This is a genomic window from Psychromonas sp., from assembly GCF_047632955.1.
Classification (GTDB): domain Bacteria; phylum Pseudomonadota; class Gammaproteobacteria; order Enterobacterales; family Psychromonadaceae; genus Psychromonas.
Window position 1 is genome coordinate 1 of the sequence record NZ_JBLIED010000024.1, and the last position, 53176, is coordinate 53176.

Annotated in this window: 38 protein-coding genes, 1 tRNA gene and 2 pseudogenes; 28 read left to right on the forward strand and 13 right to left on the reverse strand. The window is 41.1% G+C overall.

Annotation, left to right across the window (positions count from 1 at the left end; genetic code table 11):
- Window positions 1-80: 80 nt before the first annotated feature.
- The 14 genes from plsX to ACJAZP_RS13655 all read left to right on the forward strand — a co-directional run bounded on the left by plsX (window position 81) and on the right by ACJAZP_RS13655 (window position 12665).
- A complete protein-coding gene (gene plsX / locus ACJAZP_RS13590) occupies window positions 81-1121 on the forward strand; it encodes a phosphate acyltransferase PlsX (protein WP_415231284.1) in 1041 nt (346 codons plus the stop codon).
- Window positions 1114-2073, forward strand: a complete 960-nt coding sequence (locus ACJAZP_RS13595; protein WP_415231285.1) for a beta-ketoacyl-ACP synthase III — start codon at window positions 1114-1116, stop codon at window positions 2071-2073. Before plsX ends, ACJAZP_RS13595 begins: the two co-directional genes overlap by 8 nt.
- Before the next feature lie 37 nt (window positions 2074-2110).
- Window positions 2111-3052 (forward strand): ACP S-malonyltransferase, encoded by a 942-nt coding sequence (gene fabD, locus ACJAZP_RS13600; protein ID WP_415231286.1) that lies wholly within the window; start codon window positions 2111-2113, stop codon window positions 3050-3052.
- A 2-nt stretch (window positions 3053-3054) separates the two neighbouring features.
- A complete protein-coding gene (gene fabG, locus ACJAZP_RS13605) occupies window positions 3055-3789 on the forward strand; it encodes a 3-oxoacyl-ACP reductase FabG (protein ID WP_415231287.1) in 735 nt (244 codons plus the stop codon).
- Between the two features lie 173 nt (window positions 3790-3962).
- Window positions 3963-4196 (forward strand): acyl carrier protein, encoded by a 234-nt coding sequence (gene acpP / locus ACJAZP_RS13610; RefSeq protein WP_101036784.1) that lies wholly within the window; start codon window positions 3963-3965, stop codon window positions 4194-4196.
- Between the two features lie 169 nt (window positions 4197-4365).
- Window positions 4366-5607, forward strand: coding sequence for a beta-ketoacyl-ACP synthase II (gene fabF / locus ACJAZP_RS13615; protein WP_415231288.1), 1242 nt, complete (start codon window positions 4366-4368; stop codon window positions 5605-5607).
- A 73-nt stretch (window positions 5608-5680) separates the two neighbouring features.
- The gene (gene pabC / locus ACJAZP_RS13620) at window positions 5681-6517 is read left to right on the forward strand and encodes an aminodeoxychorismate lyase (protein ID WP_415231289.1); all 837 of its coding nucleotides are present in this window, start codon (window positions 5681-5683) and stop codon (window positions 6515-6517) included.
- Entirely contained in the window at window positions 6507-7505 is a 999-nt protein-coding gene (mltG, locus tag ACJAZP_RS13625) for an endolytic transglycosylase MltG (protein ID WP_415231290.1), read from the forward strand. Before pabC ends, mltG begins: the two co-directional genes overlap by 11 nt.
- A 4-nt stretch (window positions 7506-7509) precedes the next feature.
- A complete protein-coding gene (gene tmk, locus ACJAZP_RS13630) occupies window positions 7510-8166 on the forward strand; it encodes a dTMP kinase (protein WP_415231291.1) in 657 nt (218 codons plus the stop codon).
- Window position 8167: 1 nt separating this feature from the next.
- Window positions 8168-9196: a DNA polymerase III subunit delta' gene (gene holB, locus ACJAZP_RS13635; protein ID WP_415231292.1), complete on the forward strand. Its 1029-nt coding sequence runs from the start codon at window positions 8168-8170 to the stop codon at window positions 9194-9196.
- 83 nt (window positions 9197-9279) lie between these two features.
- Entirely contained in the window at window positions 9280-10056 is a 777-nt protein-coding gene (locus ACJAZP_RS13640; protein WP_415231293.1) for a TatD family hydrolase, read from the forward strand.
- A 372-nt stretch (window positions 10057-10428) separates the two neighbouring features.
- On the forward strand, window positions 10429-11595 hold the full coding sequence (locus ACJAZP_RS13645; RefSeq protein ID WP_415231294.1) for a phosphoglycerate dehydrogenase: 1167 nt from the start codon (window positions 10429-10431) through the stop codon (window positions 11593-11595).
- Between the two features lie 570 nt (window positions 11596-12165).
- Window positions 12166-12369 (forward strand): cold-shock protein, encoded by a 204-nt coding sequence (locus ACJAZP_RS13650; RefSeq protein ID WP_415231295.1) that lies wholly within the window; start codon window positions 12166-12168, stop codon window positions 12367-12369.
- A 116-nt stretch (window positions 12370-12485) separates the two neighbouring features.
- Complete coding sequence (locus ACJAZP_RS13655; RefSeq protein WP_415231296.1) at window positions 12486-12665, forward strand: hypothetical protein; 180 nt, start codon at window positions 12486-12488, stop codon at window positions 12663-12665.
- A gap of 70 nt (window positions 12666-12735) precedes the next feature.
- Here the strand turns inward: ACJAZP_RS13655 and ACJAZP_RS13660 are convergent, their stop codons facing one another.
- Both ACJAZP_RS13660 and queC read right to left on the reverse strand, forming a co-directional pair.
- On the reverse strand, window positions 12736-13323 hold the full coding sequence (locus ACJAZP_RS13660; RefSeq protein ID WP_415231297.1) for an AAA family ATPase: 588 nt from the start codon (window positions 13321-13323) through the stop codon (window positions 12736-12738).
- A 560-nt stretch (window positions 13324-13883) separates the two neighbouring features.
- Window positions 13884-14552: a 7-cyano-7-deazaguanine synthase QueC gene (gene queC / locus ACJAZP_RS13665; protein WP_415231298.1), complete on the reverse strand. Its 669-nt coding sequence runs from the start codon at window positions 14550-14552 to the stop codon at window positions 13884-13886.
- Between the two features lie 184 nt (window positions 14553-14736).
- Between queC and queE the strand changes: the two genes are divergently transcribed.
- Window positions 14737-15414: a 7-carboxy-7-deazaguanine synthase QueE gene (gene queE, locus ACJAZP_RS13670; protein WP_415231319.1), complete on the forward strand. Its 678-nt coding sequence runs from the start codon at window positions 14737-14739 to the stop codon at window positions 15412-15414.
- Between the two features lie 149 nt (window positions 15415-15563).
- Window positions 15564-19454: an ATP-dependent RNA helicase HrpA gene (gene hrpA / locus ACJAZP_RS13675; protein WP_415231299.1), complete on the forward strand. Its 3891-nt coding sequence runs from the start codon at window positions 15564-15566 to the stop codon at window positions 19452-19454.
- Window positions 19455-19639: 185 nt separating this feature from the next.
- On the opposite strand, the gene ACJAZP_RS13680 is transcribed toward hrpA, so the two are convergent.
- From ACJAZP_RS13680 to nrdA, 10 genes are all read right to left on the reverse strand, one after another.
- Window positions 19640-19723: transfer RNA gene (locus ACJAZP_RS13680), tRNA-Tyr, on the reverse strand.
- 228 nt (window positions 19724-19951) lie between these two features.
- Window positions 19952-20536, reverse strand: coding sequence for a VC2662 family protein (locus tag ACJAZP_RS13685; protein WP_415231300.1), 585 nt, complete (start codon window positions 20534-20536; stop codon window positions 19952-19954).
- Between the two features lie 311 nt (window positions 20537-20847).
- On the reverse strand, window positions 20848-21684 hold the full coding sequence (purU, locus tag ACJAZP_RS13690; RefSeq protein ID WP_415231301.1) for a formyltetrahydrofolate deformylase: 837 nt from the start codon (window positions 21682-21684) through the stop codon (window positions 20848-20850).
- A 35-nt stretch (window positions 21685-21719) separates the two neighbouring features.
- A complete protein-coding gene (locus ACJAZP_RS13695) occupies window positions 21720-22196 on the reverse strand; it encodes a YchJ family protein (protein WP_415231302.1) in 477 nt (158 codons plus the stop codon).
- Between the two features lie 115 nt (window positions 22197-22311).
- Complete coding sequence (gene asnB / locus ACJAZP_RS13700; RefSeq protein WP_415231303.1) at window positions 22312-23982, reverse strand: asparagine synthase B; 1671 nt, start codon at window positions 23980-23982, stop codon at window positions 22312-22314.
- Between the two features lie 188 nt (window positions 23983-24170).
- Window positions 24171-25787 carry a cation:proton antiporter gene (locus tag ACJAZP_RS13705; RefSeq protein WP_415231304.1) on the reverse strand — a complete coding sequence of 539 codons (1617 nt, stop codon included), beginning with the start codon at window positions 25785-25787 and terminating at the stop codon, window positions 24171-24173.
- Window positions 25788-25931: 144 nt separating this feature from the next.
- Window positions 25932-27518 (reverse strand): hypothetical protein, encoded by a 1587-nt coding sequence (locus ACJAZP_RS13710; RefSeq protein ID WP_415231305.1) that lies wholly within the window; start codon window positions 27516-27518, stop codon window positions 25932-25934.
- A gap of 702 nt (window positions 27519-28220) precedes the next feature.
- Window positions 28221-28472 carry a class I ribonucleotide reductase maintenance protein YfaE gene (yfaE, locus tag ACJAZP_RS13715; protein WP_415231306.1) on the reverse strand — a complete coding sequence of 84 codons (252 nt, stop codon included), beginning with the start codon at window positions 28470-28472 and terminating at the stop codon, window positions 28221-28223.
- Between the two features lie 35 nt (window positions 28473-28507).
- On the reverse strand, window positions 28508-29653 hold the full coding sequence (nrdB, locus tag ACJAZP_RS13720; RefSeq protein WP_415231307.1) for a class Ia ribonucleoside-diphosphate reductase subunit beta: 1146 nt from the start codon (window positions 29651-29653) through the stop codon (window positions 28508-28510).
- 145 nt (window positions 29654-29798) lie between these two features.
- Window positions 29799-32072, reverse strand: coding sequence for a class 1a ribonucleoside-diphosphate reductase subunit alpha (gene nrdA / locus ACJAZP_RS13725; protein ID WP_415231308.1), 2274 nt, complete (start codon window positions 32070-32072; stop codon window positions 29799-29801).
- A gap of 615 nt (window positions 32073-32687) precedes the next feature.
- On the opposite strand from nrdA, the gene ACJAZP_RS13730 reads away from it, so the two are divergent.
- Entirely contained in the window at window positions 32688-32882 is a 195-nt protein-coding gene (locus ACJAZP_RS13730) for a hypothetical protein (protein ID WP_415231309.1), read from the forward strand.
- A gap of 76 nt (window positions 32883-32958) precedes the next feature.
- Here ACJAZP_RS13730 and ubiG read toward each other — a convergent pair whose 3' ends face one another.
- Window positions 32959-33684 (reverse strand): bifunctional 2-polyprenyl-6-hydroxyphenol methylase/3-demethylubiquinol 3-O-methyltransferase UbiG, encoded by a 726-nt coding sequence (gene ubiG, locus ACJAZP_RS13735; protein ID WP_415231310.1) that lies wholly within the window; start codon window positions 33682-33684, stop codon window positions 32959-32961.
- Between the two features lie 383 nt (window positions 33685-34067).
- On the opposite strand from ubiG, the gene gyrA reads away from it, so the two are divergent.
- The 11 genes and pseudogenes from gyrA to ACJAZP_RS13790 all read left to right on the forward strand — a co-directional run.
- Window positions 34068-36824 carry a DNA topoisomerase (ATP-hydrolyzing) subunit A gene (gene gyrA / locus ACJAZP_RS13740; RefSeq protein ID WP_415231311.1) on the forward strand — a complete coding sequence of 919 codons (2757 nt, stop codon included), beginning with the start codon at window positions 34068-34070 and terminating at the stop codon, window positions 36822-36824.
- 166 nt (window positions 36825-36990) lie between these two features.
- A complete protein-coding gene (gene serC / locus ACJAZP_RS13745; protein WP_415231312.1) occupies window positions 36991-38079 on the forward strand; it encodes a 3-phosphoserine/phosphohydroxythreonine transaminase in 1089 nt (362 codons plus the stop codon).
- Between the two features lie 114 nt (window positions 38080-38193).
- Window positions 38194-39300 carry a histidinol-phosphate transaminase gene (gene hisC, locus ACJAZP_RS13750; RefSeq protein WP_415231313.1) on the forward strand — a complete coding sequence of 369 codons (1107 nt, stop codon included), beginning with the start codon at window positions 38194-38196 and terminating at the stop codon, window positions 39298-39300.
- A 14-nt stretch (window positions 39301-39314) separates the two neighbouring features.
- Window positions 39315-40601, forward strand: a complete 1287-nt coding sequence (aroA, locus tag ACJAZP_RS13755) for a 3-phosphoshikimate 1-carboxyvinyltransferase (protein WP_415231314.1) — start codon at window positions 39315-39317, stop codon at window positions 40599-40601.
- Between the two features lie 1057 nt (window positions 40602-41658).
- Window positions 41659-41955, forward strand: a pseudogene (locus ACJAZP_RS13760) (hypothetical protein); the annotation flags it as partial.
- A 71-nt stretch (window positions 41956-42026) separates the two neighbouring features.
- The gene (locus ACJAZP_RS13765) at window positions 42027-42314 is read left to right on the forward strand and encodes an ATP-binding cassette domain-containing protein (RefSeq protein ID WP_415231320.1); all 288 of its coding nucleotides are present in this window, start codon (window positions 42027-42029) and stop codon (window positions 42312-42314) included.
- A gap of 166 nt (window positions 42315-42480) precedes the next feature.
- Window positions 42481-42990 carry a hypothetical protein gene (locus tag ACJAZP_RS13770; protein ID WP_415231315.1) on the forward strand — a complete coding sequence of 170 codons (510 nt, stop codon included), beginning with the start codon at window positions 42481-42483 and terminating at the stop codon, window positions 42988-42990.
- Window positions 42991-43230: 240 nt separating this feature from the next.
- Window positions 43231-48915: a putative Ig domain-containing protein gene (locus ACJAZP_RS13775; protein WP_415231316.1), complete on the forward strand. Its 5685-nt coding sequence runs from the start codon at window positions 43231-43233 to the stop codon at window positions 48913-48915.
- A gap of 104 nt (window positions 48916-49019) precedes the next feature.
- Window positions 49020-51956 carry a transglutaminase domain-containing protein gene (locus tag ACJAZP_RS13780; RefSeq protein ID WP_415231317.1) on the forward strand — a complete coding sequence of 979 codons (2937 nt, stop codon included), beginning with the start codon at window positions 49020-49022 and terminating at the stop codon, window positions 51954-51956.
- A gap of 12 nt (window positions 51957-51968) precedes the next feature.
- On the forward strand, window positions 51969-52481 hold the full coding sequence (locus ACJAZP_RS13785) for a hypothetical protein (protein ID WP_415231318.1): 513 nt from the start codon (window positions 51969-51971) through the stop codon (window positions 52479-52481).
- A 174-nt stretch (window positions 52482-52655) separates the two neighbouring features.
- Window positions 52656-53176, forward strand: a pseudogene (locus ACJAZP_RS13790) (alpha-amylase family glycosyl hydrolase); the annotation flags it as partial.

The following is a 53176-nucleotide window of genomic DNA, read 5'->3' on the forward strand; positions in this document are numbered from 1 at the left end:
ACTGCTGAGGGTTTCTATCGTGGCAAAAAAGTGATCGAACTGTAAGCAATTACAGATTGATCGAACAGTAAGCAATTACCTTGTGTAAACTTACTATTGCCATTGATGCAATGGGGGGCGATGTCGGCCCCCATATTCCCATTCTAGCCGCTTTAAAATCACTTCAAATATACCCTAATCTATACATTGTTATTGTGGGAAACCGCACTCAAATATTACCCGTATTAAAAAAAAACCAGCTATTAGAGCATCCTCGCTTAAGTTTAATCCATACGGATAAAGTCACCTCTATGGAGGTTAATCCTGTTTATGCATTACGCCATACTGCCGATTCATCTATGCATATCGCCCTTAAACTTGTTGCACAGGGTAAAGCTGATGCTTGCGTCAGTTCCGGTAATACCGGAGCATTAATGTTGCTTGCCAAGCAGGCTTTAAAAACCCTACCGGGTATCTCCCGTCCTGCACTTATCTCATCTTTACCTAATATGCATTTAGGTCATACCTATATGCTTGATTTAGGAGCTAATTTACAATGTGATAGTAATACTTTATTTAATTTTGCGGTGATGGGCAGCGTGCTTTGCGAAAAGGTCGATCAAATTAATTCTCCGCGTGTCTCTATTTTGAATGTTGGCAAAGAAAATAATAAAGGCGGTGATGTGATCCAGCGTTGTGCTGCATTATTAAAGCAGACTAAGCATATAAATTATGCCGGGTTTGTTGAAGCTGATGAGCTATTTACCTGCAGGTCGAATATTATTGTTAGCGATGGCTTTAGTGGTAATATTGCTTTAAAAAGTTGTGAAGGTATGGGGCGTGTTTTCAGCGAGCAACTTGATAAAGCAATAAATTCAAGTTTATATAGCAAGTTGCTGGGCAGATTATTAAGACCCATATTAAAAAAGCAATTAAAACATTTGCACCCGGATATGTATAATGGCGCAAGTTTAATTGGATTACGTGGTATTGTTGTAAAAAGTCATGGCAGCGCAAATGAAATTGCATTTACCTACGCTATAGAGCATGCCGTAAAAGAAATCCAATGGCAGATTCCTGCAAGTATTTCAAAAAAGTTAGAAACTGTATTATCAGAGCGAGATTGTTTATTACATGAATAGCAAAATTATAGGCACTGGTAGTTATTTACCAGTCACAGTGCGCAGCAACGACGATTTAGAAAAAATGGTTGATACCAGTGATGAATGGATCACGACACGTACAGGCATTAAAGAACGTCGCATCGCTAATCCACAAGAGACAATTGCCTTTATGGGTAAAGAAGCTGCTTTGCAAGCGTTGCAGGCAGCTAATTTAACCGCTGAAGATTTGGATCTGATCATTGTAGGCACAACGAGTAACCAAAATGCATTCCCTTCTGCAGCCTGTGAAATACAGAATTTATTAGGTATCTATAACATACCTGCCTTTGATATTTCAGCAGCTTGTGCAGGTTTTACCTATGCATTAAGTGTTGCGGATAACTTTATCAAAGCCGGAAGTGCTAAAAATGTGCTGGTGATCGGTGCCGATGCATTAGCAAATACCTGTGATCCAACGGATCGTTCGACGATCATTATATTTGGTGATGGTGCCGGTGCTGCGGTTGTAACTGCAACGGAAGATGAAGGTATCTTATATACGAATATTAATGCCGATGGCCGTTTTGGTGAATTATTAAAATTACCAAATCCGCAACGCGGTAACGCCGACACTGTTAACGATGCTTATATGACGATGGCCGGTAACGATGTATTTAAAGTGGCGGTTAAAAAGTTAAGTCAGGTTGTGGTTGAAACGATGGCTGCTAATAACCTCGACAAAAAAGAGCTGGACTGGTTGGTACCGCATCAGGCTAATATACGTATTATTGCTGCGACCGCTAAAAAACTGGGTCTTCCCATGGAGCAGGTAATAACAACCCTTGAGAAACATGGTAATACGTCAGCAGCGTCAGTACCACTGGCGCTCGATGAAGGTATTCGCTCGGGTAAGATTAAACCTGGACAGCTGGTATTACTGGAAGCATTCGGTGGTGGTTTTACCTGGGGCTCAGCGCTAGTGCGTATGTGAATCAAAAACAATTAATCAATATCTGGAAATATAAAATATGACAAACTTTACATTTGCTTTTCCCGGTCAAGGCTCGCAGCACATTGGCATGTTGGCTGATCTTGCACAATCTTACCCGGTTGTGTTTGAAACCTTTAAACAAGCAAGCGATGTACTGGGTTACGATCTTTGGGATCTTGTTCAACAGGGCCCGGTGGAAACCTTAAACCAAACAGATAAAACGCAACCCGCTTTATTAACGGCTTCGGTTGCACTTTGGCGCATTTGGGAAGAGAAAAAGGGTCCAAAACCAACGGTTATTGCAGGACATAGTTTGGGTGAATACTCGGCATTAGTCTGCGCCGGAGTGATTGAATTTAAAGATGCTGTTAAATTGGTTGAATTACGCGGACAGCTAATGCAACAAGCGGTGCCGGCTGGCACCGGTGCAATGTCTGCCATTATCGGTTTGAATAATGACAAAATTGCCGAATGTTGTGTGCAAGCAGCCGAAGGACAAGTTGTGTCGCCGGTTAACTTTAATTCACCTGGCCAGGTGGTCATTGCCGGTAATAAAGAAGCGGTTGAGCGTGCTGGAATCTTATTAAAAGAAGCTGGTGCAAAACGGGTTATGCCTTTGCCTGTTAGCGTTCCATCGCATTGTGCCTTGATGAAACCTGCTGCTGAAAAATTGGCCGTTGCATTACAATCTATCCATTTTAATAGCCCTGAAATTGCGGTGATTAATAATGTTGACGTGCTTGCCGAAAGCGACGCTGAAAAAATTAAAGATGCGCTGGTCCGCCAACTATTTTGTCCGGTTCGCTGGAGCGACATTGTTGAAAAAATGGCAACTGATGGCATCACAATACAAGTTGAAGCCGGCCCCGGTAAAGTATTAAGTGGTTTAGTTCGCCGTATTAATAAAAGTTTAACGGCGCAAGTTATTAACGACAGTGCGGCGCTTGAAAATGCATTAGCCGCAGTTAAAGGAGAATAAAGATGAGCATGAAAGATAAAGTTGTATTGGTGACGGGTGCCAGTCGTGGCATCGGCCGCGCAATTGCAGAGCACTTTGCTGCTTTAGGTGCGACTGTTTTAGGCACGGCAACCAGTGAAAATGGCGCCAATGCGATCAGTGATTATCTTGGTGAAGCCGGTAAAGGTTTTGTTTTAAATGTAACCGATAATGACTCAATCGCTACACTGTTTGATAATATTAAAACACAATATGGCGCGGTAGATGTATTGGTCAATAATGCCGGCATTACGCGTGATAATTTATTAATGCGCATGAAAGACGATGAATGGAATGACATCATTGGCACCAACTTGACGCCTATCTTTAAAATGAGTAAAGCGGCTATCCGTGCGATGATGAAAAAACGTCAGGGCCGCATTATTAATGTCGGTTCAGTGGTCGGCAGCATGGGAAATGCAGGGCAAACTAATTACGCGGCTGCTAAAGCAGGGGTTATTGGTTTTACTAAATCCTTAGCACGCGAAGTTGCAAGTCGCGGCATTACGGTTAATACTGTCGCGCCGGGTTTTATTGAAACGGATATGACCAAAGCATTAACCGACGAGCAACGTGCTGCGACATTATCTGCAGTGCCTGCCGGTCGTCTCGGAGACCCGAAAGAGATTGCAGCAACTGTTGCATTTTTAGCCTCCGATGGTGCAGCTTATATCAACGGTGAAACTATTCATGTAAATGGCGGCATGTATATGGTCTAATTCGGACTATATATTTAGATTTGATAGTTAAAAGTGAGAATTTAGACCAATTTTGATTAATATCCTTAAAAATAATTTTTAACTAGTGGTACAATGCTCGAAATTAAACGTAATAGCATATATTATTGTTATTACCATTAGCGCAACTGCGTAATACACAAAGGAAAATAAACATGAGCAATATCGAAGAACGCGTAAGAAACATCATCGTTGAACAACTTGGTGTTCAACTAGACGAAGTTAAAAACGAAGCTTCTTTTGTTGACGATCTAGGTGCTGATTCTCTAGATACTGTTGAGCTTGTAATGGCTCTTGAAGAAGAGTTCGATACAGAAATCCCTGATGAAGAAGCTGAGAAAATTACGACTGTCCAATCAGCTATCGATTACGTTGTAAATAACGGTTAGTCACTGTTTTTGAATGATAAAGTATTTCTAAAGGCGGTCTTCTGACCGCCTTTTGTATATCTATCACAGAGTACTTAAGCGAATAATTATACTAACTAAATCAACACTTAAATTTATCTTTGGATGAATATTTATTTAGTCTAATTTATGCCTATTAGGGGAAGTTATAATGTCAAAAAGAAGAGTCGTTATCACCGGCTTAGGAATGATATCACCCGTGGGTAACACGGTTGGTAAGTCATGGGAAGCGGTTAAATCAGGAATAAGTGGAATCTCAAATATTGATTATTTTGATACAACACTGTTTTCTACAAAATTTGCAGGCTTGGTTAAAGACTTTAATGTCGAAGAATATATGCCGCGTAAAGACGCGCGTAAAATGGATCTGTTTATTCAGTATGGCGTGGCTGCTGCGGAACAGGCATTTCAAGATTGCGGGATCGTTGTAACAGCGGACAATGAAGATCGAATTGGCGTTGCTATCGGCTCCGGTATTGGCGGTTTAGGGTTAATTGAGCAGAACAAAGATAGTTTTGCTAAAAGTGGACCGCGTAAGATAAGTCCATTTTTTGTACCTTCAACCATCATTAATATGATCTCCGGACATGTATCGATCAATAAAGGCCTAAAAGGTCCGAATATTGCGGTCACTACGGCATGTACAACCGGCACGCACAGCATCGGTTTGGGTGCGCGTATGATTCAATATGGTGATGCTGACATGATGTTCGTTGGCGGAGCTGAAAAAGCATCAACGGAATTGGGTATGGGTGGTTTTGGTGCCGCGCGCGCTTTATCAACTCGTAATGATTCTCCAGAAACCGCAAGCCGTCCCTGGGATAAAGATCGTGATGGTTTTGTACTGGGTGATGGTGCCGGTGTATTAGTTTTAGAAGAATATGAACATGCAAAAGCGCGTGGTGCAAAAATTTATGCTGAATTCGTCGGTTTTGGTATGAGCGGTGATGCTTATCACATGACTTCACCTCCGGCTGATGGCGCAGGCGCTGCTTTGGCAATGAGAAATGCCATAAAGGATGCAAAAATTAACGCCACTGATATTCAATATATTAATGCCCATGGTACCTCTACGCCTACGGGTGATATCGCTGAAACGCAGGCAGTAAAATCAGTTTGGGGTGATGCGGTTAACGATGTAATGATGAGTTCGACAAAATCTATGACCGGACATCTGTTAGGTGCCGCGGGTGCAATTGAGGCTATCTTCAGTGTACTGGCTTTAAAAGATCAAGTTGCTCCACCCACGATCAACCTGGAAAACCCCAGTGACGGTTGTGATTTAGATTATGTCACTGATGGTAAAGCCCGCCCTGCGGATATTGAGTATGTGTTGTCAAACTCATTTGGTTTTGGCGGAACAAACGGTTCGTTGATCTTTAAACGTATCTAGTCTTCTCAAATAAAGTTAAAATAAAAACCCGATTCTAACATCGGGTTTTTTTATAGCTAACAGAACTGAATTTATGTTAATAAACGGCATTGAATCGACAAGCATTGCAGCCGATGACCGGGGTCTTGCCTACGGGGATGGTCTGTTCTCAACCATAAAAGTTGAACGGGGCATTGTGCAGCTCTGGGATTATCACCTGCAAAGACTGCAATTGGGTGCAGAAAAACTTTTTTTCCCTGACGTTGAGTGGTTATTGTTAGCAGAGGAACTGCATTGTTTAGCAAAGAGTGTCAGTGAGCAGCCCTTTGCGGTGATTAAAGTTATTTTAACGCGCGGCTCCGGCGGGCGCGGTTATAGTGTTCAGGGGTGCAGTTCTCCGCAACGTATCTTATCTGTCCATCCTTACCCGGCCTTTTATCAGCAATGGCAAAGGGATGGCTTAAAAGTCATCCAGTGCCGGCAGAAATTAGCCATTAATACTCAATTAGCGGGCCTGAAAACATTAAATCGTTTAGAGCAGGTATTAATCAAACATGAATTAGAAGCGCAACATGCCTTTGAGGGGATCGTTTGTGATAATGATGGTTATGTTATTGAAGCCTGCAGTGCAAATGTTTTTATTCATTTAAATAATCGCTGGGTGACACCAAAACTTGACGGTTGTGGTGTCACTGGTGTTAAACGTCGACAAATTATGGAATTATCCGCCAAAGCAGGGCAGCCAATTAAAGAAATGAAAATTACGACTGATGATTTATTAAAGGCTCAAGCGGTCTGTTTAAGCAATGCATTAATGGGAATAGTAGCGGTTATTCAATACCAGTCTCATTGTTACCCTAAATCAGGTTTTTGCCTTGTACAGCAATTACAGTCACTGGTAGAACAAAGAGAGATCCTTAATGGCGACTAAAAAAATTATTTTCAGCCTGTTTTTTTTGCTGTTCCTGGTTGTAGGCAGTGTTCTTTGGCTACAGACAAAATTAAACAGCTATACCAACACGCCTCTGGTCGAGCAACCGACCTTATTTACCATTAATAATGGCAGTAATTTTCACCATTTAGGCAATCGCCTGTTGAGCAGTGAAATTATCACGGATCTCACCTGGTGGAAGGTTTTGGGTAAACTGCATCCTGAATTTACTAATATCAAATCAGGTACTTACCAATTTGAATCAGGCTTTACTCTAAATGATATTCTAATCACGGTTAATCAGGGTATTGAGCATCAATTCATTATTACTTTTGTTGAAGGCAGCACGTTTAAGGAGTGGCTGCCGATATTAAATAACGCCCCCTTTATGAAACCCTTAGAGGAAACTGAAGAGCAGATATTAGCGCGCCTGGAAAGTCCTTATAAGAAGTTGGAAGGTTTGTTATTTCCTGAAACTTATCATTACAGTGCGGGCATGAGCGCTTTTCAGATAATCAAAAAATCCTACCTGAATCAGAGTCAGATATTAGAAAAATTATGGGCCGGACGGGATAAAGATCTGCCTTTAAAAACACCCTATGAGGCTCTTATTCTTGCATCGATCATTGAAAAAGAAAGTGGGTTATCAGCGGATCGGGATAAAATTGCCTCGGTGTTTGTTAATCGCATGCGCATGGGTATGCGCTTGCAAACTGATCCCACGGTTATTTATGGTATGGGGGACCGTTATAATGGACGAATTCGCAGTAAAGATTTGCGTGAGGACACGGCTTATAATACCTACCGTATTAATGGTTTGCCACCCACCCCGATCGCGATGCCAAGCGAGGCTGCGCTATATGCAACACTGCATCCGTCGACAACAAAATATTTGTACTTTGTGAGCAAGGGGGATGGCACCTCTTATTTCTCTAAGAGTCTTAGAGAGCATAATAATGCGGTGCAAAAATATATTTTAGGAAAGTAATAACATGTCAGTTTCAGAAAAGTTAATAAGTAAATTTATCGTCATAGAAGGTCTTGAGGGAGCTGGGAAAAGTACCGCTGTCTCATATATAAGCAAGTGGTTATCGGAGCAGAATATAGCGAGCGATGATGTTGTTTATACTCGCGAGCCCGGTGGCACCGCATTGGCGGAAAAAATGCGTGATATAGTGAAAATGGAAGTCGCCGGCGAAAAACTAGATGATAAAGCAGAATTATTACTCATGTATGCGGCCCGTGTGCAACTTGTTGAGCATATTATTAAACCGGCATTAGCGGCGGGAAAAGTGGTTGTCGGCGATCGCCATAACTATTCGTCGTTAGCTTATCAAGGTGGTGGACGAGGTATTGATTTAGCGCTTATTGAGGTGATTAAAAAAGTCTCACTAGGCGACTTTAAAGCAGATTTTACGCTTTATCTGGATATTGATCCGGCACTTGGTTTAACAAGAGCAAGAGGGCGTGGAGAGTTAGACCGCATTGAACGACAAGCGATTGATTTTTTTGACCGTACGCGAGCCGTTTTTCTCTCTTTAGTCGCAAAGGATGATAATGCAGTCAGCATTGATGCCAGTGCGTCTCCGGAGTTAGTTGAAAAAGCTATCTTTGTCGCCTTGAATAAATGGGTAATGAGTCTTGCTTGATATGACCTTGAAAAACAGCAGCGAAGCCGCCGTTACTCCGTGGTTAACACCCGTATTTAAGCAATTAATAAACACTTTTCAGGCGGGGCGATTTGCCCATGGTTTATTATTTACAGGTTGTGCGGGCATTGGTAAATTTGAACTTGCAAAACAGCTTGCCAAGTACCTTTTATGCTCTAATAAACAAGCCAAAGCCTGTGGACAGTGTCATTCCTGTCAGCTTTTTGAGGCGCAAAATCATTTAGATTTTCATCTTTTACAAAATGAAGCCAATAAATCGATCGGTATTGAGCAGGTAAGAAGCTTAATCTCCAAACTTAATGAGCGTCCTCATTTAGGCGATAATAAAGTAGTTATTATTAACGATGCCAATTTATTAACCACGGCGGCAGCCAATGCACTGCTTAAAACGCTAGAAGAGCCACAGGGTAATAGTTACCTGATTTTACTTACCCGCAGCCATCATCAACTGATGCCGACTTTATTAAGCCGCGTTCAGCATACCCATCTACATACGCCGGAAGATGCACAGTTGTGCAGTTGGCTTGCGCTGCAGGGATTTAATATTGAGGATAAAGGTTTGCTGCGCCTCTATCAAAACAGTCCTTTGGCTTTATTAAGCCACTTGCAGAATGCGCTCGCAGAAACGCAAGGTGATGAACGCCGAAATTGTGTCGAAGGGCTGTTTTATCTGCTCAGTAATCCGCAAACGTTATTTAGCTTTAGTGTGTTTCTGGCGGAACAAGCGGAGCAGCGCTTGTTATTAGTTTTTTATCTTTTACATGATTTACACAAGTTAAAATTAGCCGAGTGTATCGTGGGCCGTGAAACTGAGTTAGAAAATGACGCTGTGTACGGATTTGCCTATCCGCAATTACAGATTTGGAAAGATCAAATAAGCTTAAAAAGTTTACGTTTTTTATGTGCCGAATTATTGCAAACGCGTCATCTGCTGGTTGAGCATTCGGCATTAAAAAAAGAACTTTTGATTAATGCCCTGTTAATCAAAATAAAAAATGAATTTAAGTAATATTGAGAGTGATTAAGCCTATTTGATCCCAGCGTAAATAAGCATTAACAGCTTTCACACCATCGATAAATTAAGGATATAAAATGTTAGTAGATTCGCACTGTCACCTGGATCGTTTAGATTACAAAAATAAACATAAAGATTTATCTGACGTTGTTAATAAAGCCAAGGAGCAGGGGATACACCACCTGTTAAGTGTCTGCGTGACCTTAAAAGATTATCCGGCAATGGCTGAATTAATCGCGCCGTTCAAGGAGATATTTAGTTCTTGTGGTGTGCACCCGTTATATCAGGATGAAGTGGTGAATGAGACCCTGTTACTTGAATATGCTCGACAGGAAAAAGTCGTTGCGATAGGTGAGATGGGCTTGGATTTTTTCTATTCGCCAGAAAATAAAGCCGCGCAGGAAGCTTCTTTTAGAAGCCAGATTCGGGTCGCAAAAATAGTTAATAAACCAATAATAGTGCATACCCGGGATGCGCGTGAAGCCACCCTGGAGATTTTGCGTAGCGAGGGAGCTGAGCAGGTTGGCGGTGTGCTGCATTGTTTTACGGAATCCTTAGAAATGGCCCAAGCGGCAATGGAGATGGGCTTTTATATTTCAGTTTCAGGGATTGTTACCTTTAAAAATGCCAAGGAGTTACAGGCTGTTATTAAAGAAATTCCTTTGGATCGTTTATTAGTTGAAACGGATTCTCCCTATTTAGCGCCGATTCCGCATCGGGGGCTGGAAAACGAGCCCGCTTATACGCTTGATGTTGCGAAATTTGTGGCCAATTTAAAGGGTGTTACATTAGAAGAATTATCTGCAGTGACAACCGCTAACTTCTTTAGGTTGTTTGCGCACGCGCATCAATAAACCCCCGCTTATTCACAAGCGCGCTAAGCACTGTTTGATAAGCAAATAGCTTTATCTTATCAAGCAGCACGGCGTCTAGCCTATCAATACTACAGGCACTTAGTCGTACTGTTTTTTTCCGTTCAAACAGGCATTTATTAACATCTCCTCAGTATTTCTCTTTTGGCGGCTTCATAAATGCGATCCACATTGCATAAATTATATCTGTAAAAATTAACTGTAAAACTTCTAATGCAGCCACAACAAGCAATGATGAATTAATTTACACTCTATTCGTGAATTTTAACGCCTGCTGTATTTAATACACTTGCATCTGCACCACTAGGCAAGTGCATTAAGTACTCTTCCTTTTGAATATAAAACGGTATTTATATGTTTCAAATCAGAACCTACGATCAAATAGCCAGTATTGGTTTGGATAATTTTAAGCATGGTAAGTATGAAGTGGCCAGTGCCTTAACCGAGCCGGATGCGCTTCTTCTGCGCAGTTTTAAATTGCATAACGAACCCCTCTGCGACTCTATAAAAGCAATTGCCAGAGCCGGTGCCGGGGTTAATAATATACCGCTTGCAGCATGCTCCAAGAAAGGAATTGCGGTTTTCAATACCCCAGGTGCTAATGCAAATGCCGTCAAAGAATTGGTGCTGTCCGCTATGTTGCTTTGCTCCCGAGGTGGAATAGAGGCAATTCTTCATTGCCGTACTTTAACGGATGTGGATGATGAAAATATCGGGGCCACCTTGGAGCAAGTTAAAAAACAATTCAAAGGCAGTGAAATTTCAGGCAAAACCTTAGGCGTCATCGGCCTGGGGGCGATCGGTGCAAATGTCGCTAATATGGGCATTGATCTGGGTATGAAGGTGGTCGGTTTTGACCCGGCCATCTCCGTTGAGGCCGCATGGCGATTATCCAGTAAAATTGAGAAAATGGAAAACCTGCCATCCTTGATGGCGCGTTGTGATTATATTTCACTGCACGTCCCGGCTATTCCGGCAACGATGGGACTGATCAATCACGATGTATTGGCCTATGCTAAAGAAGGGGCTTGCCTGCTGAACTTTGCACGCGCTGAAATCTGCGCTTCAGAAGCCGTAATGGCTGCGCTGGATAGCGGCAAGCTGCGCCGCTTTGCCACGGATTTCCCTGCATCTTGGATGCTTTCACGGGAAGATGTATTACCCATGCCTCACCTTGGCGCAAGTACCGAAGAAGCTGAAAATAACTGTGCCGTGATGGCTTGCCAGCAGCTGATAGAGTTTTTGGAAAATGGTAATATTAAAAATTCAGTTAACTTTCCTTCAATTAGCCTCGAAAGAAGCACGCCATACCGTATCACTTTTGTTAATGATAATGTCGCTGGCGTGTTGGGCCGTGTGCTGTCAATTTTGGCTGATTTGAATGTTAATGTGACTGATATGATGAATAAAAGCAGAGATAATATTGCTTATAACATCATTGATCTGGAAAGTGAGGTCAGCGACATTTTACTTGACGCAATCGCTCAGGTTGAACACGTTATCTCTGTTCGTGCATTGTAAAAAGAGGGTTGTTTGCTCGCTATTTCCCGATTTTTATTATTTCACCTAAACGTTGCGCTAACAGAGTAGTACGCTGAGTTATTATTAATTACCGGCTCAGAGGTTTATTTATTTCGGGACGGTTAGCTGCTATTTTCTGCACAATAAATTCAGTTATATGTTCGAAAGTCATGTTTTATTGCTCCTTAACTCATTTTCTTGACGATGAACTATAATTTACAGTGCCGGGTTAAATTATACTGATGTGCAGAAATATCTGATCAATCCTGCAGGTTAAAACCGAAGATAACTTTGTTATTAATAGGATTGTTAATAGGGTTATTAATAAGGTTATTAGCAAGGTTATTTCAATACCAAGAGAGCGAAATATTGGTCAATTAAAGATCTTGTTATCATCGGTTTTACCAAGCAGTTTAGATCATTTAATGATGCAGATTAGTATTGCTGGCAAGCATGCAGTCAATTTCGTTGCTTTTTAAATAAATACTATATTACCGGCTTTGCCGAGGTGATTTGTCTGTCGCTGGCAAGGCACAAGGTCGGGATAAGATATAAAAGAGGATTTACACTATGAGTATTGGAACAGTTAAGTGGTTTAATGCAGATAAAGGTTTTGGTTTTATTACGCCGGAGGAAGGGGGAAACGATTTGTTCGTACACCATTCTCAAATTAAAACGGGAGGGTATGCGACCCTCAATGAAGGCCAGAAAGTTGAATATGAAGTAGGACAAGGTCAGAAGGGACCCTGTGCCAATAACGTAGTGCCTCTTTAGCGGTAAATAATATTATAGGACAACAGCGCTTATTGAAAAGGTGTTGTTGACCTGTTATGCAGTAGCCGGTATTTTTAACCTGTAGCACTTTACAGGCAATAAAATGGGAGGAAATTATGAAAGTTTCAATCATTGAAAATGATGGTGAACGTGTAGTGGCGTCCTATGAAATAAATTTTTTAGATCTGGACCATGAACCTTCAGATGAGGAATATTATTCTCAAGCATGGCAACGTGCAATTGAGGAAGATCTTGTGGTGGAGGATGATTTAGAGGATTACCGTTTTAGTTTTTAAACAGAGTAATAAAGTCATCTCAACTTGGATGACTCTGAAATGGTTTTTGATTTATTGTCTAAGCAGATGTTTATATTTTATCGATGACATTATCTATGGTCGTAATGCCAAACATAATTTTTTTAATAAAAGATTCTGAGCTGGAAACTAGATTGAAATTGGAATGTTGGGACCATATCTGCTGCAGTTTTTGATCCAGAACAATTGCTTTTTCGGCTGATTCATTTCTGACCGGGTTATTACTTTTGATCTCCTGACCTGACTTCGCAGCCGTTTCAAAAAAAATCACCGCATCATAGCGGCTCAATTCATAACTCAATGAAGTATTCATGGTTTTAAAAAAGTCTTCTTCGGAACGTGGCCAATAGGCAAGTCCGTCTAAACAACCTCTGTCGCACAAAATAAGGCAGTCCGGGTTAGTTTTCCGCTGAATATCCTCTAAGTGTCTCTGCAAATTAAAAATGGCGATTTGCTGCGCGCAGGTTACTTCTGCCAGCATTGATCGTTCAATACCACCACTAAATATCATCGTCGCAGCTTCAGGGACAGAGGCTATTTTTCCCTGTAATTCACGTTGAAACAGATCCAGCGCGGTTGTTTTGCCACCTCCTGGGCCACCGGTTAAGACAATACGTCTTTTTATATTTAATTTATTCACAGAATTTCCCTTTTACAGAGTAATAAAAATGTCGCCTATTAATTATTATTGTTCAATATATGAACTTAGCGATACTTTATATTAGAAAATACTGGAAAAGGGACAAGGCGTTGGCGTTTATTTAAAGCTGTAGGCTGAAGTAGATATTTATGCGTATTGTTAAAAAATGTTCTGCACGCGTTGATCAAAGCTTATATTTAATAACGCCACTTTTCTGCAGTTCTCCTGCACAGAAGGTTTTTAGATTTCATTCCCAGCCCAAGATCATCGGTTAAATGTTTAACCGATGAGCTGTACAGGCTGTTAATCCGTGCATTTATAAACAATCAGGTCATCAAGGCCGTTATCTGCAAAGGCTTCCAGGCGCTCAACACAGGAGCTGAATACGTAAGCTCCACAGGCTGTTAACTGTTGCTTTCATATTCAATAGGATCATGAATGCCGTTATCTGCAAAGGCTTCCAGGCGCTCAACATAGGAGCTGAATACGTTAGCTCCACGGGCTGTTAATCTGTGCTTTCATAAACAATAGGATCATTAATGCTGTTAGCTCCACAGGCGTTAACTTGTGCTTTCATATTCAATAGGATCATTAAGACCGTTATCTGCAAATGCTTCCAGGCGTTCAACACAGGAACCACACTTACCGCAGGCTTTCTCTCTGCCGTTATAGCAGGTCCAGGTTTTACTATAATCAAGACCCATTGTTATACCGTCTTTTAAAATACCGCTTTTGTTATTGTTTAAATAGGGCGAAAAAATCTCTACTTTTTCATAATTGGCCACGGCAGCGACGTCATTCATTTTTTCAACAAAAATGGGCCGACAATCGGGGTAAATTTCATGATCCCCAGAATGCGCGCCGTAATAAACCTGCTCGGCACCCAGTGAAACGGCGTAACCGATAGCCAAAGACAATAAAATCATATTACGGTTGGGCACTACCGTGGATTTCATGTTTTCCTGTTGATAATGGCCCTGTGCAACATCAATGCTGCTGTCGGTTAATGAAGAACCGCCAATTAACTGGTTAATGGCTGAAATATCAATGATTTTGTGTTCGACGCCTAATTCTTTACAGACTCGACGTGCCACTTCAATCTCTTTAATATGGCGTTGCCCGTAATCAAATGTTAAAGCATAAGGGGTTAAACCTTGTTGCATGGCTTTGTGCAATACGGTGAAAGAGTCCATGCCTCCAGAATAGATTACGACGACTTTTTTAGACATAAGAAATTTTTTCCTGATTGATTTTTATATAAAAGGGATGCGAAGTTATGATACATAAGTTTTTAAACCCTTTGAATTTTATTGTTATTTTTTTAAGATAGATAAAAATTAAGTTTTAAACAGGTTCACTTACGTATTGAGTTACACTGACAAAATCCTGCTAGCAACCGAGCATAATAAAGCAATGAAGCAAAACTATAAAGTAAACGAATTATTTCAAACTATTCAGGGAGAAGGTTTTTATACCGGTGTGCCTGCTATTTTTCTACGTTTACAGGGATGTGATGTAGGTTGTGCCTGGTGTGATACTAAACATACCTGGGAAATAAACCTCGATCAACAGAGCGAACTGATTTCATTAACGGGCAGCAGTAATGAATCGACGCGTTGGGCAAATGTTAACGCGCAGGAGATAGTCGCTGAAATTCAACGTCTTGAATACAGTGCTAATTTAGTGGTGATCACCGGTGGTGAACCTTGTATGGCAGACCTGCGCGAGTTAACCTCCGCGCTGCATGAATTTGACTTTAAAACGCAGATTGAAACCAGCGGCACTTATCCTGTTCTAGTTGCGCCAGCCACTTGGGTGACCCTTTCGCCAAAGGTAAATATGCGTGCAGGAAAAGTCGTTTTACAATCGGCTCTTGAACGTGCCAATGAAATTAAACATCCCGTCGGCACTGAAAAAGATATCGAACAGTTAGATGCATTGTTGGCAGGTCTTAACACGCTAGAGGATAAAATTATCTGTTTACAGCCGATTTCGCAAAAAGTAAAAGCGACACTTTTATGCAGTCGAGTCTGTATCGAACGTAACTGGCGTCTATCGGTGCAGATGCATAAGTATCTGGGAATCGACTAGTGACAGTCGATGAACGCTTTGGTTTTTGAAAAATAGATAGTTTTTCTGGAGGATAATGAAGACAGCAGTGCATTTAAGATAAAGCACTGCTGTCTTTATTGTATACACCTTGCTAGGATCTGTTTTTTGATTCTTGTTAGGTATTTCTTTTGACCATTTCTGCTGCTACTTTAAAAAAACATCTCTCTCAGGCTTTATACCAGGACCAATTTCCTTTGGCACGTCGTATTGACGCCGCTAAAAAACAAAAAACAGCTGAAAAAGTAGAGCATGCCCTGGTCAAAGTCGCCTGCGATATTCAGTCATCAATCGACGCGCGCGCCTTGCGTTTACTTAACTTACCTAAAGTGAGTTACCCGCCAAGCTTGCCCGTCAGCCAGAAAAAAGATGATATTCTGGCGGCTATTCGTGATAACCAAGTGGTTATTATTGCAGGGGAAACCGGATCCGGTAAAACCACTCAGATCCCTAAAATTTGTTTAGAGTTAGGCCGTGGTGTTGCGGGCCTGATTGGCCACACTCAGCCCAGGCGTATCGCGGCACGCACCGTGGCCAACCGTATTGCTGAAGAGCTTGATTCTATTGTCGGTGAAACAGTCGGTTACCGGGTACGCTTTACGGATAAAGTCAGCGAACGTTCTTATATCAAGTTAATGACCGACGGTATTTTGTTGGCGGAAATTCAAAATGATCGTTTTTTAAGTAAATATGACACTATTATTATCGATGAAGCGCATGAGCGCAGTCTAAACATCGATTTTTTATTAGGTTATCTGAAACGTTTGTTGCCGCGTCGTCCAGATCTTAAAGTTATTATCACCTCGGCAACCATTGATCCCGAACGTTTTTCCAGCCATTTCAGCTCAGCCGACGGTAAAAAAGCCCCGATCATTGAAGTCTCCGGCCGTACTTTCCCCGTTGAAACTCTATACCGTCCGCTCGAGGATTATGCGGGCGGGGACCAAATTGAAGGTATCTTTCACGCGGTCGATGAATTGCAGCGCTTAGGGCGCGGCGATATTCTGATTTTTATGAACGGTGAACGGGAAATCCGAGACACAAGCGATGCACTAAATCGTCGTAATTTACGTGATACTGAAGTATTACCGCTGTTTGCGCGCTTAAGCGTTGCCGAACAGAACCGTATTTTCCAATCGCATCATGGCCAGCGTATCGTTTTAGCCACCAACGTTGCAGAGACCTCCCTGACTATTCCCGGTATTAAATATGTTATTGATACCGGTACTGTGCGTATCAGTCGCTACAGCTACCGTACTAAAGTTCAACGTCTGCCGATTGAACCTGTTTCACAGGCCAGTGCTAATCAGCGTAAAGGGCGTTGCGGGCGCGTCAGTGACGGTGTCTGTGTTCGCCTTTACAGTGAAGATGATTTTCTCTCCCGTCCGGAGTTTACGGATCCGGAAATTCTGCGCACCAATCTTTCATCGGTTATTTTGCAGATGCTTTCCTTGGGGTTGGGCGATCTTAATAAATTCCCCTTTGTGCAGCCGCCTGAAGATCGTAATATTAAAGATGGTTTAGCCCTATTAGAAGAGTTAGGCGCGGTTGATCTCTCTCTTCAGGAAACGCAGAAAAAGCTTACTCCGCTAGGTCGGCAGTTAGCTAAACTACCCGTTGATCCGCGTTTGGCGCGAATGATTATAGCCGCGCAGGAGTTTGGTTGTGTCCATGAAGTGATGGTGATCAGTGCTGCATTAAGTATTCAGGATCCGCGCGAACGGCCGATGGATAAACAACAAGCCGCCGATGAAAAGCATCGCCGCTTTGTCGATAAAAATTCCGATTTTATCGCTTTTGTGAATCTTTGGGATTATATCAAAGAGCAACGTCATGAGCTTTCCAGCAGCCATTTTCGTAAAATGTGTCAAAAAGAGTTTCTGGCTTATATGCGGGTGCGCGAGTGGCAGGATATCTATACCCAAATTAAGCAGGTGATTGATGAGTTAGGCATTAAAATCAATAACCAAGCATCAAATTTTGATGCGATTCATCAGGCGTTATTAGCGGGTTTACTGTCACACATCGGTTTTAAGGATAAAGAAGCTGAATATCTCGGTGCGCGTAACAGTAAGTTTTATCTGTTTCCTGGCTCGGCATTATTTAAAAAGCAGCCTAAATGGGCAATGGTGGCGGAATTAGTTGAAACAACGAAACTCTTTGGACGAACGGCTGCTAATATCAAACCAGAATGGATTGAACTGCAGGCACAACACTTAATTAAACGTAGTTACAGTGAACCGCATTGGCAGAAAAAGCTCGGGGTGGTGGGTGCATTTGAAAACCAGATTTTATATGGCGTGTCGATCGTCATCAAACGTAAGGTCATTTATACAAAAATAGATCCGCTTTTATGCCGGGAGCTTTTTATTCGTCATGCGCTGGTAGAAGGTGAATTTATCACTCGTCATCAGTTTTTTAAAGAGAACCAGCTTTTACTTGAAGATATTGAAGAGTTAGAGCATAAGTCTCGTCGCCGCGATATTTTGGTGGATGATGAAACTTTATTTTATTTTTATGATCAGCATATTCCAATGGATGTGGCCAGTGCTAAGCAGTTTGACAGCTGGTGGAATCGTGAAAAGCAAAAACAACCTGATTTATTAAATTACCAGCGTAGTTTAGTGATGGCCCACGGCGCGGAGCAAGTGACTGAAAATGCCTATCCCGATTGCTGGTCGCAGGGCAACTTTAAACTGCGCTTAAGTTATGCCTTTGAGCCTGGAACTGCTCAGGATGGTGTTTCCGTTGAGGTTCCGCTGGCGTTGTTAAATCAACTGCAGGCCAATGGTTTTGATTGGCAGATACCCGCACTGCGTGAAGAATTATTAATCGCCTTGATTAAAACCCTGCCAAAAACAGTGCGTCGCAATTTTGTGCCCGCACCCAATTATGCACAGGCTGCATTGGCCGTCATGGAGCCTTTAAAAACACCTCTGCTGGAAGCCTTTGAGAAACAGCTGCTGCGCATGACCGGCGTACGGATTCCCGAGAATTCATGGGATATAACGGCATTACCAACTCATCTTAAAATAAAATTTAATATTATTGATGAGAAGGGCAAAAGCATCAACCAGGGGACAGATTTAACACTTTTACAGCATCAGTTAAAAGGCAAAGTAAAAGAGACCCTGTCTAAAGTGTCGAAGCAGGGCATTGAAAAAACAGATTTAGTGGCATGGAGTTTTGGTAAATTACCGCAGTCATTTAGTAAAGATCACGGCGGTTATCAGGTAAAAGCTTTCCCTGCGCTGGTGGATAAAAATAAAAGTGTTGCCATTGAACTGTTTGACAGTGAACAAAAAGCCGATCGTATGAGCCGCGAAGGGCTGCGCCGTTTGGTATTATTAAACGTACCGTCACCGATTAAATATCTGCAAAAAAGTTTGCCCAACAAGGCTAAATTAGGTCTTTATTTTAATCCCTTTGGGCAAGTAAAAGAGTTAATTGATGATTGTATTAACTGCGCCATTGATGCCATTTTAAAGGATCAAAAAATTCCCCGTACAGAAACTGAATTTGAACTGCAAAAAGAGCAGGTACGCGCTGAATTGGCTGATACTACATTAAAAATCACTGAGTTAGTTGAGCAGATACTAACCCTCGCTTATGCGGTGAATAAAAAACTCAAGGGAAAAATTGATTTAACCATGCTGGTGGCGCAGGGGGATATTAAATCACAATTAAATCGTCTTATTTTCCCCGGATTTGCCTGTCAGGTTGGAGAAGCTAAATTAGCTGATTTAAAACGTTATTTAATGGCATTGGAAAAACGCTTAGAAAAGCTGCCTATTAATCCCACGCAGGACCGGCTGCATACCATCGCACTCAGTGAACTTGAGACGCGGTACCATGCTCTTTGCAAAACTCTACTGGCGAGCGAAAATGATAATCAGCAATTAGCGGAAATTTATTGGATGATGGAGGAATTAAGGGTATCTCTGTTTGCGCAGCAGTTAGGCACTGCTTATCCGGTTTCAGCAAAACGTATTAAGTTAAAGTTAGCTGAATTAAAGGGCTAGTCTTCGCTTTTACCATTCTATTTTTACAAAGCTCATTATGTTTTACATAGTGGGCTTTTTTTTAATTAGATGAAAAATATTGAAGAACATTGACGTATATTTGGAGATAAAACTGAGTCTGCATTATGAGAGGGTGGTTATTGAACTTGGTGAGTATTAACAATACTTCATAGAAAGGGTTGAAATGGTGGAGGGGGACGGATTCGAACCATCGAAGCTTACGCGGCAGATTTACAATCTGCTCCCTTTGGCCACTCGGGAACCCCTCCTTCATTTCGCGGTGGATAATAGCAGAAATTTAGCTTTTGTAAAACCTTGCGAATAGAAAAACAGTAAATAAAATCAGCTCGTTGAGTGTTTTATTTTTTTTGTTCAATAAACAACAAAAAGCGTTTAAATTAACAGCGCTAAAAATCAACAATGCTGTTAAACAACAGCATTGTTGGAAAGGTATTTTTAAGTTGGAAGGGTGCTTTTAAGTATTAAGGGGGAGCTTGTTAATTGGAAATCTTAACGGATAAATCCTTAGACCAATTTACAAAAGGGAAACATTTGAAAAAACCGTTATCAGCGCAATTTAACAAACCTACTTGTATGCCGTCAAGCTGTGTTGTTTTATTAAACAGACCTACCTGCACAGTTGATTGCTGTGAAAAACTCACTGCGCCTACATCAACTAAAGTATGACCGGTTGAATAATTGACAAAACTGACATTAGCCCCTTTTACATTATTGGTCAGGTTGACCGCTCCAATATTCGCACCGACTGTATTACCTTCTTGCCAGTTAACAATACCTAAAGAAGCGCCTGTCATCTCTTGATTGACCTTAGCCGCACCAAATAAATTTAAGTTTAAACCGGTGGTTTTATTGGTTTCAGAGAGTCCAAAAGCCGCGACGTCAAGGCCCTTTACCTGGTTAACTCGGCCATGGAAGACGGCAAGTCGAACACCGGTAACATTCTCTGCATTAGGGACATTAAAGCCGTCAATGGTAGAGAACATAAGCGGGGTTTGACTGGCTTGAAGAGCCGGAGAGAGCAGTCCTGCTGCCAGCGTTAAGGCTGATAATAATTTTTTCATATTAATGTCCATGTATTAGCTAGGAATATAGCGACCGAGATAAATATAGCAAAATAACACTTATTTAATCAAAGTTAAAATAGCACTTATTTAATCAAAATTAAAATAATACTAATTAATACCAAAAGAACTAAAAAGGTGATCACCCTTGCTGGTTAAAATTCCCCCTAACCACGTTGTGAGTTTTGAAGTGAGAATAACTATCTCCTGCAACTCTCGCCTTGTTAGTGCTAATTTTTCCTTCGCAATACTTGATCACTTCATTAATTCCTTTGGTATAACTTTAAGGTCCGCTGAGATTGGGCTTGTTTTTATTGAAAAACCACGGTGCGGTTAGCATAAACAAAGACTTTATCATCTAATACCTGCTGCAGTGCGCGGCTTAATACCGATTTTTCGACATCGCGTCCTGCTTTGACCAAATCATCGGCACTGTAGGTGTGGTCAATGGGAGTCACCGCTTGTGTGATAATAGGGCCTTCATCAAGGTCATTATTGACAAAGTGAGCCGTTGCGCCAATAATTTTCACTCCTCGATCGAAGGCTTGTTGGTAGGGCTTAGCACCAATAAAAGCGGGCAGGAATGAGTGATGAATGTTAATCAGTTTATTTTCAAAAAACTCAACAAATTTAGGCGTTAAAATGCGCATATATTTAGCCAGGATCACATAGTCCGGCGCATAGGGAGAAATCGCCTCTAATACTTGCTTTTCATGCTCGTCACGACTTAAACCTTGATGACTGACGGTATGGTATGGAATGTTAAACTTAGTGACCAACTCTTCCAAGGTATCGTAATTGCCAATGACGGCTGCAATTTCAACATCAATGCCACCGTAAGTGCTTTTCATTAGAATATCACCAAGACAATGGGCTTCTTTGGTGACTAAAATGACGATACGTTTTTTTTGTCCTGAGATTAATGCCCGATGAGAGCCTTTTGGTAAGCTAAAATCTAAATCGGCGAGCAGTGTCTGATCATTGAAATAACCTTCAATTTCAGTACGCATAAAAAAACGTCCGTGTTGGTGGTCAACAAATTCATTGTTTTTAATGATATTAAGCTGGTGTTTGTGGCAAATGTTGGTGATTTGTGCAATCAGACCTTTACTGTCGGGGCAATCGGTCAGTAGTGTTTTCTTTTCCATTTTTATCTCTTATTTGCTGTGGCTAATGCGCTGCGTTATTTAGCACAACACTTTTTGTGTTTTTTACCGCTGCCGCAGGGACAGGGTTCATTGCGTGCTATCTTACCTGATTTTTGCTCAGGATAAATAACTCCATCACAATAAAGCCAGTCATTATTTTCTTTTACAAAATTAGAACGTTCATGGTGACAGAAGAGTTTACCCTGATCTAAGCACCATGCTTTAAACTCCACGTAACCTGAATCGGAAAAACTTGCCGTGCTTATAATTTGTAAATTTTTCCAATCAACGGTTTTTTCGGACAACACTTTAATGCTCAAATCACCGCGGTAATCAGGATGATAAGTCGCATATAAATAATCACCCAGTTGATAAACAAAGGCGCTAAAACGGGCGCGCATCAGCTGCTCGCAGGTAACAGGTTTAACGGTTTTTTGATGAAGTGGAAAACAACACTGGTGATAGGTTTTTGCACTTTTGCAGGGGCAGGTTTGCTGATTTAGTTTGGACATTTTATATTCGACTGCGTATAAAAAAAGCGTTCCGCAGAACGCTTTATAAAATTAACACCAAAAAATTAATGAAGTGATCGCCTCTTTAGTTCTTTTGGTATCACTAAGCCTTCCGTTAGGCAAGATTGTAGGCATCATTATGAATGCCCGCTGCACGACCGGAAGGATCCGCATTGTTTTGGAAACTCTCGTCCCAGGCTAATGCTTCAACGGTTGAACAGGCCACTGATTTACCGTGCGGCACACATTCTGCTGCACTGTCCAGCGGAAAGTGGCTGGCAAAGATAGTGCGGTAGAAATAAGCTTCTTTGGTATCGGGGGTATTGATAGGAAACTTGAATTGCGCAGTTTCCAGTTGCTGATCCGTTACCTGTGTTTCAATATGCGCTTTTAGCGTATCTATCCAGTTGTAACCCACACCATCGGAGAACTGCTCTTTTTGACGCCATAATACTTCACTTAATAATTGACCATCAAAGGCTTCACGGAGAATATTTTTCTCGATACGACCGTCTTTAATCATTTTAAGTTCAGGATTAGTACGCATTGCAACGTCCAGGAACTCTTTATCTAAGAAAGGTACCCGCGCTTCAATGCCCCAGGCAGCCATTGATTTATTCGCACGTAAACAGTCAAACATATGCAGTTTACTGAGTTTACGATTTAATTCTTCATGTAGCTCTTTTGCATTTGGCGCTTTATGGAAGTACAAGTAACCAGCAAATATTTCATCAGCACCTTCACCTGAAAGTACCATTTTTATGCCCATCGCTTTAATTTTACGTGCCATCAAGTACATCGGCGTCGAAGCGCGAATGGTGGTGACATCGTAAGTTTCAATATGGTAAATAACTTCGCGCAGAGCATCAATACCATTTTGTACGGTAAAGATAATAGGGTGGTGAATAGTGCCTAATTCTTTGGCTACTTTTGCAGCGGCGGCTAAATCAGGAGAACCTTCCAGTCCGACAGAGAATGAATGCAGTTGTGGCCACCATGCGCCGCTTTCTCCATTGTCTTCAACACGCTGTTTAGCAAATTTTTGGGTGATAGCTGAAATAACCGATGAATCTAAACCACCCGACAGTAAAACACCGTAGGGAACATCACACATTAATTGACGTTTAACCGAAGCTTCAAGTGCCTCTCCGATTTCAGCTGCACTGCCGCCGTTATCTTTGACTGCATCATATTCCATCCAGTCACGGGTGTAATACTGAGTGATTTCACCGATTTCACTGTCTAAAAAGGATCCTGGTGGGAATTCCTGCACTTTAGTACAGATAGGTGTTAAAGCTTTCATTTCTGAAGCCACGTAGAAGTTACCGTGTTCATCCCAGCCCATATAAAGCGGAATGATACCCATATGATCACGGCCAATCAGGTATTTATCTTTTTCAGCGTCGTACAAACAGAAAGCAAAGATACCGTTTAGATCATCTAAGAAGGTATTTCCTTTTTCTTCATACAAACCTAATATAATTTCGCAGTCAGATTTGGTTTTAAACTGGTAACCGCAGGTTAGTTCAGCTTCTAAGGCTTTGTGGTTATAGATCTCACCATTTACGGCAAGGATATGCGTATTATTTTGATTATACAGCGGTTGTGCGCCAGTATCGACATCGACAATGGAAAGGCGCTCATGAACCAATATTGCTTTATCGGAGGCGTAAACACCGGACCAATCTGGACCACGATGACGAAGCAGTTTAGACATTTCAATAGCTTGTTGACGCAAAGCGAGCGGATCGCTTTTAATGTCAAGTACACCAAAAATAGAACACATAATGTTACCTTTTATTTAAAGCGGATATCTGTAGGATATCGATTGTGAAGTTATTAATGCATGTCCGTTTGCTGTGACAAAACAAAAAAACAGTAATTTGTTAGATGATTTTTGCAGAATAATCAATAAATGTCACACTAAATCACAGTAATAAGTTATAAATAAGTCTAATTCTAATAAATAAAGGATTATAACTCTTGTTTGTGTGGATCTTTTGGCAATGATATTTGTAATTCTGAACAAACATGGCGGGCAAACCCTGAGCCTGCTTCTTCGTACATATTGTAAACTTGATCAACCCCAAACTCATTTAATTCCGTTTCATCGCTTTGGTAATGAGCCAGTGCCGCAACTTTAAAACTGCAGCTGTTAATTTTATTGAGCTGCTCCGCCGCATAACGATTACCATTATGATCGGGCATGGCCAATAAAATAAGTTTAATCTTATTGGTTATTTGCAATTTATTCCAAAAATCTGAATCTAAGGCATCACCGGTTATCACCCGTCTTCCATGGGATCTGTGTTTCAGGGTTTTCTGATGATTGTAATCGATGCCCATCACTCGGTCACCGTAGATTATATTTAGAGCGTTGTATGCCCCTGTCCCGATTTGGCCCATCCCTAACACTAATATTTGTGCATCGCCGACCCGCACCGGGCGATCATCTTTATGTAAGCGTGTTGCTTGAAAACGTTTTAAAGGACGGCTAAAACGGCTGTAAAGTGTATCGGCATATTTATTTAATAACGAGGCGATAATAAAGCTAAAGGAGACGGCAATGGCGATGATAATCAACCAGTCTTGAGATAACCAGCCCTTATGGGTGGCAAGGGCGGCGACAATCAAGCCGAATTCACTGTAATTGGCCAGGGAGAACGAGGTGAACAGAGAAGTTCGCGAGCGTAATTTAAAGCGGCTTAAGGTTAGAAAATAAAGGATAATTTTCCCTAATAATAAAATGGATAAAATACCGGCAACCATAAGATGGTCAATATTCGGCAATCCTCCCAAGCCGATACTCAAAAAGAAGCAGATTAAAAACAGCTCCTTGAGATTAAATAATGATTTGGCCATATCTTTAGCACTGGGGTGGCCCGCCAGCAGCATTCCTGCAATGAGCGCCCCTAAATCTGCTTTTAAGCCGGCAAATTCAAATAAACCCGCACCAACTACCAAGGCTAAAAAGAAGCCGTATAAAACTAACAACTCTCCGTGACCGGCACGGTCTAAGAGTTTAAACAAAAGCGGGCGGACAAGGGGTAAGCCTAATAATGCAAATGCCCAAAGCGATGGCATTTTTCCGATCGAAATGGTTAAAAACAGCACCGCAAAAATATCCTGCATGATCAAAATGCCGATCGCTATTCGACCATAAAGTGAGTTTGTTTCACTTTTTTCTTCTAGAATTTTTACCGCAAAGACGGTACTTGAAAAACTTAATGTAAAGGAGACAAGTATTAACTCCATTATATCAAGATCAATAAAAAAGATTAAACCAAGCGCTTTCAAGGACGCTAACAGCAGAGTATAAAAAACAATACTGGCAATAAGATGAATGCTTGCACCTCCCCAAACTTCGCTTTTAAAGAGGGTGCGAATATCTAATTTTAATCCGATAGAAAAAAGTAATAGGGTGACGCCTAAATTTGCCAGGTTAACCAAACCTTCACTGGATTCAAAACCAAAAAAATTAAGGACAAAACCTGCTATTAAAAAACCGACCATTGGCGGTAAGCTGGTGAAGTTAACCACCATGCCGAAGGTAAATGCGGTGCCAATAAAAAGTAGTATAGAAAAATCCATATCAAGCTCATCTGAAAAAGGGAGAAGTAATGCCGGTGGGACATTGCGGTTCAATTTAATCGCTGCTGATATTTTTACCTGCGCATGAAAACTTTTCAATAAAAAATGTAATAAATAAGTTTTATAGTATTTCAATAAAAAGCGTTAAAAAAATAAAGTTTCATCCTTTTCGGTTATGTTATTTTCAGCTTTATCATCGAACTGGTACATTTTGTTCGGGGATTTTTTTTGTTGTGCTGTCAGTAATTTAACATGTGCTGGTAGTGAATAAGTGACAAAGGTTGTTGTATCGGGCCATTTTCGCTGCACTACTAATTTAATGCCGTCATTTAATAACCATTGAAAACTTGCCTCGCCTTTTGCCGGGTCACCTTGAGCGCTATCGGGCTCAGCATACTTTTGTTTTACTATCTCTTTAATACGAACAATTAAATCCGGATCGTTTCTGCCGATAAAAGTATATTGCGCACTGGCAAAATAATCTTCACGTGTATAGGTCATTTTCAGCTGGCTTGTGCCTTTAATCGCAGCACCAGTATAATAACTATCTGACCAATCAAGCGGGGTTTCAGAAATAACGGTAATCTGTTGGTTTTTAATTTCTTTAGATAATATTTTTCTGTTGGCGCAGGCTATTGCTACCGAAAAAAGCTTTGTAGTGGCAGTATCTAAACAATGTTTCTGTTTAGATAGCTTTTGATAGTTAACTTTAGCCCAAGATTCCGGAGACTTTTGGTATAATTCCAGCGCGTGCCCAATATCCACGGGAATCCCCATACCCTGCTCATAAAAAATGGCCAAATGCCCGTTTGCATAAAGATCACCTAACGCGACAGCCTTTTGATAATAAGCAAAGGCTTTTGATTTATCAACGTTGATGCCCTGTTCGCCATTTTCATAAATAAGACCAAGGTGATAATTCGCTTGCGCATTATCTTGTACTGCAGCTTGCTCGTACCATTCAATGGCAATGCGGATATTTCTCTCCACACCGAGACCATTTTGATAAAAATTGGCAAGTTTATATTCTGCTGCTCTATTACCGGTATTAGCCGCTCTTTTGTACCATTTTATCGCTTGTTCAAAATCGACTTTATCCACTTTACCATTTTCGTGAAATTCAGCGGTTTTATAAGCTGCAGGAGCAAAGTTTTTTGCCGCTGATGCGAGATATAACGATTGCGCACGTTGATTATCCTGAACAACGCCGCGGCCAAGCTCATACATATAAGCAAGGTGATAAGTTGCTGAGCTATTACCTTGTAAAGACGCCTTCTTGTACCATTTTATCGCCGCCTGATCGTCTTGTTTAACGCCTTTGCCAGACTGGTAGATTTGACCCAGATAGAGTTGTGCAGTGAGATATCCTTGCTCTGCTGCTTTGCTAAACCAAATAAAACTTTGCAGATCATTTTGCGCTGCACCGTTACCGTCTCGATAGTGTAAACCTAACTGAAATTGGGATTCGACATCACCTTGATTAGCGGCTTTTAAGTACCATACTACTGCGCTTTCGGGGTTTATCGTTAGACCTTTTCCTTTGTCATACATAGACGCCAGAACATATTGTGCTGCAACATAATTCTGCAGTGCAGCTTGTTTATACCAATGGGCCGCTTGCTTAAAATCTACTGCAACTCCTTGCCCGCTTTCATGCATCCAAGCTAACGCATATTGCGCGTCAGGATCGCCCTGTTCAGCCAATTTTCTCCACAATGAAAGCGCACGCATGTAATCACCACTCTGAGCGGCTTCATAAGCATGATTAAATTCAGAGCGAGCTAACGCGTTCGAGCTTAATAAACTCGTGCTGAATAGTGCAATGGCAGCTAACTTAAACAGTGTAATAATCCATTAAATTAAGATCCGTAAGTATCAGGGTGATATCAGTTTAGCGTGCTTATATAATTATTTAGTCTGCTACAAAGTAATAGCCAATATATTCAAGCTCTGCGGCTTAAAAGGGCGCATGGCCTGTTGATTGGTTCTATTATGAATCACTTTGTAGCGGTTAAAAATTGTTTTCTATTACGCTATTTAATCAGGGCATGCTGTTACTGTCATTCATTTTTTAAAGTGACTTTTTTGAGTCTAAAGCGCATTTTTAATGTATGACATTGTCTAATAGAGCGAATCTCTATTTTTCATTATTGCTTGTCATTATAAGGAGTTATCATCTGTAATCGTAATAATTTTAGAGAGATGTTAAATATTTGTGGATCACCTCACTATTAGTTTTACTTTACCATGATTTTATTTTTTTGATTGAATTTTAAGTGATAATTTCAAACTTATTAAGCATACAAATGGAAATAACCGACTGACATGTGGTGGGTCGTATTATTTATCTATGAACAAGGTTGCGAGGATAGAAGATAGGGTTAGGGGCTGTTGACCTTTCCTGTGTATTTTTGCGTGCAAGGTCAACAGAACTTAATAGGTTTGCAGTTTAATATCCTGCTTGGCTGTTGTGCAGCAAGTTAATATTTCACCATCACGAAGATAGGCCATCGGGTAGTTTATATATTCAGCCTGCCCGCTTATTAAAATGCAGCGGCAGGCACCACAATGACCATCACGGCAATGATATTCCTGATTTATTGCTTGAGCTTCTAAATTCTCAAGCAATGTTTTTTTGGTGTCGAGTGAATATTCAGTGCCGTTGACTGTGATTGTTTTACTCATAACTGGCGCATTTAATAGCTGTGCAGACAGGCATTTTATAGCTCAAAGGTCCCGAGATCGTCACTGTCAACTTTACTGTCAATTTGCCCGACCAGGTAAGAGCTGATTTCTGTTTCCTGCGGAGCAACCTGCACGTTATCACTGACCAGCCAGTTGTTGATCCATGGAATAGGATTGCTCTTAATCTCAAATTCAGGCGCGTAACCAATTGCCTGCATACGCAGATTTGCAATATATTCCACATATTGGGATAAGATTTGCTCATTTAAGCCAATCATTGATCCATCTTTAAAGAGATACTTGGCCCAATCTTTTTCCTGCTGTGCCGCCTGCAAAAATATTTCCCGACCTTCAGCAAAACATTCAATGGCAATCTCAGCCATTTCCGGATCATCTTTTCCGTCAGCCCAAAGGTTTAAAATTTGTTGCGTGGAATTAAGGTGCAATGCCTCATCTCGCGCAATGAGTTTGATTATTTTTGCATTACCTTCTAATAAATCACGTTCGGCAAAGGCAAATGAACAGGCAAAAGAAACATAAAAACGAATGGCTTCTAAGGCATTCGTTGAACAGATACAAAGGTAAAGTTTTTTCTTTATTGCGCGCAGATTTAATTTTTCGACTTGGTTTTCGAGGTTGATATAATCAATGTCAGTTTGTTCGAATCCATGCAGTTGCATGAACTGCGTGGCATGGATTAAAGCATCATAATAGCCGGCAATATCCGTCGCCCGTTTTTGTATCTCGACATTAGTGACGATGTCTTCAAAAATCTCACCCGGTTCGGTAAACAGATTACGTAAAATATGGGTGTAACTGCGGCTGTGGATGGTTTCAGAAAAGGCCCAGGTCTCTATCCAAGTTTCAAGTTCAGGTAATGACACAATAGGTAATAAGGCAACGTTGGGGCTGCGGCCCTGAATTGAATCTAATAATGTTTGATATTTTAGATTAGAGATAAAAATATGCTGCTCATGATCCGGTAAGTTTAAAAAATCGATACGGTCACGGCTTACATCAATCTCCTCTGGTCGCCAGAAAAAAGATAACTGCTTTTCAATTAATTTTTCAAACACAGTAAAACGTTGTTGGTCATAACGCGCTACATTGACTGGGTTGCCAAAGAACATGGGTTCCTTCATGGCATCATTAGGAATTGTTGAGAAAGTTGTATAAGCCATAGAATGCTCCAGATGAACTTTTTATTTATGAATTAAAGAGTATTAAATTTTATTGTTGTTAGCGCTATGTGACGGGCTGATTATAACCAACAGAATGCTCAGCTTATATTAGTAAGTGAGCACTCTTTTTTGTCATCATAACTAATTATATCTTACATGCACCGCCTGCACAGTCATCGGCTTCATCGATGACGTTTTCATCGTCCGCACCGTCGCGGGTATTGTGGTAATACAATGTCTTAACACCCATTTTATAAGCGACTAGCAAGTCTTTTAAAAGGTGAGTCATGGGCACGCGACCATCAGTAAAACGTTTTGGATCGTAGTTAGTATTGGCTGAAATTGCTTGGTCGACGAATTTTTGCATTATGCCAACCAATTCAAGATAGCCCTGGTTATTTGGAATGTTCCACAACAGCTCATAGTTTTGTTTATATTTTTCATATTCAGGCACTACCTGTTTCAAAATACCATCTTTACTGGCTTTAACGCTGACAAAACCGCGTGGTGGTTCAATGCCGTTAGTTGCGTTAGATATTTGGCTGGATGTTTCCGAGGGCATTAATGCCGATAAGGTAGAATTGCGTAAACCGTGTTTGACAATGTCAGTGCGCAGGGTTTCCCAATCGAGGTGATATTCTTCATCACAAATATTATCCAGCGATTTTTTATAGGTATCAAGGGGTAAGATACCCTGTGAGTAACGTGTTTCGTTAAATTTAGGGCAGGCACCACGCTCGATAGCCAGTTTATTGGAGGCTTTCAGAAGGTAATATTGAATAGCTTCAAAGGTTTTATGGGTCAGATTGTTGGCGCTGCCATCTGAGTATTTAACCCCGTTTTTAGCCAAATAATAAGCGTAGTTGATAACGCCTATGCCCAGTGTTCGACGTGCCATACTGCTGTTTTCAGCAGCTTTTATCGGGTAATCCTGGTAATCCAGTAAATTATCTAATGCGCGTACAGCCAGTTCAGAAAGCTCTTCCAGTTCATCAAGTGAATCAATCGCGCCTAAATTAAGGGCTGATAAGGTACACAGGGCAATCTCACCCTCCTCATCCATGATGTGCTGCAAGGGTTTAGTCGGCAGAGCAATTTCAAGGCATAAGTTACTTTGGCGAATCGGAGCAACCTTACTGTCAAAGGGACTGTGGGTATTACAGTGATCGACATTTTGAATATAAATTCGGCCGGTGCTGGCGCGCTCCTGCATCAACAAAGAGAACAACTCAACGGCGGGAATGCTTTTTTGACGAATATCCGGATCCGCTTCGTACAATTTATACAAGCGCTCGAATTCATCTTGATCTTCAAAAAAAGCATCGTATAAACCGGGTACATCGGAAGGACTGAACAGGGCGATATTTTGTTTGTCGATCAGGCGTTGGTAGAATAAACGGCTTAGTTGTACTCCGTAGTCGAGATGACGTATACGGTTGGAGTCAATACCCCGATTATTTTTTAAAACCAATAAAGATTCAACTTCCAAATGCCAGACAGGGTAAAAAACCGTTGCTGCACCACCGCGAACGCCACCCTGAGAACAAGATTTCACCGCAGTTTGGAAGTGTTTATAAAATGGAATACAACCCGTATGGAAGGCTTCACCACCTCGAATAGCACTGCCGAGTGCGCGTATACGACCTGCATTAATGCCGATCCCGGCGCGTTGTGAAACATATTTAACAATCGCGCTGGATGTTGCGTTGATCGAATCAAGGCTATCACCCGCTTCAATTAATACGCATGAACTAAATTGACGAGTAGGGGTACGTACCCCCGCCATAATAGGCGTGGGTAATGAAATTTTAAATTGCGAAGTTGCATCATAAAAACGTTTTATATAAGACAAACGTATGGCCGGTTCATAATCGGAAAACAGACATGCTGCTACCATCAGGTAAAGAAACTGGGCACTTTCATAAATATCACCGGTGACACGATTTTGAATGAGGTATTTACCTTCAAGCTGTTTCACCGCGGCATAGGAGAAATTTAAATCACGGCCATGGTCGATAAATGTTTCCATCTCTTCGAATTCTTGCTTGCTATAGTCTTCAAGGAGATGCGTATCGTACTTGCCTTTAGAGCACATTTTACTGACGTGTTCAAATACACTTGGCGGTGTAAAACGTTGATAAGCTTTTTTGCGCAGGTGGAATACCGCAAGATGTGCCGCTAAATATTGGTAATCTGGCGATTCTTCTGAAATAAGATCAGCGGCCGCTTTAATAATCGTCTCATGTATATCATCGGTACGGATACCATCATAAAACTGAATATGTGAATTTAATTCAACCTGAGAGACCGAAACATTTTTTAAGCCTTCGGCCGCCCAAGTGATCACACGGTGAATCTTATCAAGATCAATGTGTTCTCTTTTGCCATTTCGTTTTGTAACAAATAGGTTTTTGTTCATTCAGAATACCTTATATCTAGCGACAACTGTGTTACTTAACATGCAGTTTTTTAATAGTGTTACGCATTGGTCAAAAACACAACATATTGTGTTTGATAGCGAGAGGTGACACAAGATAAAGACTTTTTAGTTTTTTTTCAAGCAAATGTTTTCAGCTTTACAGTGGATAAAATTGTGGATAACTAGCGCATAAAAAAGCAGGTTAGTAATAACTAACAAATAGCTTAAGGAAGGGGCTGAGATGGGTAAAATGCAACCTTTATTTTAAATTATAAATAGTCATAATATCGATAAATATAATGATCAATAAAATATTAATAACGTCGGTTCTGTTACTGTATGTGCATTTTATGTCGTTTAGACACAGCCAGATTTATGGTTTTGTATGTGCAATCTCGTTATTTACAATAAACTTGGAAAAGCCTTGGAGAGCTTTGGGTTAAATTGACTTAGATCATTAGACCACAATAAAAGAAAGGTTATTTGTTGTTTAATGGCAGGTTAATGATCCCTTAACCTTTAAATTGACTAAATTCAAAAGGAACAGGTTATTAATAAATGCCATTGTTATTAATACTGTTTAAATTTTTAAAGTCATATTGTGGGGGACAGATTATGAAATTGCATATGGAAGATAAGTGTTACACGGATATCTGTTTGTGTGGAAAGTGGTTTCATCATGATCATGGTGGTACCAGCGCGTATATGTTAGGTTCCCGTGAAATTTTTGAGTTCGGCAAGATGCCAACAACGGATGAAGAACTGAAAGCATGTTTAGAGCCGATTGCGAAAAGTAAGATGGAGGCTTAATAAGGCGAATAGATTGACAGAGAAGCCGTGGATTTATGCTTCTCTGCTGATCTGAGCCTGTAAATTATAAATACAGTTATAGGGCTTTGGTACACCTTAACATGTAATTGACATTGACATTTTCAGTAATAACAAAGCTGCCCTGAACGGGACTAAATTCAACACCGCATAAATTTTCACAGTTTAATGTGGTGCTATCTATAGCGCTTAATAACTGTGAAGGGCGGATAAATTTTTCATATTCGTGGGTGCCTTTAGGGACCCATTTCAATAAATGCTCGGCCCCGACAATCATCATTAAATACGCCTTGAAGGTTTTATTAATAGTAGAGAAATAAGCCGTACCACCGGGTTTGAGCAGATCGCAGCAAGCCTGCACAATAGAGGCGGGGTTCGGTACGTGCTCTAACATCTCCATGCAAGTCACCAGATCAAACTCACCCGGATGTTGTGCTGCAAATTCTTCGGCGGTTATTTTTTGATACTGTACTTTTGTTTGTGTCTCTAAAGCGTGCAGTTTGGCTATTTGTAACGAAGCATGCGCCATATCGATACCCGTGACGTGCGCTCCCTGTATTGCCATGCTTTCGCTGAGAATACCGCCACCGCAGCCAATATCTACAACCGACTTGGCAAATAATCCTTCAACGCCGCGCTCTATGTAAGCTAAGCGTGTTGGATTAAGCATATGTAATGGTTTGAAGTCACCTTCTAAATCCCACCATTGTTCAGCCATTGCTGAGAATTTTTCAATTTCTTTTGGATCAACATTGTTTAAAGTTGTACTTGTATTGACTGACATGAATCTTTACCCGGTTTTTGCAGATGCGACATTATAACCAGTAATAAAGATAAAACAATTCAGCTCAGTCCTCCAAGCGCCTGGATAAAATATTTAAAAATCACTGCCGGGCAAATATTTTTCAGCGCAGCTGTGCTGAAAACATCAACAGGGTGGCTAAATCGTTAAGATTAACTAAGCACAGGCGCTTTAGGTAAATAGCGAGTTGTACAAAAAAACAGCATAAAGGCTGTGCTGCTGCTTATTTGCGCCGTAGATTGATTGTCAGGGATTATTAAGTGAAAAATGCCGCTGAATTTATCTCTTCAGCAATAATATGTGTTAGAATGCGCAACTCACAAAAATTCAATCGATATACTAATCAAACAAGGATCTTGGCCTCTATGAGCGAATTTGTATCAGACGTTTCTCCGATCAACATTGAAGATGAATTAAAGACTTCTTATCTTGAATATGCGATGAGCGTAATTGTCGGGCGTGCTTTGCCCGACGTACGCGACGGTCTTAAACCTGTTCACCGCCGTGTTTTATTTGCCATGAACGTATTGCGTAATGACTGGAATAAACCTTACAAAAAATCAGCACGTATTGTTGGTGATGTAATAGGTAAATATCACCCGCACGGTGATACCGCAGTATACGATACGATAGTACGTATGGCGCAAGATTTCTCTCTTCGTTATATGCTCGTCGACGGCCAGGGTAACTTTGGTTCAGTCGATGGTGATAGCGCGGCGGCAATGCGTTATACGGAAATTCGTATGCAGAAACTGGCGCACGAACTATTAGCTGATTTGGATAAAGAAACCGTTGATTTTGTCCCTAACTACGACGGCACAGAGTTTATTCCTGAAGTCATGCCCACAAAAATTCCTAATCTGTTAATTAACGGATCTTCAGGTATTGCGGTCGGTATGGCAACCAATATTCCACCTCATAATTTAGGTGAAGTGATCGATGGTTGTTTAGCACTGATTGAAGATGCTGACATTACGATTAATGAATTAATCGAATATATTCCCGGACCTGATTTCCCGACTTCAGGCATTATAAATGGCCGCAAGGGTATTGTAGACGCTTACCACACCGGTCGTGGCAAAATAAAAGTACGCGCAAAAGCGGATATTGAAGTTAATGAAAAAACCGGTCGGGAAACGATCGTGGTGCATGAACTTCCTTATCAGGTTAATAAAGCGCGTTTAATAGAAAAAATTGCTGAATTCGTAAAAGATAAAAAAATAGAAGGTATCAGCGCGTTACGTGATGAGTCCGATAAAGACGGCATGCGCATGGTGGTTGAAGTTAAACGTGGCGAAGTGGGAGAGGTTGTTTTAAATAATCTTTACGCACAAACCCAAATGCAGGTTACCTTTGGTATTAATGCCGTGGCGCTTGACCATGGTCAACCAAAACTGTTTAACCTCAAAGAGATGCTCGAAGCCTTTATCTTACACCGACGTGAAGTAGTCACGCGCCGTACTGTCTTTGAGCTGAAGAAAGCGCGCGAACGTGCACATATACTTGAAGGTTTGGCTATTTCACTGGCAAATATCGAACCGATCATTGCATTGATTCGCCATTCTGCGACACCAGGCGAGGCTAAAATCGCCTTACAAGCGCAGGGGTGGAGTTTAGGTCATGTTTCGGCAATGCTTGAAGCTTCAGGTGTTGATGCGGCACGTCCCGATGGTTTAGCCGTTGAATTTGGTGTCCGTGACAACCAATACTTTATGACTGAAATACAAGCGCAGGCTATTCTTGATTTACGTTTACAAAAACTAACCGGTCTTGAACACGAAAAAATATTAACTGAATATAAAGAGCTGCTTGATATTATCGCGGCATTATTATTTATTCTGGAGAACCCCGAACGTTTGATGGAAGTCATCCGTGAAGAGTTAGAAGAGATTAAAGCCAACTTTGCAGATCCCCGTCGTACTGAAATTACCGCCAGTGAAACCGATTTGAGCATAGAAGATTTGATCTCTGAAGAAGATGTGGTGGTCACACTTTCCCATGAAGGTTATGTTAAATATCAGGTTTTAACCGATTACGAAGCACAGCGTCGTGGTGGCAAAGGCAAAGCGGCGACTAAGATGAAAGATGAAGACTTCATCGACAAACTGTTAGTTGCAAGTACCCATGATACGATTTTATGTTTCTCCACCCGCGGCCGTTTATATTGGCTGAAAGTATTCCAATTGCCGTTAGCTTCACGTCAGGCGCGTGGTCGTCCTATTGTTAATATTCTACCCCTTGAAGAGGGCGAGCGTATTACCGCAATTTTACCTGTGCGTGATTACGCCGATGATAAATTTGTGTTTATGGCAACCGCAAACGGAACAGTGAAGAAAACCGCACTAAGTGCTTACAGTCGTCCGCGTAACAGTGGTCTGATTGCAATCAATCTTAATGAAGATAATGAGTTAATCGGCGTTGGTATTACCGACGGCAGCAATGAAATCATGATTTTCTCCGATGCCGGTAAAGTTGTGCGCTTTAAAGAAGCGGAAGAAAGTGCCGTAGTAGATGAAAATGGTGCACCGGTACTAGATGAACAGGGTAATCCTGAAATCAAGTTCAAAGGTGTTCGGGCAATGGGCCGCACAGCAACGGGCGTTCGTGGTATTAAATTAAAAGAGGGCGAAAAAGTCGTGTCCTTGATTATTCCAAACGAAACCGGGCATATATTAACCACTACTGAAAATGGTTACGGTAAACGTACTCCGCTTGCAGACTACACGTCTAAGAGCCGTGCAACCCAGGGTGTTATCTCCATTAAAGTAAGCGAGCGTAACGGTAAAGTGGTTGGCGCTGTTCAAGTTGATGTAAACGATGAGATCATGCTGATCACTAACCGCGGAACCTTAGTACGTACCCGCGTAAGTGAAGTGTCAGTGGTCGGGCGTAATACTCAGGGCGTGACTTTAATCCGCACCGCAGAAGACGAGAAAATCGTTGCTCTGCAGCGCATCGAGGAAGTTAAAGATCTGCCCGTTTACGAAGAAGACGAAGTCATTGGCGGTGAAACTGCTGCGTTAGACTCTGATACTTCAGCTGACCAAGAAGGCGAGGTCATTGACAGTGAAGCCGCTGCCTTAGACTCTGAAACTTCGGTTGATCAACCAGACGAAGTATAAGCATAAATTTAGAGGTTAAAAAAACGGCTTCTGCCGTTTTTTTTGTTTTTACAGAAGAATAATCTCAATGGAGATTAACTAGCGGTTTATTCATTTCACAATTAATGCTAGTTTTACTACCCTAAATAATTCAATTCACCCATAGATATCCTAAAGAAGAAAACAGATGAGTAAAATATTTAATTTCTGCGCAGGTCCGGCTATGTTACCCGAAGCCGTTATGCAAAAAGCACAAGAAGAGTTCTGTAACTGGCAAGGGCAGGGGGTTTCCGTGATGGAGATCAGCCACCGCAGCCCGGAATATATCGAAATGGCACAACAAGCGGAGCAAGACCTGCGTGATTTGTTGGCTGTGCCTGATAATTATAAAGTGCTTTTTTGTCATGGCGGCGGACGCGGGCAATTTTCTGCGGTACCGTTAAATCTGCTGGGTGATAAATTGAATGTGGATTATTTGATCACCGGGCAATGGTCAAAATCAGCGGTTGATGAAGCGAAAAAACACGCTCGTGTTACGGAAACAAATATTCTCGACAAAACAGCCGATGGCAAAATAACAGTTAAACCTTCAGCTGACTGGAAAGTAAATGCAGGGGCCGCCTATGTGCATTATTGCCCCAATGAAACCATAGAAGGTATTGAAATTTTTGAAATACCTGAAACCGGTGTCGTACCACTGATTGCCGATATGAGTTCAACGATTTTGTCCCGTCCGATTGATGTGTCTAAATTCGGTCTTATTTACGCCGGCGCACAAAAAAATATCGGCCCGTCGGGTTTAGCCATCGTCATTGTACGTGAAGATTTAATCGGCAAAGCGCGCAAAGTTATCCCGTCTATTTTTGATTATAAAGTGCAGGCGGACGCCGGATCAATGTTCAATACACCACCCACTTACGCATGGTATCTTGCGGGCCTCGTTTTTAAGTGGTTAAAAGAGCAGGGTGGAATAATCGAAATAGAAAAGAAAAATATAGCCAAAGCCGCGTTACTTTATGACTTTATCGACAACTCTACATTCTATTCTAATAACGTTGATATATCCGTGCGCAGCCGTATGAATATTCCCTTTCAACTTGTCAATGAAAGCTTAAATGCGCTTTTCCTGAAAGAGTCTAAACAGGCCAACCTGCTGACCCTCAAAGGTCACAGACTAGTCGGCGGAATGCGTGCCAGTATCTATAATGCGATGCCCATTGAAGGTGTTCAGGCGTTAGTTGATTTCATGGCAAGATTTGAAGCTGACTATGCGTAAAATGGGTTAATAACTCGCAATAAAACAGGCCCCACGACGCGGATTTTAGTATTCTCAAGTGGAGTGGGGCCCGATTATTTACTACCTATTGTCAGTAGATCTTAAGGATGAAAAATGAGCTGTGATTTTTTAAAGCTTGCGAATGCGGGCGTACAAAAACTGCACCCCTACCAAGCCGGTAAACCAATGTCTGAATTAGAACGTGAACTCGGCATCACTGATATTGTCAAACTTGCTTCCAATGAAAACCCCTTAGGACTCAGTGAAAAAGTAAAAGCTGCACTGCAAAGTGAACTTGCTGAGTTAACCCGTTATCCCGATGCCAACGGTTTTAACCTTAAACAGGCTCTTAGCTATAAATATCAGGTCGAATTAAATCAGGTTACCCTTGGCAACGGCTCCAATGATTTACTGGAATTGGTTGCGCGGGCATTTGTCAGCACGACAAATGAAGTGATCTTTGCGCAGTATGCTTTTATCGTTTATCCGATAGTGACCCAGGCTATTGGCGCCAAAGCGGTGGTTGTGCCGGCCAAGGATTACGGTCATGATTTAGAGGCAATGGCAGCTGCTGTTACTGATAAAACCAAACTTATTTTTATTGCCAATCCTAACAACCCCACGGGTACATTTTTAGAAGCGGATCAAATTAGATCTTTTCTGAGCAAGGTACCTGCGCATGTATTAGTGGTATTGGATGAAGCTTATTTTGAATATGCAGCGGCGGAGCGGCGCGGTAATGCTATCGCATTGATTAACGACTTCCCAAATCTAATTGTTTCCCGAACCTTTTCAAAAGCCTACGGCCTTGCCGGATTACGAGTGGGTTACAGCATTTCAAATCCGCAAATTGCCGATATTCTTAACCGTGTCCGCCAACCCTTTAACTGTAATGCCTTAGCGCTTAAGGCCGCAGAAACCGTTTTACAAGACCAAGAATATTTGCAGAAAGGTATTGAATTAAACAATGCGGGTATGGCAGACCTGAGTGCATTTTTTAGCGAAAAGGGCCTTGAATATATTCATTCAATGGGTAACTTTATCACGGTCAATGTCGGAAAATCGGGTGATGAGGTTTATCAACAGTTATTACATGAAGGCGTCATTGTACGCCCGATAACGGGCTACGGCTTAAGTGAGCATTTGCGTATCAGTATCGGTACGGAAGCTGAAAACCAACGCTTTAAACAAGCCCTGACTCGTGTCTTAAACCTGCAATAAGAGAAACAGATATAATGGAACAGTTATTATTAAACCCGATCAAAAAAGTAGATGGTGAGATTAATTTACCCGGCTCAAAAAGTCTTTCTAATCGCGCGCTTTTACTGGCCGCTTTAGCAAAAGGCACAACCACACTGACTAACCTTCTAGACAGTGATGACATTCGCCATATGTTAAACGCATTAAAAAAATTGGGGGTCAATTATCAGCTTTCAAATGATAAAAAACAGTGCGTTGTTGAAGGATTAGGGCGGGCATTTAATACTGCAGAAGCAGGTCAACTGGAGCTTTTCTTAGGCAATGCCGGCACTGCGATGCGCCCTTTATGTGCCGCTTTGTGCTTAGGTCAGGGTGAATATGTACTGACGGGTGAAGCGCGCATGTTTGAGCGTCCCATCGGCAGTTTAGTGGATGCATTAAAGCAGGCCGGTGCTCAGGTGAGTTACCTTGGCAATGACAATTATCCGCCACTGAAAATTAAAGGGACGGGGCTTAAGGGCGGAAAAATTAAAATCGACGGCAGTGTTTCCAGTCAGTTTTTAACCGCTTTTTTAATGGCCGCACCCATGGCAAGCGAAGATACTGAAATTGAAATAGTCGGTGAACTGGTTTCTAAACCTTATATTAAAATCACCCTGCAAATTATGCAGGATTTTGGCATTGAGGTTGATAATCAAAACTTTGAACGTTTTATTATTAAAGCAAACCAAACCTATAGCGCAGCCGGAAATTATTTAGTGGAAGGAGACGCTTCATCGGCTTCCTATTTTTTAGCGGCAGGGGCGATCGGCGGAGGCTGTATTAAGGTGACCGGTATAGGTAAAAACTCCGTTCAGGGTGATATCCAGTTTGCCGATGCCTTGGAAGCAATGGGGGCAAAAATAGAATGGGGCGATGATTATATCAAAGCCAGTAAAGGTCAGTTAAAAGCCATTGATATGGACTTGAATCACATTCCCGATGCCGCAATGACTCTTGCGGTTGCCGCACTCTTTGCCACGGGCACAACTAAAATCCGCAACGTCTATAACTGGCGGGTTAAAGAGACTGACCGTTTATATGCAATGGCGACAGAGCTGCGTAAAGTCGGCGCAACCGTTGTTGAAGGGCATGATTTTATTGAGGTCACAGCACCTGAAAAATTAACCCATGCCGAAATTGATACCTATGATGATCACCGTATAGCGATGTGTTTTTCATTGGTTGCCTTGGGTAATACAGCCGTGACAATTAACGATCCTAAATGTACCTCAAAAACATTTCCAGATTATTTTGATAAACTAGCTTCAGTGAGCTGTTGATCACTGCCGCTTACTAAAAATAACGCCTGTATTACAAGGCGTTATTTTTTTGTACGCTTCTGTCACTTGACCTATTTCTCTTTTATATCTTCGTTCAGTGAAATCCCATTAAAAATATCAGGACAGCACTAGACTTATATTCGTTAGTTGCTATTGATCTGTCTGAATCCAGTGAGGCGGTGATCAGTCAAGCGTTTGCTTTAGCGCGTGATAGCCAGGCAAAGCTTTCATTTATCCCTGTTGACGCTTTCTATATTAATAATGAAAGTATTCTTGTTTATATTGAACGGCAGATTCAACCTTGAAGTGCATAACCATTAAGCAGCCATAGCTACCATATATTCAGATATTAATCAGTCAGCTTGATTATCCGATTACAAACAGTGTTGTTTTAATGTAAATGAATACCACCATAATAGCTTCATTTTCACGCCCTTATTTCAGTTGTGTGTATAAAATATATTCTAGGATTGAACCTGAATCGTAGAAACTTTCTATATGATTATTAGCACTTACGTTTTTATTTTTTAGATAAAAAACAAGATCCTACCCTGTTGCTGTCCACCTTGAGTTTGCACTTCCCTTTCTTATTATTTGCATGTTTGTGCACTTTTCTTCCTTATTTCTTCCTTATTTCTTCCTTATTTCTTGCGCAATGTCGCACAATCTTGCATCTTTCCTCCTTATTCATTGCACAAGACCGCGTAATCTTGCACCATCCGATTTCGGATTTAAATGTCATTGAACTATCAAATCTAAAGGCTACTTTATTAAGTGGTATTTTGTAAGTTAGTCGTTTTTATAGGAATGAAAGCGTCTTGGTACATATCTCGATTTTCGTACCTATATTGTATAAGTATATGATATTAAATAATTTTTATTTTTAACTTGCGAATCTGGTATATAAAGTATTTTTTATTTTTTAATTGGTAAATCAAGTGTAAAAAATAACTTAATTAACTCATTTTATTACACGTTGTGCAGAATGTCGGATATATTAAAAGGATTTATTTTGAACACAGGAAGTGTTAATCCAGCCGCGTTAAGGTGCTGCGATATGTTGTTGCAGCTTAACGGTATTAAGCTGCTGCCTATAAAATTTGATGCGGGCTATAAAAAGCTCTCGCAATATCTAAAGCAGTTGTCTAAGCAATACGGGTTGCATCTTAAACAGTCCACTATCAAGTGGAAAAAACTCAGTGCCGATAAACTGCCGCTGAGCTTTGAAACGGTGGACGGCGATCATATCGTATTGGCCAAAATGGCTGACGATAAAGTCTTAATTCAACGCGCCGACAAAACCTCACCGGAAGTCATATCTGTCGACGAGCTTGAGGTGCTATGGTCAAGTAAAGTCATCTTTATTCCGGAACGGTATCGGACAACATTCGTCAGTATTGCCCACAAGCCAATGATCAACAGGTTATCAATACCACTAAACTCGCTGGTGCGCATCAATTTATTGAGCAACTTGCGCAGGGTTATAACACCCAAATCGGCGAGTGCGGTGGCAATCTGTCGGACGGTCAGAAACAGCGTTTGGCCTTAGCGCGCGCACTCATCACCAATCCCCAAATACTGGTCTTCGATGAAGCCAACAGTGCGCTGGATTATGAATCGGAAGCCGCGATTATTAGTCGATTACCGGAAATAACCAAAGGGAGAAACGGTAATAAGCATTGCACATCGTTTAAATACGATTCGTCATTGTGACCGTATTTTTGTGATTGAGAAAGGACAGTTGGTTGAGTCGGGAAATCATCAAACATTAATTGAGGAAAAAGCAAAATATGCAAGGTTATGGGCGAGTCAGGTGGGGTAGTAATAACAAGTGTTGGGCTGTATTAATATTTATTGAAATTAATAGGAGATGTAAACAATGAGCTGGGGAAAAAATAAGGCTAATTTAAAACAGGTGATGTTATTTCTCCTGAAAGCACCTAGCAAATTTGTTATTTCTGCTCTTTTATTAAGAGCCTGGCTTTTTGTGGGGCTGTCTATAGTCCTAACTATTATTATCGACTACATTGGATCGCCTCCCCCCATATTCAAAATTAACTTGTCAGATCGGTACGTTGATAAAACGGGCGTACAACGAGTAGCTAAAAGCAAAATGCATTATATCAACCTAAGAGTAAGTGAAGATAATAATGAATTTTATTTTGCGGGTATTTATCGGAATAAAGTTGATTTTCTTAATAATTTGATTGGAGAAACTATGACTATTTGCTTTTATGCAAACCGACAATGCCTTATTTATTTTAATCAGTATTTAGAAATTATCTATCAAGATCAAAGGGTGATGAATAATTATGAGGAACGCCGTTTAAATCAGTTGAATCGATTACAATACTCAAAAAATTATTTTGGTCAACTTTCTGTTGGTTAGTGTTAATACCCTTAACTTTAACCATTTACATTTTAAAAAAACATTAAAAAAGGATAAACGGAGCCAATGGGTGAACCGACTGGTACCTGAAATTCCAATACCGAATAAAAGTCAAAAAAAAGATTTAAAAATCACGCCGTAAAATACATATTGTTGGCAGGGTGTTGATGTTTTTGTGCTTTATGTCATTTTGTTATTTTATTAAAAAATTAGATGGAATTTTATTTTTAGGAGACATGGATGTTGCGGTATAAAAGAATAAAGTCACAAATAAAGGTTATATTACCTTTATTATTAGTTATATGGAGTCAAGGGGGTCTAGCTAGCTCTCATGATAATGAGTTAAAAAAAGATCGTTACTCTTATTTTAGTGACTCCAAAAAGCATAAAGCTAATGGTAAGTACGCTGATGAAGAAGATCACTCTGATTGCTCAGATCCAAAAAATAACAAAGAACACAGTAAACACGATCATAAAGAGCATCACTCTGATTGCTCAGATTCAAAAAAACACAAAGAGCACAGTAAACACGATTATAAAGAGCATTACTCTGATTGCTCAGATTACAAAAAACACGGTTCAGATGGTCATAAGAGCCACCATCAAGATCATAAAAAACATTGCGAAGATCAAAATGAAAGCCCAGAAATTATTTCTAATGCAATACAAACGGGACGAAAAGGAGAGCAATACCTGTATCAAGTGGTCGCTACAGATGCTGATTCAACTGAGCTGAGCTACTCCTTAAAGCAGGCGCCAAACGGCATGACAATTACCCCTGAAACAGGGATAATTAGCTGGGTTGCTAATAATGATTATTACAATCAGAGTATTGAGCCGCTGAAATTTTGCGAGCAGAGCACTGATGATAAAACCCAAAAAATAACTTTTAGTGATTTTTCTGATTTATCAGCACTGACCCTCAACGGCGATACTGCTAACTTAAATCCAGTGAATACAAATGTTCTTCGCCTTACTGATGATCTGAGGCAAAGCGGAAGTGCATTTATTACAGAGCCGCTACTATTGAGTGAATCTTCTGCTTTCAAAGCTTCCTTTAGCTCTGCTTTTAGCTTTCAAATTAGTGATCCTCAGGGACTCAGTGATTCAGATGGACAAGGTGGCGATGGTTTTGTTTTTGTTATACAGACCCAAGATGATGAAATCGAATCGGTGACTGGTGGCATGGGTTATCAAGGTATTAAACAAAGTATCGGTATTGAATTTGATACCTGGGCGAATAAAGGCCAGGACGGCTACAAAGGTAAAGGTCATTTACACCATCACGGAAAAGGCCATTCAAAAGACAATAACGGTAATCATATTGGCTTAAATATCAACGGCTCTGTTATTTCAACAAAACAGGTGAATTTACCTAACCGCCTAAATGATGGCAATATTTGGTTTGTTTGGATCGATTATTCTGGGGTTTCAGAGTTATTAGAGGTGCGTCTAGCTTTTGAAAATATCCGTCCAGCGCAGGCAACGTTAAGTTACTCACTAGATCTATCAAGCATCATACAAACAGATAATGCTTATGTAGGTTTCACTTCCGAGACAAACGCTTCATCGAATATTCATGACATTCTTAATTGGCAGTTTATCAATACATATTCTCCGATTGGTGATGTACCCGATCTCGTTGCGCATAATCTACAGCTGCATGAAATAAACGGTCAGTATCAATTTCAAGCACAGTTAACCAACCGCAGTAAACCCTTACTTGATACTGAATTGCAGTCTGGTTTTTTCTCGGCCGATCCAACTCAAAATGGACTTTTACTGGATGAAATGGTTATTAATAACCTGGCCACAGGTGAAACGACTCAGGTTAACTGGCCTGTTTCTGATATTAGTTTACTCACGGATGATATCTATCTTTGGGCAGATAACCGTGAGAAAGTATTTGAATGTAATGAGCAAAATAATATTACACGAAGCGCATTCGTTTGGGTGAAAGTAGCAGATGATAAAGGAGCTGAAGATCAACAGTTGTTTGCTATCTCGTTAAAAGACGAAAATAATCCTCCTCGTATTACTAGCCAACCAGTAAACAATGCAGCTTTAGGTCTAGCATACACTTATAAAGTTGCTGCAATTGATGCCGATTTAGGTGACATACTCAGCTATCGTTTACTAGATGCACCAGATACGATGGAGATTAATGAAAATAGTGGTGAAATCAGTTGGACAACTTTTATTGCAGGTGATTTTTCAGTCACAGTTGAAGTGATCGACCTTGTTGGATCGACCGACAGACAAACTTATCCAATTGTTGTGCATCTGTTAAATAATTTACCACCTGAAATTATTTCTCAACCAGTTGTTCAAGCAACAGAAGAGCTGACTTATCTCTATCACGCAATAGCGGAAGATCTAAATCCAAATGATCAGTTAACTTATTCACTCGAATTGGGTCCAGAAGGGATGGGAATTGATCCTAAAGCGGGCACGATTAGCTGGACCCCAACAGATGATTACATTAACGGTATCACTCAAGTAAATAATCAATGTTATTTAAAATCAGAGGGAAATACTATTCGCTCTGTTGGTGATGCCGAAGTGCTCGTGGTTATTGATGTTTCAGGTTCAATGGGCGGAGAGACTCGCTGGGTTGGTGGTATGGCTGTTGCATTGGAAGAAAAGCTAAAAGCAGCTGGTGTTGGCTCTAATGATACAAATAAATATGGTCTAGTTAACTACTCTAGCTATGGGCCAAGGAATACTCTTGTTAAGGGCGGGAAGTTTGGAAGCGCTCAAGAGTTTGATGCTGCTTCGGCCTCTTTAGGTCTATACGGTGGTACAGAAGATGGTTGGCAAGCAATTCACTTTACTCTTAATGATTACCCCAAAGCTGAAAAAGCCGCCAGAAATATTATATTGGTAACCGATGAAGATAGGGATAATCGTGACAGTAACATCACATATGCTTCTATTTTGCAGGAGCTAGATGGACAGGCCGCACTACTTAATTCTGTCGTTAATGCACGTTTTAAATGTGTAGATGGTACTTCTGCATTAGGCATGAACAGCGAGCATGTTGGTTATGTTGCAGATGGACAAGGCGGTTATACGCTTTGCGAAAATGCTTCAGCCTATTCTGGATCTGGAAATACTATTGCACATTATGTACAAATGGCGATGGAAAATGGCGGAGCAGCTTGGGATCTAAACTATCTGCGTAGTGGCGGTCATTACGCGGAGTCTTTCTCTAAAGCGCTTATCGATATCAAAGTAAAAGAGATTATTGAACAATTACCTCCCGCAATTGCACCCGATCTTATGGTTAGCAAACTTGGCTTAGTAAAATCTGATGATGGCTATCATGTCCAATTAAAACTGCTGAATCGTGGTTTAGCCGATGTTAAAACAGAAAGTAATATTACGGTTTACAGTGGTGATCCTGCCATTGATGGTATAGAGATTGTGCGTTTTACTGTGCCTGAAATGCTTATAGGGCAGCAGGAGTTGTTGGATGCTTTAGTCAATGAATCATTACTTAATCAAGATCTCTATGCACAAATAGAGGCGACCGATGAGGCAAGTGAATGTGAAACGGCTAATAACATAACACATTCAGCATTAGTTAAATTGAAAGTGACAGATACTGGCGCGCTATATGATACCCAGCTATATATTGTTTCCGCTGATGATATTAATGTTGAACCGCAAATCACCAGTCAGGCGAATACGCTTGCCAGAGTAAATGAAAGCTATCAATACCAAGTCACAGCCAACGATCTAGATATTGGCGATGGCCTTACGTTTAGTCTGATTGAAGATAAAGCACAAGGTTATCAAATTCCGGAAGGTCTAGTGATAGATGATTTCACTGGATTGATATCTTGGACAGCAACGATTGAGCAGCAGGCAGAAAGCTACGTAATTGCAGCAAAAGTCACCGATCTACGTGGAGGAGAAGATATTCAACTGTTTGAACTTGAAGTTTCTGCAGAAGCGGTGCGCCTGTTCAGTCCGGGTGAACAGTCTAACTACTCTGGTGATCCTGTTGAATTGCAGCTGATTGTTAACCACGCACCAACAGCACAGTTGTCATACCAAGCAACCGGTCTACCCGATGGTTTAAGCATTAACAGTGATGGTTTTATCTCAGGCGTTTCTACCATTGAAGGCGAGTACCAAGTCAATCTCACTGTCACTGATACCACTCACTACAGTAATTCTCAGGTTGATTTTGTATGGCATATTACTGCCGAGCAAAATATTGCGCCAGAGATAACGTCCGTCCCGAATCAGCTGGTATTGTTAAATAGTCTCTGGAGTTATCAGGTCATTGCAAAAGATCAAAATCAAGACACATTAACATTTGCACTGCTAAAAGGTCCGCAAGGAATGATCCATCAAGACAATGGCTTAATTGAGTGGACACCTAGCATCAACCAGATGGGACAACATGCGGTTGAAATAACTGTGAGTGATGGTGCATTTACGCAAATTCAACACTTTGTAGTTAAAGTGCCACAAGGTAATTTAGATAACTACCCGCCTGTCGTTAATAGTCAACCAAGCTTAAGCGTAGAGACAGAGCAACAATACCGTTATCAACTTCAAGCAAGCGATCCCGATGGCGATGCGCTGACCATTACTCTCGACAAAGCACCTGCAGGTATGCTGATTGATAGCCAAAACATAATAACTTGGGATCCCACAAAGGCGCAACTGGGTAGTCATCCGGTTGAAATAACTATCAATGATGGCAGCTATACCGTTAAGCAAAGTTTTACGGTTACAGTATTACTGCCTGCTGAAGACAATAATAATCCGCTAGTCACTAGTCAGCCTGCCGGGCTTGCGATTGTTGATAAAGCTTATCGCTATCAAGTCGTTGTAAGCGATGCTGACGGCGATAATTTACATATCTCGCTAGATCAAGGGCCAGTAGGTATGGTGATAGATGAGCAACATCTGGTCAGTTGGACTCCAACATCTGCAGATATTGGGGAGCACAGCGTTGTTATTCAAATAACCGATGGCAAGGTATTGTTAAACCAAAGTTATACCCTAAAAGTGGCTGAAGCGAACAGTGTCAATCATGCGCCAACATTCACTTCATTACCAAGCAGTGAACAGAGTACGTTAGCTGTCGGGCGTGAGCTGAGTTTTGCTATTAATGCCAGCGATCCGGATGGTGATCAACTGACCTTTAGCATTGAAGTGACAGGCGATAATCCGATCGGCCTAGATATTGATGCGCAAACGGGGTTACTAACTGCCTTTCCCTTTGCCGATGATCAAATAACGAGCTACCCGTATAAAGTCACTGTTGATGATGGCAACGGGGGAGCGTCTTTCTTTAATTATCAATTAACGGTATTAGCGACGGGCAGCAACAACCATGCTCCGCAGTTTATTAGCCAGCCAATCACGATTGTGCAAGTAGGTGATATATATCAGTATCAGCTGCAAGCGAGCGACAGTGACGGTGATGCCATCAGCTATAGCCTGCGACCAAGCCCGCTACATATTGATAATAATGGCCTGCTTAATTGGCAGTCTTTAAGCAACGATATCGGCAGCCACGAAATAGAGGTTAGTGCCACAGATATCTATGGGGCCACCGTATTACAGACGTTCACTATTTATGTGCTTGGGGCTGGAGATAATGCGCCAGTGATTACCTCGACAGCAATAACAGAGCTGCGCTTAGAGCAAGGTGAATACCATTATCAAGTACAAGCCAGTGATGTCGATGGACAAGCCGTAACCTTCCAATTACTGCAATCACCACAAGGGATGAGCCTCGATAGCATTAGTGGTGGGATCAGTTGGCTAGCGGATGAAACGCAACTAGGCAGTCATACGGTTGAAGTGCGCGCGGCTGACATTGATGGTCATTCATCTGAGCAACGCTTTGAGTTACTAGTGAGCAACAGCGGCCCTTGGAATCGCAGAATGTGCCGCTAAAAAATAGCAGATAAAAAATAATTCGTTCCCATGTTTATTATGGAAACACATATTTTAAACACATTCCCTTGTTAAACAGGGAATGCATAAGATAGAGACTGAATATGAATAATTACTCATTATTATCCACAATACGTCACGCTAGTCGTTTTATGTTGACGATCAGCTGTTTGATGATTATCAGCTACTGTTTTGTATTTTACTCGCCTTCGGCGCATGCCATGGTCGATGCCAATAAACGTACAAATCCAAGCAGTGAAACGCTATTATTAACGCAAGTGAGTGAAAATAATAAGCTCCTAGCGCAAGGGATCACGGCTTTAAATAAGGAGCTGAGCAAAGAGAAACCATCGCAAAAACGTTTAAATCATATTCAAGCTTATATAGCTAAAAAGCATGACAATCTCAGTGAGCAGCAAACACAAGTTGAAATGCTACTTTCCGAACAATTGGCGCATCTTAAAGAGAAAAAAACAGATAAAAAACTGTTCTCTGCCGGGCAAAAGCAAACAGCTAAGATCAATGATCAGTATCAACTTTTACTTGATGATCTTACGCAGCTGCAGGGCTTTAAAAGTGCCAACGAATTAATCGCTAAAAAAGCATTTGTCGCCAACCTCGATAGCAAACTTACCCGTATTAACCGTCAAGCCCCAACTCATAGCTATGATAATGATAACTTGCCCTTTGGTCCGAACAGCAATCAACAAACAGAAGCGGTGCTCACTCAAGAAGCGCTTGAACTTAAATTAAATGATGGTCAGCCGATACTGCAAGCAAGATCAATGCTCGCCTCGGTTGATCTTGACTTGCCAAGTGATGCCGACTTAGCCGCCAGTGTCGATGCACAACTAACTGATGCAATCAAACAAAAAGCGATCGAGTTAGATAGCAATCCATTAACTATCTATAACTGGGTATACAATAATATACGTTACCTCCCAAGCCATGGCTCAATGCAAGGGGCAGATTACACCCTGCTCAGCGGACAAGGTAACGCCATTGATAGTGCAAGTTTATTAGTTGCACTGCTGCGTTCCACTGCCACACCTGCTCGTTATGTTTATGGCTCGGTCAGTTTATCGCCAGAGCAACTACAAAACTGGGTCGGTGGTGTTGATAACTGGGAAGCTACTGCTAACCTGCTTGGCCAAGGTGGCATTCCCGTAACGCAAGTATTTAACCAAAATGGACAAATAGCGCATATCGCCATTGAGCATGCCTGGGTAGAAGCTTGGATAGACAATAAATGGGTGAGTTTAGATCCCTCTTTCAAGCAGTATCAATACACAGAGCGCATGCAACTTGAACAAGCCGTGCCTTTTAATGCCAGTTCATTGCAAGATATGCTCACTAACGGTAGCGAGTCCAACGAATCAGAAGGTTGGGTGCGTGGTATTGATCAAGAGGCGATAAGCAATCAACTCACACAATATCAAGCCAAGCTTGAAGAGTTTATGAGTATCAATCATCCATCAGCCACACTCGCAGAGGTATTAGGATCGCAAAAGATTATTCAAACAGAGGCAGATACCTTACCAACTACATTACCCTATATCGTTATCCATGCTGAAAAAAGTGTCAGCACACTGCCTGATAGTCTGCGTCTAAAATATAAATTTAACTTGTTGGATGAATATGGTACTAACTTGATAAGCTATGAGGCATCAGGCCCGGAGGTGGCAGGTAAACGCCATGCGCTTTCTTATAAACCGGCAACGGAATCCGATCAGCAACGATTACTCGATTATTTACCCGAAGAGATAAACTCGGCAGCCGATCTGCCCGGCTCGTTACCGATTAATCTCATTAATTTAACACCAGAATGGGTTGTTGAAGGGCAAACGATTAAGAGTGCAAGCGCTGTTGGTTTAGGTGTCGAGCTTAAAGTGCAGCAAGGTTTTTATCTGCCCGGAAGAGGTTGGGAGATGGGCTTAACCAGCCCAACTAATGCCGGCGCTTATCAGGCAGTGGGTATTGATCTGCAGGGAATTGCGCCGAAACAGCTGCAGGCTTTACAAGCTGAATTAGAGGAAACCAAAGGAAAACTCGAAGCTGAAGATTTTGAAAATATTGATAGCCATGATTTAACCGGAAATATCCTTCAGACGGGTGTGCTAAGTTATTTTGCTATGACCTATGCGCAAGATAAATTAGCCGCACAAGTCGCCGATAGTGTCAGTTATCGCCAACCCTCTTATGGTACTTTTGGCATTGCAGGTAGCGTCAGTTACTGGTTTGGACTGCCAAGAAATATCGCCTTTACCGGCGTGGTCATGGATATTGATAACTTGGCTTTTTCCAGCGAAGTAAAAAGTAACTGCCATGGAGATTGGGTCGCATTAAACAAAGCCAGCGGTGTGCGCGCCAGTGCCTATGAGCATATTATCCCTGAGATAATGTTTAATACTGATCCCGCTAATCCTGTGGAAGGGATTTCTGCGGTAAAAGCATTAACTGTCGCAGCGCAGCAAAATCAAAAAATATATACTTTAGATCTTGGTAAAATAGATCAACTGGCCAATATCAGTATCGATAGTGCGGCTAAAAATGAGATCCGTAATGCGCTTTACCAAGGTAAAACCGTCACAGTACATGAAAAACCTATTACCCATTTTGGCTGGACAGGTAGCGGTTATATTGTTACCGACAATGATACGGGTGCGGGGGCTTATAAGATTAGTGGGGGGAGTAATGGGGGGTTTTTAAACACTATTAATAGTTACCCGCTCATATGGGCTGCCCTTAGTTTTGCAGTAGCGTTCATTCCTTTCATTGGCCCAATATTAGCAATTGGCGCAGGAATTTTGTCTATAGCAGCTAGTTTTCAAGATTTTGAACAAAAATTAAATGGCAGTAGCGTCGGTTGCTTGATTGGAGGGGGGGCTGCATTAATCTCATTTGGAGTCATACTTTTAGTTATAGGTGCATTTGCTTCCCTTTTAGCTGTTGCGATTGCTTTTTCAATCGGAGCGTTTCTAATCGACAGTGCTATAAAAGCTGTATTTACTGAAAAAACGTGTCTTGCAATATCTAATTAGGAGTTAATCGTAATGTTCATAAAAAAATTAAAACGGATAATTCCTTCTGATGAAACTAATTTAATACTAACAGCATTAATATTTTTTTTGCTGGGTTTATACTTGGTAAAAAAGAGATATTCTTGGATTAACTCTACCGTATATTTATTTGCAATAGTTGCAAGTATATCGCTATTAACAAGTGTTGTATTAGAAATGGAACATTATGATTCAGCAAAACTATTTTTATTTTGGAATTTCATTACGTATCTTATGCTAATGGCTTTAATACTCCCTGAAACAGTAAAATATAGAACAAAGAGGTTATCTCCAAGCATAAAAGCATTATTTGCTTTTATGCTTAGAACTTGTGTGATTATATTAACTTCAGCAGTGGCTTTGATCTCTTTCTTTTACATGCCTTTTTCTTACTTGAATTTAATTGGGTTCACCATTCCTGTTTCTCTATTTACAATTTTAATGATGTATACTTATTTCCGCTCACGAAAAGTATTTAAGGGAGCTTTCTATATCCAAGATAAATAATTAATTATTAGGAAAAGCAGGAAAAATACTCTGGGCCACCCATTAGTTAGTTCCAGTCATGGTAAATGATGGTAAATGAGACTGGTAAATGAAGACAGCCATACCTTTTTGACGGATCATAATTTTATACCTACTATATAACCAGTGTTTTTACATACAGCTATAGAGGTAGAGATGACACAATCACGTTCTACATTAATTTCACTGGTTGATACGCCTTATTACCACTGCATTTCTCGTTGCGTTCGCCGCGCTTTTTTGTGTGGCGAAGATAAATACAGCGGTCAAAGTTTCTCACATCGTCGCCAATGGATGGTTGATCGCATTCGCCAACTGAGCAATATTTTTGCGATTAATGTGTGCGCCTATTCCATTATGTCTAATCACTATCACCTTGTTTTACATGCCAATGAAGCCGAAGTAGAGGCTTGCTCGGATGAGGATATTTGTGTTCGTTGGTATCAACTTTATTCCGGCTCCGAGATTGTATCTCGTTGGCGCAAGGGAGAGTTAACAAATGAAGCTGAAATTGACATAGCGCTTGAAGTTATTGCTAAATGGCGACATCGATTAATTGATATTTCTTGGTTTATGCGCTCGTTAAATGAATTTATCGCGCGTAAAGCCAATGTCGAAGATAATTGCACAGGCCGCTTTTGGGAAGGGCGTTTTAAGTCACAAGCTTTGCTTGATGA

Excerpts from the sequence above, each read along its gene's own strand:
- nrdB (WP_415231307.1), bottom strand. The coding sequence starts at position 29,653 with ATGGCTTATACAACTTTCTCAACAATTCCTAATGATGCCATGAAGGAA.
- ubiG (WP_415231310.1), bottom strand. The coding sequence starts at position 33,684 with ATGTCAGTCAATACAAGTACAACTTTAAACAATGTTGATCCAAAAGAA.
- holB (WP_415231292.1), top strand. The coding sequence starts at position 8,168 with ATGACCTTGAAAAACAGCAGCGAAGCCGCCGTTACTCCGTGGTTAACA.
- ACJAZP_RS13645 (WP_415231294.1), top strand. The coding sequence starts at position 10,429 with ATGTTTCAAATCAGAACCTACGATCAAATAGCCAGTATTGGTTTGGAT.
- nrdA (WP_415231308.1), bottom strand. The coding sequence starts at position 32,072 with ATGAACAAAAACCTATTTGTTACAAAACGAAATGGCAAAAGAGAACAC.
- fabD (WP_415231286.1), top strand. The coding sequence starts at position 2,111 with ATGACAAACTTTACATTTGCTTTTCCCGGTCAAGGCTCGCAGCACATT.
- aroA (WP_415231314.1), top strand. The coding sequence starts at position 39,315 with ATGGAACAGTTATTATTAAACCCGATCAAAAAAGTAGATGGTGAGATT.
- ACJAZP_RS13650 (WP_415231295.1), top strand. The coding sequence starts at position 12,166 with ATGAGTATTGGAACAGTTAAGTGGTTTAATGCAGATAAAGGTTTTGGT.
- serC (WP_415231312.1), top strand. The coding sequence starts at position 36,991 with ATGAGTAAAATATTTAATTTCTGCGCAGGTCCGGCTATGTTACCCGAA.
- queE (WP_415231319.1), top strand. The coding sequence starts at position 14,737 with ATGAAGCAAAACTATAAAGTAAACGAATTATTTCAAACTATTCAGGGA.
- ACJAZP_RS13730 (WP_415231309.1), top strand. The coding sequence starts at position 32,688 with ATGAAATTGCATATGGAAGATAAGTGTTACACGGATATCTGTTTGTGT.
- ACJAZP_RS13640 (WP_415231293.1), top strand. The coding sequence starts at position 9,280 with ATGTTAGTAGATTCGCACTGTCACCTGGATCGTTTAGATTACAAAAAT.
- ACJAZP_RS13770 (WP_415231315.1), top strand. The coding sequence starts at position 42,481 with ATGAGCTGGGGAAAAAATAAGGCTAATTTAAAACAGGTGATGTTATTT.
- yfaE (WP_415231306.1), bottom strand. The coding sequence starts at position 28,472 with ATGAGTAAAACAATCACAGTCAACGGCACTGAATATTCACTCGACACC.
- ACJAZP_RS13695 (WP_415231302.1), bottom strand. The coding sequence starts at position 22,196 with ATGTCCAAACTAAATCAGCAAACCTGCCCCTGCAAAAGTGCAAAAACC.
- hisC (WP_415231313.1), top strand. The coding sequence starts at position 38,194 with ATGAGCTGTGATTTTTTAAAGCTTGCGAATGCGGGCGTACAAAAACTG.
- acpP (WP_101036784.1), top strand. The coding sequence starts at position 3,963 with ATGAGCAATATCGAAGAACGCGTAAGAAACATCATCGTTGAACAACTT.
- ACJAZP_RS13685 (WP_415231300.1), bottom strand. The coding sequence starts at position 20,536 with ATGAAAAAATTATTATCAGCCTTAACGCTGGCAGCAGGACTGCTCTCT.
- ACJAZP_RS13655 (WP_415231296.1), top strand. The coding sequence starts at position 12,486 with ATGAAAGTTTCAATCATTGAAAATGATGGTGAACGTGTAGTGGCGTCC.
- ACJAZP_RS13780 (WP_415231317.1), top strand. The coding sequence starts at position 49,020 with ATGAATAATTACTCATTATTATCCACAATACGTCACGCTAGTCGTTTT.
- ACJAZP_RS13710 (WP_415231305.1), bottom strand. The coding sequence starts at position 27,518 with ATGCGTGCGCTTTCATTGTGGAGAAAATTGGCTGAACAGGGCGATCCT.
- fabG (WP_415231287.1), top strand. The coding sequence starts at position 3,055 with ATGAGCATGAAAGATAAAGTTGTATTGGTGACGGGTGCCAGTCGTGGC.
- fabF (WP_415231288.1), top strand. The coding sequence starts at position 4,366 with ATGTCAAAAAGAAGAGTCGTTATCACCGGCTTAGGAATGATATCACCC.
- ACJAZP_RS13595 (WP_415231285.1), top strand. The coding sequence starts at position 1,114 with ATGAATAGCAAAATTATAGGCACTGGTAGTTATTTACCAGTCACAGTG.
- tmk (WP_415231291.1), top strand. The coding sequence starts at position 7,510 with ATGTCAGTTTCAGAAAAGTTAATAAGTAAATTTATCGTCATAGAAGGT.
- pabC (WP_415231289.1), top strand. The coding sequence starts at position 5,681 with ATGTTAATAAACGGCATTGAATCGACAAGCATTGCAGCCGATGACCGG.
- ACJAZP_RS13705 (WP_415231304.1), bottom strand. The coding sequence starts at position 25,787 with ATGGATTTTTCTATACTACTTTTTATTGGCACCGCATTTACCTTCGGC.
- queC (WP_415231298.1), bottom strand. The coding sequence starts at position 14,552 with ATGTCTAAAAAAGTCGTCGTAATCTATTCTGGAGGCATGGACTCTTTC.
- ACJAZP_RS13775 (WP_415231316.1), top strand. The coding sequence starts at position 43,231 with ATGTTGCGGTATAAAAGAATAAAGTCACAAATAAAGGTTATATTACCT.
- gyrA (WP_415231311.1), top strand. The coding sequence starts at position 34,068 with ATGAGCGAATTTGTATCAGACGTTTCTCCGATCAACATTGAAGATGAA.
- ACJAZP_RS13785 (WP_415231318.1), top strand. The coding sequence starts at position 51,969 with ATGTTCATAAAAAAATTAAAACGGATAATTCCTTCTGATGAAACTAAT.
- asnB (WP_415231303.1), bottom strand. The coding sequence starts at position 23,982 with ATGTGTTCTATTTTTGGTGTACTTGACATTAAAAGCGATCCGCTCGCT.
- purU (WP_415231301.1), bottom strand. The coding sequence starts at position 21,684 with ATGGAAAAGAAAACACTACTGACCGATTGCCCCGACAGTAAAGGTCTG.
- mltG (WP_415231290.1), top strand. The coding sequence starts at position 6,507 with ATGGCGACTAAAAAAATTATTTTCAGCCTGTTTTTTTTGCTGTTCCTG.